Below are 52401 nucleotides of genomic sequence, written 5' to 3'. Positions count from 1 at the left end.
TACCCCATCATTCCACCTATCAAGAAATCAGTTCTCCTGAGGATATTAATCATCCCCTCAGTGTCTAAGCTTTTCACTTAGAAACGTGTCGCACCACAATCGTAATCTCCATAGACAACTATATGTAAACTATGTTCAATCGCATGAATAAGAAGAGAGACTGCTTTATCACTATCTTTCATCAATTGCGGGTTATGTATATCTGTAATATCCATATGTAAAAATGATTCGATTTTTTCTACCGTATCAAATCCTCTATTATATAGTATTTCTAAGACACAATCTGCTAAATGCTTTAATTCTTTAGCCTTTCTTAGTGCCTGTAACTTCTCTCTTCTCTCAACCGTATCTTCTGGGCGAATCCATTTTGTCTTTAAATGTTCATTCATACTATCATCACCTTCCTTTATCAACTATAGTCAATAAAAATATTATTGTAAAGTATTATAGTCAATAAAAATAGGTTTTACATAAAAAAAGATTATAGAAAGGTCTTATCGAATTTATATATAATAAGATAAAAGATAGAAATAGATATATAAGGGGGATGATAAATTGATATTTGCAGGAAAAGTAGCTCTTTGGCTTGCTGTCGTATATCTTTTTACTTATTTAATATTGTTGTCTTTTACAGATAAACTAACAAAGAAGGATAGTAGGTTCAACATTTTGCTCTTTCGAAAATTTTGAACCTACTATTTGTAATCGGTGCATGTTATGTTGTTACGAATTATCCCATTACAGATAAGAACTCATTACACTTTTTATATGCATTCATTTCTGCGGTACTCATAGATATCGCAGTCTTTCAAACACCTTTAGTTAAAAAGATAGGACCTGCCGAATTAAATGAGCCTATAGAAGCACTAAAAGATAGCAATCAATTGGTACTATCCTTTAGTGAAAAAATGAAGTCTCTTGTTACATATATAGGAGATGTAACTATTGAAGAAAATATACAAGATGATACAATGTACATAACAGGATTGTCCAACGTATTAAGAAACTACGGGGAAGAGAATAAAATTGAAGTATCTTTAAATCGTTTTAGTTCTCAAGCAGAAATGAGAGAACTTATCGACCTACTCTCTTTAGACAACCGTACAGAATCCATTGGGACATTAGTTGACAAGAAAACATTCTATAGCAAAGATAGCAAAATAGCACTTGCTCCGATTACAGTGTTAGAACAAGAGCATATTTTGCAAATTTCCTCTAAGAAAGTTGTAACAGAAATAGATGTAGATATTTTTTTCTTATTAATACATGTGTATGATTTAGCAATTTGTGAGCGTGATGAGAGAGGAGATGTTGAAGATGAGGAAAACGCCTGAAAAATCTGAGGGACAAGCTGTACCTATACAAAATGCTTTTCGTTCTACGAATCAAAAGAAAAGAAGTAGAGTCTCTACTCCAACAACTGCCAGTATGAGTCCTTACACAAAACGAATCATTGATAAAAACGAAAATATCATTAAAGAATATAGTATAAATCCTCGTTAAAACGGGAATAAATGGAGATGTACAAAGGTACATCTTCTTTTTTATTCCATTGAAAGGCGGTTAATTTATGAGTAAAAAATCTGGTTCAAAAACTCCTGATTCAGGTATGTCTCCACATACAAAAGAGATAATTGAGAAGTCCGAAAATGCCATCAAGAATTCATCTTCAAGTAGATAATCATATCCAAAACAAAAAGACCCTTTGAGGGACCCTTTTATTAAATCTCTTTAAACTTCACATCATCTTCTAATCTACGAAGCATATAAGCTATTTGCTTACCAACATCATTTATGTTCTTTTTAGAACTAAATTCAAATTGAACATCAACATTGTACAATTCTACTTGAGATGAAAAATATGCATCAGAAACAGAAATATGAATACCTTCTTTATGATTAGCACTAATGTTCTTTAATACTTTATTTAGTACAGCACATACACGCATATCCACGTATTGATGTAAAAAAGCATTTTCCTTCATTAGAGATTTGAGCTTTTTATTATCTGTTACCTTAAAATAATTTTCCAAAAACTCTTCTCCTAAACCAATGCGTTTTACAACAACACAAGTTTCTTTCTCCACATCTACATCGACAGAGAACTTCAAATGATACTGCTTTTGAGATTGTTTTTGATAAAAACTCCCTACAGATTGAACAGGCTGTGCATGTTTTTTTATAGCATCTGTAATCTCAATGATTTTTTTTAGCATTATATTTTCTTCAGGCATTCTGTACTGGCTCATTCCTTCTAATCGTCTCATAAGAGCATTAGCAGAGGGAGCAGATAGAACCATTTTCGCTTCTTCCGTATTTAATTTTTTATGGATTAAATCCGTCATAGCTTCCTTCATAAAATTATCAGCTAAAGCACCTTCTAATCGAGTCTTTAATTCTACTAATTCCTTACCTTTTTGGTTTAAAGTTGTGTTCATAACTATTGTCTCCTTAGTGATTAAATTTGTAGAATCCCTGTTTTCTAAATATCCATTTATTATAGTTTTATAGATGTTTACTCATTACAAAATAATAAGAAAAGAAATGTTCGACAATATCTGTCAAATCAAAATCGCAACAATTACCGATGTAACGACAATACATATGCTTGAGACTATAAATTCATCACGGTTTGTTTTGAACTTAGCTATTCGAAAATGCTTTTTTGTAAACGGATATAAAAGAGGTACACCTGATTTTGTCATGCTGTCCAATAACAAGTGACTTAAATATCCAACGGTTACACCTATTACAAACTGTGAATACATAACCTGCAAATAGCCATTGAAAAAGGTTGTGCAAAAGAATAATAATATAGATAATAGCATAGTAAAAAGAAGTGTATGTGTAAGTCCTCGATGACCGAACACTTTGTTAATTCCCCACGAAAGTAATTTTAATTTCTTTCCTACCTTACTATTTGGATGGTCTATGTCAGGTAAGAGACTACCTATAAAGCTACCAATTAATAATGTGCCCGATAATAAGCACTTATCGTATGTAATCGGAGACTGCATCATTGCTGTACAAGCAATGACCGCTGCACAAACACCACCAATTTTATGAGCATGATGATTCATTTTTTATCACCCTTTCTTTCCTATAGAGTGCCTTATTATATTCATAGCTAAGGCGTTTCACTCCATTAAGATGGGCGAATAAAAAAGAGCCTGAATACATTCAGACTCAATAATTTTTATCGGTTTTGTTTATTTACAAGAGGAGTTACAATCTTTGCTAATTTCTTATATCTTTCCGTGTATCGCTTGTCAAATTCTGTTTGAATTTGTTTTCTTGCTCTGGATTCAACTGCTTTTTTAGACATACCACGTTCTAATGAGTTTTTGACTTCTTCAATTTCTTTATGAATACGTTCTTCAATAAAATCATTTAGTAATGATTCATACACTTCTTTTGTTAATTTCTTATCTGTTTCTGTATCTACGTATATATAGCCAGATGATGATGAAAGCTCTTCACTTTCTTTTTTTATCTGATGTTCCATTACTTTCTTTCCTATTATCTCCATCTCACAAATATCTAAAAATAATGTTTCCTCACCTGTATCTTTAATATCAGAGGTCCATGCGCTTTCTTTTAAGTTGAACAATTCTTCAACTGCCATATCTAATACATAAGAAATTTTAATTGCAGAATCTACACCAGGACGAATATTTCCTTTAATTACAGAATTAATGTATTGCCTTGACAGACCTGTCATTTTTGCTAAATCAACCTGCTCTAAACCTCTTTCTTTCAAAACTTCTTCTACTTTATTTATTACTGCAATTTCTCCATCGAGAACCAAGTAGCCCATTTTGTTCAATTCATTTAAATCTTGAATTTTCATTTTAAACCCTCACGTTCCTTCACTTTATCGTACATACATGTTTTTAAATTTGACTTCATTATATAATCCAACTAAATCATTCGTCAATTATTTTTAACGAAAAAAGAAAAAATCACCTGCTTTTGCAAGTGATTATAGAATCGTTTTTATTTGTTGAATCGCCTGATTAAGCACACTTTCTATTGAAAGAGATGCATCTATTTTCTTTATACGATTGGAATACTCTTTTGCAATAAGTAAATAGCCATTTCGCACTTTATTATGAAATTCTATAGACTCATCATCAAAACGATTTGTCTCTCTATTGTTTTGACGAATTCGATTTAAAGCAACTTGAGGTTCAATATCTAAGTAAAGTGTCAAATGGGGCATTATCAATCCATCAAGAGCTTGTGAGTTGATACTTCGTACTTTATCCATCCCTACGTTTTGAACATAGCCCTGATAAATAATCGAACTATCAACAAAACGGTCACAAATAACAACTTTCCCTTGTTCCAATGCAGGTAATATCTTTTTCTTACAATGTTCTCTTCTTGCAGAAGCAAACAATAAAGTCTCTGTTATAGCATCCATCTCATTTTCAAAAATAAGCTCTCTAATATTCTCCGCAACCTTAATACCACCAGGTTCTCGTGATGCCATACACACAATGCCTTGTTTTTCAAAATAATGAAGCAATCCTTGAATTAAAACTGATTTACCTGAACCTTCTCCACCTTCAATAGAAATGAACAATCCATTCTTAGTCATTTTCCTTCGCTCCTATCAGAATAAATATATCTATATACCAAATTTATACGCATACTAAATATATTAGAAATATAGAATATTTATTAACTATAGTCAAATAAAATATAACAATTGATAGAGCATTAATATCATAAAGTATAGGTCTGAAAAAACATATGATAAAGAATCTAAACATACAAGGGGAGGGATTAGAATGGTTTTATTACGAAATATATCAAAGAGATTTCTTTTTACAGCTACACTAATGTATACATTTCTTCTATCCACATATTTAACTCATGCGGAATCTCAATTAGGAGCAAAATTTAAAGATGCTTTTAATGGTTTTATTGCTGAATATAAAATTCACATAGCAGGATTTATAGGCTTTGGCGTAATGACGGGAATTTTAGCATTTATTGTCCTATTCATGCGATTAGGAGCACATGCAGATAATCCAACTAAAAGAAAAGAAATTACAAATGAATTATTAGTTGTAGGGATTTGTACAGGACTCCTTGGAGCAATTCCACTTCTTTACATGCTATTTGTTTCGATTACGACAGGAGCAGGGTCAAAATAAAAAGTACCGTTATGTATAACGGTACTTTTTACTCTTTGAAAGTAACAGCTTTTGTTTCCATTAAGGCCTCTACATCTGGAACATATTTGAGAAATGCTCCTTTTTCATACAAAGGTCGTTTCATTCTATCATATGTAGTAAAACGATAATTTTTAATTTCTGTACAAGTATCTAAGATTTTTCCACATTCTTTTGCTAAAACATCTGTTTCACTTACTATGAATAAAACAGGTGGAATATCACTATCGTAGTAATATTTTTTCCATGCATTTGTAGTAATAAGTTGTTCCAATTTTTCTGATTTTTGTCTAAATAAAAGAGGTACATCTGCATCCCTTCCAATTTCACCTATGAAATACCTATGTTGCCCAACTAAACCATCTAATTTCATACAAAACTCAAATGACGGAATAATATTCTTATTTCCCACTCTTAATTCAGGATTCACATTGAAAAATACGATTTTACCAGGACATGTTTTCATTAATTGCAAATAGAATTGAGTAGAAATCAAATCTTTCACAATGATTTCAGATGTTTTCATATTGGTAATCATATACCAATCAAATGTATCTTCGTTCGAATAGTGAGTAACCAGGTATTTTCCTCCTAAATCTAAACAATAAAACGGGAATGCATCTTGCTTCATATGCTCTTCTTCAAAATCTCCAAGCATAAACTTATTCAACACTCTATTTTGAACTAATTTTTCTAAACGATTTCTAATCGCATAAATAGAAGAACCATCTTCAGGATTTCCACTTAAAACCTCTAAGTATTGTTGAATCTGTTCCGCTGTTGCAAATCTAAATTTAAATAAGAACTTAGCAATATCTAAATCTCGTTCTGTTAATTTTCCGTTATTTTTCATTTTAATAATTTCATTTTTAGAAACCGTATTTGTAAATTTATTTTGAAACGTTTGTCTTAAGTCGTCAGGAATATCAGATAGCTTTTCTAATTCTTTTAGATACATGACAACATCTCCTTTCGTGATATAAAGATAGCAAGAGATAAATTCTCTTGCTATCTTATCCTTAGTTCTATTACAATCTTATTCTTCAATTTCATCTGGTAAAATGTTAATGATTTTACCACGTACTTTCTTCTCATCTACACGAACTTGTGTAATACGGAAGCTCACAAGCATATCTTCTTCAACATCAAATGTCCCAGGGATTGGGCATAAAGCATCAATATTTGCTTCAATACATACGAAACATCCCCATGGTTTTACGCTTCTAATACGGCCTAATACAACTTGATTTGGTTCGAATTTATCTAAACTCATTACTGAATTCGTTTTGAACTTCTCAACAGCCTGTACTAAAATTCGATGATTTTCTGTTACTTTTGTTAGTTTTACTTTTACTACATCGCCCGCTTGTTTCACTTCACGTAAAGACGTGAAACCTTCAGCAAAATCAGAGTTTCGTAAAAGAACTGAAACACCATTGATTTCAACAAAAGCACCAAAGCGTAAAACTTTTGTGATTTTCGCATCGAACTCTGCACCTTCTTCAAGCTTAGAAATTAATGCATCACGTTTCCTTTCTTCTACTGCTTTTCGAGAAGCCATTAATACTCCATTTTCTTCATCTACAGATAAAATAACAAATGACACCTTTCTACCAATGAAGTTTACAAGAGATGTTTTTACTTGTCGAATATCAACTTCCTCACGAGCAATAACTACTTGTACACCATCTAATTCAGTCATTAAAATATCTGTATCTAACGATTCGTGACGTTGTACTAAACGCACCGTTCCACTAAATACTGTTCCTTTTTCAATTGCATCTTTAAATTTTGTCATTTCCATGTATAATTCCCCCTTAGTCTTTCTTAAAAATTTTTTTTAATGAAGAAAATAGTCCTTTTTTCTTTTTTTTATTATCTTCTTCTTTTTTTTCATTTTGAGAATCTCCTGCTTCATAGAAGCTTGGATAGGCTTGATACTGTTCTTCATACATTTGTTTCAAAGCCTTATCCCTTGGTGGACGAATAGAAAACGTCTTTTGTGAAGATTCACCATTATCATTAGATACTTCATTGTATGAATTATTCTTTTGTTTTAATTCATCAATTGGTTCTAATGGTGTTTGACTCTTTTTCGCACTTTCTTCATCCAAATTTAGGACTTCCTCCTCAGGAGTTTCTATATCTTCAATATAATATGCATCTTTAATATCATTATCACTTAAAATTTTTTTATTTTGTTTTATATTATGAGTATCTTTTTTTATTTCTTCATTATATTCTTTTTTATCTTGCTCAAGTGATATGATTTCATATTGATTTTCTTTTATTTTGTTATCATGGTTTGCTGAACGGATGTCATGATAAGACTCAATAGAATCTTTTTCTTCTTTTTTATCTAATAAAGAAATGACAATGGTTTCACTTTTCTCTTTATTTACATCGTCTTTCTCACCGTTTAACACAATCACAGTTTCACTTGTAGGATTAGTTGGATGGGATATTTTTTTAAAAAGTTCATCTTCTTCATCTTCACCATCCATTACAACTACATCACTACTTTTCTTTAATTCATTTTGAACAACTTCTGGAAAAAGCTCCTTCTCGGAGCTTTCGTAGGGAAACTGGTGTCCTTCTTCCCTCAATCGCTCAATAATTGCATCCATTCCATTCCAAAGAAACGCATTTTGAAATGGTTTTGGAACATAGTAAGTCGCTCCATTTGCAATTGTTTTTTCTCTCATCGAATCACTGTAATTATCTGACATTGCAATGATTTTTGCATTTGGGTCTTTTGAAAGTATTTGTTTCATTACATCAAATCCATTTATATCAGGTAGACTCAAATCCAATATGATAAAATCTGGTTGTTCCTTGAAGTAGTCAATTATTGCTTCTTTTCCAGTTTCAGCTTCTTTTACAATTTTATATTCGAATTCATCATCTGGTTTCTTTTTTATAGCTTGTTTTATTAATTCACGAACAAAATGTGCATCGTCTACAACTAAAATACGAATAACCTTTTCCATTTGCCTCACCTTCCTCATACATATTTCCTATTAAGGTGTGTTATTCTACATGTTTTTCAGGAGAAATATTCATTTTTCAAAGTCTGAATTATTCTTAACTCATCAGCATTAACTCGTTTATGTCAAGAATAATTGACAGGAATAATTCAAAATGCTATGCTGAAAAGAGATTATTACACAACAAGGAGATTGATTATCATGAATGAAATGATTGGGATTTGTTCAGTCGGAAAAATGTTCCGACCTAAAAGAGTACTTAATGTTCCTCGTCGAGGATTTATCTTCTATACTACTTATAAATCTAATTTTGGAGGAACAAAAGAAATCTCTATTCAGTTTAATATTGAGAATATTTATCCTGATAAAGAAATCGTAAGAATTCGAATTTCTACAGATACACCCGTATTACTAAGAAAAAAAGCCTTTAATGAATTAGATATTGACTCTGCAATATCTAAAGCATCAGAAAGATTTATTACTTCTAATAGAACCTTAGTACGACCTGATAGATATAATTTACGAAAAAGAGGAATTACGGAAGGTGTTAAAAATCATAAAGGTGTTTTATTCTTCACTTTATTAATCGAGAGCTATATTCCTGAAGAAGAAGATAGTCTTAATTTTCTATTGTATCCATCTGTCGTTGATGGTACAGAATACATTGTTGTTGAGGGAGACTCAGATACTCCACTTATTATCCATTCAGAAAAAGGTTTATTTCTGTATAACTAAGAGAGGCGTATTGAAATGTTTAAAACAGGAAAACAATTCACATTAGAATTTGAAGTAAAAAAAATACTATATGAAAAAATTGAAGATAGGTTTTATATTATTACAGCCAATATATTGAATCATGATTCTGAAAATCAATTTACAAAAGAAATGAGAATCCAAGGGAATTTTAATACGGTTCACAAAGGGGATAGATTTGAAGGAAACGGCTTTGTTCAATTAAACAAAACATATGGTTATTCGATAAAACTCACCTCACCCCCTACTGCCACAATTCCTCAAGTAAAAAAAGGATTGATAGATTTTATAAAGAAGCGAGTTTCAAGAGTAGGAATGAAAACGGCAAAAAAAATTGTGGACGAATTAGGTTTAGAAGCAATTTCACTTATTGAAAAAGACCATAAAGTTTTAGTAAATATCGGAATTACAGAAAAACGAGCTAAAAGTATTCAGAACCAATTAATTGAGCATAAACGGTTTGAAGAATTAGCTACATTCATCCAATCTTTTGATTTAGAATCTTCTGTCGCTATTCGAATTTATGATGAATTAGAGGATGCAAGTTTAGTTAAAATAAAAAACAATCCTTACGTTGTCTGTTCTATTCCAAAGTTAGATTTTACTTATGCAGATAAGATTGCTTACTCATTAGGAAAAACAAGTGATAGTATTGAAAGAATTAAACATGCCATCTTGTTTTATATCGAATATCGAATGCAATCAAAAGGTGATATTTGTATTTTCAAAGATGAATTATTAGATTCATTAGAAGACTTTATCCTTCGGGTTGGAGCATACCCTAAAGAACAAATGACTACTATACCTGTTCAAAAAATAGATGCTGTCCTTCAAGGTTTATTTACTTCTGGTGTTCTTGTAACAGAGGAAAATAATGATGGAAAAGTATGTATCTATAGAGCAGATTATCACAGAATCGAAAACAATATCATTTCAGGTCTGAAAGAATTAGTTAAATCTTTCAAAACACCATTATGTCAAAAGAGTCAAATTGATGACTTTATTAAAGATTATGAAAGTAAATACTTTAAGTTAGCAGAGAAGCAAGCAGAAGCTGTATACATGGCATTGTTAAATGGTATTAGCATCTTAACTGGCGGTCCTGGGACAGGAAAAACACAGAGTACAAATACAATTGTACAATGTATCAAAAAAGTAAATCCAAAAGCTACTATTTTACTTTTAGCCCCTACAGGCAAAGCAAGTAAACGAATGACCGAATTAACAAATATGGACGCATCGACAATTCATAGAGGGTTAGGGCTGAATAGCTTTGGAGGAACAAAGGAATTAAATCAGCTAACATCAGATTTTATTGTTGTAGATGAATTCAGTATGGTTGATGCCTATTTAGCTAACAAACTGGTAAATAATATAGGTGAGAATACTCGTATTCTATTTGTTGGGGATGTTGACCAACTTCCTTCCGTAGGTCCTGGCTTAATTTTAAGGGATTTAATTGATAGTGGAAAAATTCCTGTTACGAAATTAGATAAAGTATTCCGTCAAGCTGAAAACTCACAAATTGTAATGAATTCATATAAGGTTATTCATGGTAAGACAACTAAAGACTCTGATGGAATTTGTTTTGACCATACAAAAGGTGATGAATATTTCATTCAGGAAAAGAACTCATTAGTCATTCGAAAAAAAATAATTGATAGTGTAAAAAGAATGATGGATAAATATCATTATAAATTAGATGACATTTGTATCTTATCCCCTATGCGTATCGGAGACTTGGGAACAGATGAATTAAATCGTGCTATTCAATTGCATTTCAATCCACCTACTTCTACAATGGACTATCAAAGGGATGAATTCACTACATTTAGAACAGGTGATAAAGTTATTCACACGGAAAACAATAAAGAATTAGGGGTATATAACGGAGAAGTTGGTGTTGTTTCTTCTATCTATACATATGAAGGTGAATTTAAGGTGGATATAGAGTATCCCGATAGAGATGAACCTGTTGCTTATTCAGAAAAGGATATAGAGCAATTAGAGTTAGCATATGCAATTACCATTCATAAAAGCCAAGGTAGCGAATTCCCTATTGTTATTATGCCTTTCCATGATTCTCAATTAAGTATGTCTACTCGAAATTTAATTTATACAGGAAGAACAAGAGCGAAGAAAATCCTTATTAGTATTGGTGATGAAGAAACACTAAATAAAGGCATTTTAAAAATAAGTGACACGAATAGAAACTCAAGAATCAAAGAAAAATTACAGAAAGAATTATAAACTTCTTACATATTGTAAGAAGTTTTTTATTTACACTTATTTATTGATGAATTATAATTTTATCTACTATAGTCAAATCGGTTGTTTTCTTGCATTTTACACATATAATATTTTGCATATCAAAATCAGGTATTTGAAAAAATGTTTCAATTTGGAGGAATAAGTGATGATAAACGTAACAGTAATGGAAGAAGTGTCAAGTGATAAAAAGACAATTGATACTCAAATGGTTAGCGATAAGCAGATTAATAGCAAAGATATCATTCTATCAGATTACATAATGGATAAAAATGATTTAATTACATCTTGGAGAGAAGTTGATGGTTTATTCAAGAGAGAACGATTAATCGTTTCCATTCATTAACCATTAGATTCAGCCATTCTACAAATCTATAAGTTGAAAAGATTAAATTATCATGTTTCATATGAAGGAGTTTAATAAATGAACGATGTCAGTATCGGTATGTGTTCATACAGGCTATTTAACGGTGGAAAAGATAAGCTCTTGGTCAGAAAAAATAAAGGGAATGGATATTGCTACACATACTCCTTCTGAGACATATTCTTAATAAGAAAAACATATTAACAAAAAAGAATTCAGTGATTTTAGACTACTGAATTCTTTTTTCTCTTCCTTATAATTCTATTTTATCAGGAAAGTTATAAAGATAACCTTTCCTTATTTTTTATTCATTTCAGTTTCTTTCACTACTCCAAGACCTTGTAATACAGTATCTAATTGACCTTCAAGGCCCATCGCTTTCATTCTCTCCCGAATCTCAGGTAAATATTTTACACCCTCTGTTAGGAAGCCAGATGCCAGATGCTGAATATTAGCTAAGTTTTCTTCTTTTACTACATTGTTAAGCTCTTTTTCACTAATAGTATCCTTACCTTTTTTTGTATCAGCAGATAACATATCAGAAATATCTTGACCACAATTATTGAACACATTTTGTTTTTCCATTTTAAAACAACCCCTTTAATTAAAATTAAACTTTATCTTTTAAAACTCAATAACATATTATTTTTTATTATCTATAACATATATTTTTTCATGATTATAGTAAATCATTTAAAGTGTCTATCATGTTCGACAATATTTATAACATAAACCACCTCTATTTTTATAAGAGCTATACATTTCTTAGTTATTATGAATGCACATTAGAAGATATTAGCGAACATTGTTGCTATCCCCTACTAAAATCAACTTATTTCAACAAATTCAAAACCCCTCCGAAACATAAACCTATATACAAGATAAAAAATCAATTCAGCATAATAGAAAATATAATTTTATTAATTCATTTACAAAAGACATAGAATATCTCAAAAAGAAACATAGTGAATCAAATATACGTTCATTGAATTTAGTCAATGAATAATATATAATATTGACTATAGTTAACGAAATGGAGATGGTGTAATAATGGCAAGAGCTTTATTAATTGCAGAAAAACCAAGTTTAATGAGAGACATCCAGAGTGCATACAACACTTATGGACACAAAGATATTATCGAGTTTAAATCTTTCGCAGGACATACAATGGGATTGATTGCTCCTGATAAGTATAAAGAGGAATGGGCAAACTGGGATTTAGCTACCCTTCCATTGGTTCCTGATAAGTTTATTTACCAGCCGACTAAGGACAAATTAGACATGTATAAAGATATTAAAAAGACTATTGAAAACGGTAACTACGACTATCTCATTAATGGGTGTGACCCAGGGAGAGAAGGTCAACACATTTTCTTTAGTTTCTATGATTCTATTGGGTGTAACTTACCTGTCAAAAGAATTTGGCACAATGATATAACTGCACAAGAATTGAAGAGAGCATTAAATAACTTAAGAGATGAAAGCGAGCCCGCTTTAGTTAACATGACCAAAGCCAGTAAATTACGTGCTTATTTCGATTGGCTGATTGGAATGAATTTCACAAGAGCCTTTTCCATTGTAGGCGGTCAAAAAATGAATTTAGGGCGAGTCATGACTCCTACCCTAAAAATCTTAGTTGATAGAGAACTTGAGATTAAGAATTTTATCCCTAAAGATTTTTGGGAAATCGAGGCTGATTTCGGGAAATATAAAGGTCTTTACTTTAATAAAGATGGTGGTACTCAATTTTCGAAACAAGTGGATGCTCAAAAGATTATTGATTCTTTAGGAATTAATAGTACGGTAAAAGTTGTAAACCAAGAAAAAGATATTAAATACGCTCCTCAGTTGCATTCTTTATCAGCACTACAAAATGAAGCAAACTCAACGTATGGATATACAATGAAGGAAACATTAAGTATTACTCAGACTTTATACGAGAAAAAATTTGTTAGTTATCCTCGTACTGATAGTTCACATCTAACAACAGCTATTAGCAAAGAATTTCCTAATATGCTTAGACCTTTACTTCAGATTTCAGAGTTAGCAGATAAAACAAAGGCCGTAATAAATGATTCTAAACTCCTTTCAGACGTAGCAAGTAACAAAAAATATGTTGACGATAAAAAAGTAAGTGACCACTATGCTATTGTACCTACAGGATTAACACCAGACTTTGGTCGATTAACAGATAAAGAAATTAATATTTATATGTTAATTGTAAAAAGATTTTTAAGTGTCTTCTTACCTCCTATGGTCAGTCAAAAAACAAGTGTAATTACTGAAAATAACGGTCACTTATTTAAAACATCAGGCAGTGTATTAGAATCTATGGGATTTATGGCACTTTACAACTACAAATCTAAAGACAATATCATTCCATCATTAAAAAAAGGTGAAATTGTTTTATTAAAAAACGCAAATTTACTTACAAAACAAACAACTAAGCCTGGTAGATTTACGGAAAAAGTATTAAATACAGCAATGGAAAATGCAGGTCGATTTGTAGATGATGAAGAATTGAAACTTGTCTTAAAAAAATCAAAGGGAATTGGTAGACCTGCGACACGAGGCGACATCGTTGAAAAATTAGTCTCTCTAAATATGATTGAAAGAAAGAAAACCTCTTTATACGCAACGGATTATGGAATCGGCATTATTCAATCCTTAAATGGACATGATATTACATCCCCTGAGCTTACCGCTACATGGGAAGAAAAATTGTTAGACATTGAAGAAAGCCAATTTGACCCAAATGTCTTCTATAAAGAAATGATTGCATACATCCAAAAAGAAGTTGAGGATTTAAAACAATTAAAAGTGTTTGTATCCTCAAGTAAAGAATCACTTGGTTCTTGTCCGAAATGTGGCAAGCATGTCATTGAAGGTAAAAAGTTCTACCTATGCGAAGCATATAAAAATGGTTGCGATTTCCTATTTGGAAAATCTTACTTAGAAGCAAAAATCACTAAAGCTGAAATGAAAAAGATTTTAAGTGGAAAACCTTCTAAAGAATTAGAATTCGCAAAAGGTGAAAAGAAATGGAAAGCAAAACTACAAGTAAACAAAAACAAGGGTTCCATTGATATGTTATTTGATTCAGATAATAAAAAACCTAATACAACAAAGTCTTCCTCTTCAAAAACTGAAGTGATTTGCAAATGCCCTAAATGCGGAGAAAATATAAAAGAAACAAGTAAATATTATTTATGCGAAAAATATAAGGAGCCTTGTACCGTAATTATTGGAAAGGAATATTGCGGAGCAACGATTACAAAATCAGATGCCATTGCATTGCTAAGTGGAAAAGAAACAGGTGAAAAGAAAGTGACATGGTTATCTGGAAAAACAGGGACTGTAAAACTAAAATACACAACTAAGGTAGAGCCTGTTTTTAATAATAAATAATAGTCTGTTAGAGAAATAGGTTGCGAGATGATGAATAGAACATCTCGCAACCTATTTTTTTTATTAAAATTCCCCTTTCTGTATAAGATATAGGACTTGTTTTTTAAGGAGGGGATTTTATGAAAAAAGAAAAAGTTTTACTTGGTTTACTTGGAGCAACAGTTGTAGTTGGTATTGGGTCAAGTATATGGTTTGCAGTAGCAAATCCTTTTGCGAAAGAAGATAAAGCTGTAAAAGAAAAAGTGATTCAAAAAAAAGAAGAAACAAAAGTCGATAAGCATTTAGAAAAGTATACACCATTATCCAAAGAAGAAATTTCTAAAATGACAGAGAAAGAGAAAAAAGACATGGTAGGTGGAGATGGTGCAAATTACGAAAGCAATTTAATGAAAGTTGGTCAAAATCGTGGAAAAGAAGAATACCCTGAAGATAAAGCAAAAGCTCTTGAAAAAGAATTAATTCAACTTTCAAGTTCAGCGAGTTATGACAAGGTATTGAAAAAAGTAAAAGAAGAGTTGGGAGATTACCAATTCACCACGGGTATAAATACAAAAATCGCATCTATTTATTATGATGCATCAATTATGATGTCAACATTAACAGCTCCTGATTTTCAAAAAGGAAAGATTGCAAAAAACATGCGACACCCTGAAATGATGGTAATCGGTACAATCATGTTACCAGAAAAAGAAAGACGAGATGTTATTCATGATTTTGATAGTTTATCACCAATTGTAAATGGAGATGTAAAGATACTGAATCACGAGGTCCTTCGTGGTGAGAGCAATGACCCGATGCTAAAAACCATTCAAAATACAATGGTTGGGGCTGAACGTGTTCATAAAATTGAATTTGAGATAGAAAAGAAAAATAATTTGATTGCGTATGTGATTGAATATAATAACGCAACTTTAGAATATTACGGTATGTATGCTCCAAAAGACAAAACATATCACTATAAGACTATTCGATTCTTTAAAGATATGGACAAAGACTTCGATAAACACCAAGCCTTGCAAGAGGATGGTGATAAGAAATGAATGAACGATTATCAAAATTAAAAAACAGTTCTACTCTACAACAAATGGGAGAAAACATTGGAGGCATTATGATTGGCATGTTTGCCTTTCAATGCAGTATGCTGATGACCATTTTTTTATTTAAAAAGAGTTTCTTTTTTATTCATTTAGGGATTGCATTGCTAATTACTTTAGGATTTCTATTTCTAAAAGATTTTGCCGATGATAAGAAAAAATCATTTGCATTAAAGATATTGAAACTTTCACTTGTTATAGGGGCATTAGCTTTATTTGACCATTTCATAATCTCTGGATTAAATCACATCCAAGACCCTAAACTCTATAGCAGTATGATTAAGGTGATTTATCTTGTTGATTTTGCAATTATTATTAGTTCTATTGCTATTTTTAGAAATGAAGAATTCAAAAACAAAATGACAATGGTATCAGAAACCTCTATATGGGATTCTTTAGCAGGTGGAAAAGTAGAGGAAATAAAACAGGGTGATGCTGTACTTGGTAAAAACATTGAGACACAAAATCCTGTAATCTTGCCTTTGAAAGATAGATATCTTCATATGTTGGTTTTAGGTCCAACAGGTTCTGGTAAAACATCTCAAACAATCATTCCTATGATTCATAGAGATATGCAAAATCCAGAATTAGGGGTTACAGTTATTGAACCAAAAGGTGATTTAGCAGAAAAAATCTTTGCCATGGCAAGATACTATAATCGTGAAGTACAGTATTTCAACCCTGTTCTTCCAGATTGCCCTTACTTCAACCCACTTTTCGGAGATGAATCTGATGTTATTGAGAACATGGCGACAACATTCAAAATGTTAAACCCTGATTCTCCACAATTCTTCTTAGATATGAATGAAAACTTAATTCGTAATGCATTAAAAGTATTAAAACGTTTATACAAAGATGATGCTACATTAATTGATTTATCAACATTGCTACACAATACAGGTGGCGGTGGAAAGAAAATGGTACAAGAGTTTTCTAAACTACCTTCAGAAAGTGATTCTATGGCAAAAGAAAATAATGACATTGCATTGTGGTTCTTAAATGATTATTTTACTGGAGCTACAGGTGATAAAGGAGCTACTAAAACATATGAACATTGCTCAGGTGTTCGCTCTCAAGTAGCAAAACTCGTTTCAAATAAATATTTAAGACGAGTACTTAATCCTCCTAAAGGTCGTGGTTCAGATGTTGACTTTGATAAATCACTTGCAGAAGGTACGATTATTACAATCGCTACTGCTCAAGGTAAGCTAAGGGATTTAGGTAAGTATTTAGGTTACTTCATTATTCTCCAATTACAATCCGCTGTATTTAGAAGACCAGGTAATGAAAATACAAGACGAGGAAACATGCTATATATTGATGAATTCCAAACTTATTCAAATCCTGGGTTTGCTGACATGTTAACACAAGGACGTTCTTATCGTGTAGCATCACATTTAGCAACACAAAACCGTGCCTTAATTGGTATGGGTAGTGGTAAAGATGGTAAAGACTTTATTGAACTCGTTTCTACAAACGCTCGTAATACCATTATTTATCCTGGTGGTAATGCTCAAGATGCTGAATATTACTCTAAACAATTCGGTGAAATCATTGAAAAAACTACGCAAAAAGGATATTCTCAGCAAAAATTCAGTATATTGGGAGGGCTTGGGCATAGACCAATTAATGAAAGCTTTAGAGAAGCAGAGGAAACAAAAGCAAGATATTCTCCAACTGATATTATTTATCGTGAATTTGGACAGATTACTTATTGTTTAATTAAAAACAATAGTATTCAAGCCCCTGGTGTTAGTAAAATCGAGTATATTCCACAAGAATTAAATGATTTATTGGATAAAATGGTGGCTGAGTACAATGAAGAACAAGATAAAAAATATCACAAGGAGTTCGGTTCTTCAAAACCTTCTGAAGATACAAATGTCGATTTAACAAAAGAAAAATTAGTTGAAGAAGCAGTTGTAAAAGATGTTGTGATAGAAGAGCCAAATAAAGTCTATCCATCAACCGCCGTAGTACTTGACCCTCTTGCTGAAGTAGAAAATGATGATGGTGATACATTTGTTGACGAGGGAGAATTAGGTGCTAAGATAAAAAGCACGACTGTACTTTCAGATAATGAGTATCAAAGAGGTGCAAGCTCATTCCATCCAAGCATAAATGATGAAGAAGATGAGTTGATTTAAATTTTATACCATTTATCCCTATTTATGAGGCAGGAGGAGAATGGTATTTGTATATCATTTTCCTGAATTAAAAAAATATTATATATAAGATACAATAAAAGTGATATTACCAACAAAGAATAAAAAAAAGATAAGCAATTAAATGCTTATCTTTTTTTATTTATATATATTACATATACAAAATAAAATATTATTTTATTTTGTAACAATTAATAAAAATTCTTATGCGCAACTTTCAATAATTCCATAATTCCCATCTGTCCGTGTATATAAAAGACAAATCACATTATTTAACTCTGCATTTACAAATAAAAATTGTTTATGGCCTAAAACCCTCATTTGAAGAATCGCTTCTTCTTCATGCATAGGTTTCAATTCAAATTGTTTGCGTTTTACAATTTTATCTGTAATTTTTATTTCTTTCTTGTCTATTTCGTCAGTATAATACAGAGATTTTCTTTGCATTTTGTCCAATCTTCTCATTGATTTTTCTAAATCTTTTGCAGACGTTATTTGTCTTTTGATTTTATCAACTATATCATCCAATGCTACATAAAAATCTTCGTCTTCACTTTTCGCACGAATAAATTGACCATTATATGGTGCAGACACAGATATCGTTAATTTCTTCTCCACTTGTACAGTAATACTTACAATTGTATCTCCTTTTAGGAATTTATTTAAAAAATTCAGTTTTTTATGCATTGCATCTTTCATTCCTTCTGTAAGAGATACGTGTTTTCCAATCATTGTTAATTTCATATATAACATCTCCTTCCTAAAACCCTAATTCAAAAGTTAGTAATTCAGAACAAATTCAATTATTCTGTATGTTTTATGATATTAAACTTTTTCTGTTTTCATAATGAATAGAGTGTCTGAGTCACGTTTTAGAAAGAGAGCGTTTTGCAAATGTCTGTTATCTCCGAACTCGTTTCATAAAATCCAAATCTCTCTGATGACCTTCTTCTTTTTCTAATAGTACATATTCTCTTCTTAATAACTCTCTTATAAGTTCAGATTGACTAATTTCTTCACCATGTATTTTTTCATAGCGTTTCTGTAGAAATTTAATATGTTTTGAATCCTCATTGTTTGCACAAAAAACTTCTCTATCTCCTGCATTGTATTCTATCTCTATCATGTTTCTTAATAAATCACTTTGATTAATAGTGGCTCCTCCATACTTTCTTTGATGTCTCTCTTGTAATTTCTCAATTCTTTCAACATCAATTTTTCTCGCTCCAAAAGATATTGTTTTGAACACCTATATATCCCCCTTTATTTCTTTTTAATTATCCTATCCTTTCTAAAAAGAAAAGTATGTCGTTTTTTAGACAATGTTTTTTATTATTTTTATCAAACGCTATCGGTTATTAGCGAGACCATTACGAGCCTTTGTAGATTATTAGCGTATCTTAGACGTATTGGCTTGCACACATTCTATTGAATAACCGTTTTATGAATTGAGTAGGATGAGAAAATACAAAAAGGAGATGATTATATGTCTGGGAAAAAGGAATATCTTATGTATTCTCTTTTTATTCTTATAGGGTTTATATGTGCTTTGTTGGTTTTTTTGCAATTTCAATCAGGAGATATCATTCAAATCTGCCCAACCGATGGAATAGATTCACAATATCAGAAGATTTTTGCTTAAAACATTTATATTGACTATAGTTAATATAAATGTTAATATCTTAACTATAGTTAGTAAAATAAAATTTACAAAGAACGGATATGTAAGGAGGGGTTAGTTTTGGGGAAAAGTATGCGATTCCTCTATTTTGGAGATATGCACGAAAGACCTTCTGTTCCAACAAATCGAATAGATAATTATCATGAAAGCATTACTGCAAAACGAGAAGAAATCAAAGCATTAGCAAAGAAATACGATGTAAAGGCTTTTTTACAACCAGGTGATTTTTTAAACTCACATACATACCAAAATGAATTTCTATTAGATGTGGTAGAAAAATGGAGTATGGTAGATACATTTGATTTGTTTAAGCAGTTGTCATTTGGACAATTATCTATGGAAAAATTACGAGATATTTTCTTAGATGCAAAGCAAATCCCTATGATTGGTGCAATTGGAAACCATGAATTGATAGGTGATTCATTAAAGAGTTATAACAAGACAAGCCTTCGTTTTTTAGAACGAATTGGGTTTATGCAGTTAGCTTCAAAAGAAAATCCTATTATATTTGAAATGGAAAACGGAAAAACTATTGCTATTACAGCTACCCATTATCATAATGGTATAGATAAAAAAGAGAATCTTTCAGATTATATCATTGAAGAAAAAGCGGGCGATTACCACATCCATATCGTTCATAGCTATTTAACGAATAAGGATATGGGAAACTTGTTCCGACATACATTAGTTGATGAAATTGCTCCTTATACGAAAGCTGATTTAACAATTACTGGTCATGACCATATTGGATTCCCTTTGACAGAAATGGATGGTAAGTATTTCGTAAATCCAGGTGCGATTCCACGTATGAAAAATGACTTAAAAGAAATGAAACGAAAACCAAAAGTTCTTCTAATTGAAATTGATGAAGAAAGTGGACTTAAGGTAAAAACGATTTATTTAAAGAGTGCTAAAAAAGCTGAAGAAGTATTAGATAGAACAAAGATTATGCAAAAAAAAGAACAACAAGGAAAGATGGAAGAAATCAAATCTATTGTAAACAAAGCTAATATTGGAAAAGCTACAAGTATTACAGAAGTTATTCAGGTTATTTCTGAAAACGAAAATATTAAGAATGTAGTTAAAGATGAAGTAATTGAGCGAGTTACCTCAAAAATGAAATCTTTAATGAAAAATAATGTTGTAGCTGATTCTTATTACATTACAAAAATGGTTTTAGAAAACTTTCAATCTCACGAAAATACTGTTCTTGAATTTTCGAAAGGTCTTAATTTGTTCACAGGAGAAAGCGGTCAAGGTAAAAGTGCAGTTTTACGAGCATTTGCATTTATATTCGAAAACTTCGGTAGAAATCCTCGTAGGTTCATTAAAAAGGGTGCTGATTTTGCAAGAGTAACAATTTATTTATCAAATGGATATGTTATCTCTCGTATTGTAGAGAAATCTAAAAACGGGAAAAACGGTTATGAGATTTATAACCCTAAAGATGGTTCTGTAGAAACTACAAATACAAAAGCTTTGCCACTTGTACAAGAAATCCTTGGATTTAACAAATTGAACATTGATACAGGAAACGATGTTCCGATTAATTTCATGAAGCAAGGTACTTCTTGGTTTTTCGTTGGAGATGGTTATACTTCATCTGAAAGAGCTAAAATTGTTGGTTCTATCTATGGCACTCATTATGCTGATGCTGTAATTAAAGACCTTGAAGGTGACTTAAAAAAATATAACACTCAGCTTAAAACAACTGAGAAAGAAAAAAACGCTATTCAAAAAAATATAGATTCATTCTCATATCTTCCTCAAATGCACAATCAAATTACTGAATTAGAAAAATTAAACGTGGAAGTAAATGAATTAATGGCTAAGAAAGAAAAGATTACTTCTTTATTAAAAGAACGAGAATCTATCGAGAATAGAATTAGCGAGATTAATAACGTTATTAAGGATTTAAGTCATATTGAGAACTTATATTCTGAAATTCATCAAATAAAAGAATTTGTACAGAAAAGAAATGATATTCAAAGATTATATCGTTCGCTTACTACTATTATTGCCGATGGTAAAGAATCTAAACATGTAGCAGAACAATTAATGAGTTTACCAGATGCTCAATTATTGTTAGATGAGATTCAAAAATTAGTAACATCAAAAGCTGTTCAAGAAGAATTATTAGCAAAATCTATCAAACTTACAGAGACAAAAAATCATTTATCGAAGGAAATCAATGTTAGCAATGAAATTATAGAGAAAACAAATAGCTTATTAGAAACTAAAAAAATGTTAGTTGAATTAAAGGAATTAATGAGCAAAAAAGAATCTGTTCAATCTCTATTGAATAACTTAACTTCTATTAGTGAGGAAGAAAAGAAACACCAACGAAAAATTGAGCTCGTAATTTCAGAAAACGAAAAGTTAGTGAATGATTATAAAGTTTTATTAACTGAAGTTGGGAAGTGCCCCGTTTGCCACGGAACAATTGATAATGCTGTGATTAATAGAATTACTGATGAATATAGCGTCAATAACCCACCACTTACCTAACGATTGAAGTGGGGGCTTGCAAAAGTCCTGATTGACTACCCTCAGTCTGTTACAGGCTACGTTGGTTGAGTCATGACACCTACGGATACTCCTCAAGTTCGTAGCTCTGTCGTCTATGGTTAAAAGTTCTGTTGGGTAGGAACGGTGCTGTAGACACAACAAGCTCTTCCAACATTGGGTATGAGGCAAATCACTCCAAAAGGAGGTATACGTTATGTTCGTATACACATTGAATCAACAGGGACATCCTTTGATGCCCTGTTCACCAAGAAAGGCAAGACTTTTATTACAACAACAAAAAGCAAAGGTGGTTAAACGTACTCCGTTTACCATTCAACTTTTATATGGAAGTAGTGGGTACAAACAACCTATTTCATTAGGTGTCGATGCTGGCACAAAGCATATTGGTGTTTCCGCTACCATAGAACAAAAGGTAGTATTCGAAGCAGAAGTTCAGCTTCGTACAGATATACAAGACTTATTGGCAACTCGCTTACAATTTCGTAGAGCAAGAAGAAGCCGTACCACACGTTATCGAAAAGCGAGGTTTCTTAACCGTAAGAAACCTCAAGGATGGTTAGCCCCTTCGGTGCAACACAAAGTCGATTCGCATATCAAAGTGGTGAACCTTGTGCATAGCATTCTTCCTGTAACAAGGCTAATAATAGAAGTCGCTCAATTTGATACGCAACTTCTGAAAAATCCTTCTATTCAAGGAGAAGACTATCAACAAGGTGAACAAATGGGCTTTTGGAATGTCAGGGAATATGTCCTTTTTCGGGATAAGCATACCTGTCAACGCTGTAAAGGAAAGAAAAAGGACAAGATTCTGAATGTTCATCATATCGAGAGTCGTAAAACAGGTGGAGACAGCCCCGACAATTTGATTACGTTATGTGAAACGTGTCATGATGAAATTCATCAAAAAAGCTTAGAGCATACCATTCAACGAAAAACAAAAACATTGCGAGATGCCTCACAGATGACAGTAATGCGTTGGTTTATCTATAACGGAATAAAAGAGATATATCCACATGTACAACTCACATATGGATATATTACAAAGCGCACACGTATTACACACAAATTAGAGAAATCACATAAAGTGGATGCACGTTGTATCAGTGGATATCCATTAGCAAAGACAAGCAAAGAGGTGTACCTATTGAAGTTTGTTCGCAAGAACAACCGTCAATTACACAAAGCAACAATTGGTAAAAATGGAGTCCGTAAATCTAATAAAGCAGAACGATATGTAAAAGGATATCAGTTATTTGACAAAGTGGTCTATGAAGGGCAGGAGTGTTTTATCTTTGGAAGACGAAAAACAGGCTATTTTGACCTTCGCTTGTTAGATGGTACAAAGATACATGCCTCGGCCAGTGTAAAGAAACTCAAAAGGATTGAGTATGCTCAAACATTATTAATAGAAAGGAAAGAAAGCGATTCCTCCCTGACTTACGCTGTCGCTTAGAAGTCGGGGTATCCTCGCCTAAATATGATGAAGAAATTAGCTTCCTAAAACATTTGTAAGTATGTAAAAAATACACATTAAAATAAGAAGAAGGAGTGTTTATTTATGACGAATGCTACTAATATCGCATCACAAGTTGAAGAGTTTGAAAGACAAATTAAGGAAGGAGAAACAATTCGTATTCAGGCGACTACAGTAGTTAATACACTACGAGACCAATACAAGAAAGTTGCTGATGATTTAGAAACAATTGGTGTCAAACCCTCGGAAGCAAAAGCAAAAATAGAAGAAATAGATACGCAAATTCAAGAAAAACTTCAACAAATGAAAACTTTATTACCTACAGAAGTTATTAAGAAATATGCAAATCATGAATTTACAAGTGCTAATTCTTCAGGTAGCCACCCCTTTTAATTTTAGGAGGATTATTCCTCCTTTTATTTGTTTAGAAATGCGGAGATTTTACAGATAGTCAATTATTGATTCAGAAAAGAGAAGGAGATGATAATTAATGGAGTTTTCTATTTTGCGAGATGAGGTACTATTGATTAATCAACGAGGAGAAACAAAGACAGTTAAAGAAATAACTGATATTTTAAAAGGAGACGACCAAGATGAAAAGGACGAAACCCTTGAATTGAAGTGGTATCGTGCAAAAAAGGAAGACTTTAATTTTTCTGCTGACTCCTTAATTCGTTCTACACTATCAAATATAAATTGTGATATTCCAGAAAACTCAGAGTGGTACATGTCAGGATGGTATCATGAAGCCGTATCTTGTTTTAAGAATGAAGATATTGAGGAAATTCAGAAAATAATGGATAGATGCTTTGCTCGTTCCACAAATGTTTTTTCTTTTTATGTTGGTAGAGGAGAAGCTGTTGATATAAAAAGATAACCAAATGTTTATGAAAGAGGTGATTTAATGAGCAGACGTTCAGTAATCAACTCATTAGCCAATGCTATTATATCTATTCTTGCTATTAATCAATTTCCTGTAAACATGGAATTATTAATTGAAGAATTAGGCAGTCAATTAGAGTATGGAACTATACAAGAAAATTATAGTTGCATTATCAAAAAAGCAAATAATGAATGGTTTAATAATCAGATAAACTTTATTATTTATATAGATAAAAGGATAGTTATGAAGATAACCAGTACGCACTTGCACATGCATTAGGGCATCTATTTCTAAATATGCATTACTTAATAGATGAAGCAGACTGGAGAAAAACAAACGATTATTTTGATAGTATATATGAGCGATATGGATATGGCACTGAAGAGCGAGAGGCTGATGCATTTGTAGTCTCATTATTAATATCTGAAGGTGAGCTTTTTAGAAAGTGCCATGATTTTTTTACTTACTCAAAGAGCCTTTATATATGGAGCTACAAAATTATTTTTACGTCAGTTCGACAGTTATAAAAGAAAGATGAAGTATATATAAAAGCAATCAAGAAGGGAGCTATTTATATGAAAAGAAAAAACATGGATGTAACATGGAGAAGAAGAGCAAAACCTATCCATCCTACATATATTACAACACAAGAAGATTTAGAGACTCTCATAACTCATATGAGTAAAGAATCTCCTCAACGCACAACTGTCCGAGAAAAATTCGGTCAATTTATAGAAGAAAAGAAAAAATATTTAAATTCTTCAATGAGTGTTATGGACATTCGAGTATTCATGAAAGAAAGAGGATGGATTTCTGAGGATAAGATGTGTCATGATGATTATACGATTGTATTTAGGCGAGAAGATTGGCATGAAATTCAAGTTCCAAACATTCGTTTTTCAGCTTGTACAAGTGATAGAAAAGAAATGTATTCCATTGTATATAACTTAGCAAGAATATGCTTAAATAGTTGGGATGAATTTACGGATGCTGTTCCCTACCAAAAAGAGGATGGAACTATCAAAGAAAGTCTCCCATTAACAAAATGGTATCTGATAAAGAAACAAAGAGTAGGTTAACATTGACTTACTCTTTTATTTTATATTATTACCCATAACCCATAAATAATGTTTATATACAACGATATATTTTATATTATCAACATTTATTTTAATAAAAAAAATTATAGGTTAAATTAATATCTAATATGTTTTTTTAAAAAATAACTATCAAATAATATATTCTTTTATTTTATTTAGTGTTATCAAATTTGTTTCGATAAATTGCGTCATTATTTATGTTATCAATAATTAATACATGGTGTGCATCTTTAGATAGATTTAGTGAATATTAGCGATTCTTGTCTTGTTTAAGTAAAATATTCTTTACCATATTATATAATTTTATTGACCACAGTTTATAGAGAGTGTACTATTTAGTTTATAAACTATATGAATGAGGTGAAGTGATGGGGTTCATGCACACATTTCGAAATATTTTCAACTCATATAATTTGAATGACATCAAATTAACGGAACCTCAATCTAAACTTCTTCGAGTCATGAATAAAAGGAAAAATATTATTTTATTAAGTCCTTGTGGTTCTGGGAAAACTGAGGCATCGTACTTACTAACAAAACAATGGAATAAAAAAACAACATATGTATTACCCATGAAGACATTAGCAACCTCTATTCAAAGACGACTAAACACTTATGAGTCGTCATTAGCATCAGGTGAAAAATGGAGTATTCAACATTCTTCTGCAAGTGAGGATATGTTTCTTGATAGTCATTACGCAGTCACCACAATAGACCAAGTATTGTCAGGTTATTTAGGTATCGGAAGACAATCATTTATACGAGGGAAAAATTTAATGAGGAGTAATTTCATATTTGATGAAATTCAATTACTTGAAACGAATAAAACATTAAAAACGTTACTCTGTATGTTGGATTCCATCCATGGAAATGGAAATCAATTCATGATAATGACTGCAACTATGCCTAAATACTTAATGGAATTTATGGCGAATAGATATGATGCTGAAATCATTGAAGTTGAGAATCCTGTTATTAAAAATAGGAACATTTATATTTCTTATCAAGAGTCTATTGCATCTGAAACAATTGAATCTTTTAGCGAAAAGCAAATCATTATTTGTAATACACAAAAAGAACAAATTGAAGTTTACGAAAAGATAATCGATAAGGATAGAGTCATTCTCTTAAATAATAAACTACAACAAAAAGATAGAGAGTGTGCCGAAGAAGCTGTTATGAAGTATTTTGGAAAAGGTTCTCTTCCTAATGACAAGATATTAATATCGACTCAAATTATTGAAGCAGGAATGGATATTTCAGCATCTAAAGTATATTCTTCTCTTTGCTCTGTTGACAGTCTCATTCAACGTGAAGGTCGTGTTGCTCGTTGGGGTGGTGATGGATATTTAACTGTTTTTAGTGGTCATTACAAAGGTATCTATGACGAGGAAGTAGTTGTTGCAACCAAAAACAAGCTACTTGCCAATCAAGGGATTTGTTTTTCCTGGCAACTACAAAAACAATGGGTTGATGAAATAATGAGTCCTTATTATAAACAGTTTATTACTGAGAAATCACTAATGAAACATAAGAGAGCGATGAAAAAAGGAAGTCGTAATGATTTAATACGTGCGATTCAAAATGTTAACCTTATTGTTGATAATGAAGTAAGTGAAGACAGTTTCTTTAAAGAATCTATATCTATCTCGCTTTCATCATTACAAAAACTTGCTAAGACAAATAAATTGTATCGGTTATCAGGTGGGAATTTAGGTATTCTTGAGGAAATTCACTTCCATTCTGTACGAATCGGAGATACTTTAGTCATACAAGGTTCTGATAGTTTTTATGATTCTTGTGGATTTCGGATTGAAGATGGTCGCAATTGTATTTCTTTTGAAGATAATCAAAGAAAAAAAGAAAGCTTTAAATATGAAGATTACATAGAAGAAACATGGATAGAACATTCAGCAGAGATAATAAGAGTTATGAAGACAACTTTAACAAGAGATGGGGTTGTACAGAAAAGAAAAGAGATTCAACGTTATTCCCTTATTGCAGGTTTGCACGACTTAGGTAAATTAACAACTGCCTGGCAGAAATACATTGGTAGTGACGGAACCCCATTAGCTCACATGCCATTCCAACCACGAAAAGTTGGTTTGATTCGGGGCATAAAACATAATGTTGTATCCGCATTAGCCGTAAGACACAATGTTAGTAAATTAGAGTTTAATCTCATATTGCAACATCATGGCAGATTTATGCCAAGTGGTAGTATTCATAGAATTAACTCTTTTCAACTTATAGAAGATGCTCCTCAATTATTGAAGGAGATAGGATGGGAAGAAAACATTATCATTCAAGCAAATTCAGGTGAAATTACAGATGCCCATCTATTAACTCCTGGAGATAATGACTGGCCATTATTTGTATATCTCTTAGGGACATTAATACAATCAGATATACAAAGTATAAAGAATGTAAAACATAGAAAGGCACATTCATTCTAATAAATTTTAATTAAAAATAAACTATCTGTTATTCAAATACTATAAATATTCAAAGCTATGATTCTTAAATTTAAAATAGAGCTTATTGTTATAAAGGAGATAATAAATATGAAAAACATTGAAATGATTAATACATATCTTGCAGGTAAATTGCTTTCAACCCCAACTTGGCTAAAATATTTAATAGAAGCTGATGAAATTCATCAGAACTATGAGAATGTTGAATCTCTTAGTGAGCTTTCTACGAATAGTCTATTGCATTATGTATTACGCACTTTAGAATCGTTAGAAAGAATTTCTGTTGATGAAGAAACATATCGAATCATTGAAACAGTGTTAGTTTATAGCGAGGTAGCAAAAGGTGGTTCTTTTAAACAACGTGAAAGATGGTTGGCAAAAGGGTATAACCTTATGATTCATAATGAAGGCTCAAAAAGCATTTATCAAGAAGTCCATTTAGCTCCCTATATAAAGGAAGTAAAAAATCGAGGAGAGTTTCATTTAATTTGGGATTTAATTTTAACCCATGGACTAATCGGTCAGTATATTCGAGGCGAAGCACGTCTTGATTCACATCTGGAAATGATTAATCGTTTTTATCAAGGGCACTTTTCAGATGTTTACACTGAAGAAAAATTAAAAAATATTTTGTATTACTTAAATTTATGTATTATCGAGGGTGTTTCACCATCTTTATGGGCTGACGTAAAAGATGATGTAAAGGATGTAATTAACGGGTTGTTTAACGGGAATGTAGAACCTTTCTCTTCTCGTATGCATCGTTTAACACATCAACATAGAGAAACAGTAGAGGAAAAAGAAAAAATCATGGGAGACGAGGAACTTCTCGTTCAGAACTTCTTAGCAGATAAAGATTTATGGTACGTTGAACCTGCTATGCATGATTTAAATTTCGAAGATATTTGGACAATTTTCTTAATGATAAAAGATGCTGTATCTGACAGTAAGATTCATCACATTCACTTTGAAACATTAATGCAACAACTACACTATGACTTTAAAGGGAAGAAGCATAACAACGTATATCGAAAACGTGTTATCGAAAAATATCTACATGAATATCGTGAAAATAAAAATCCTGACAACACTCATGTTTCTTTTCATGTTGAGATGAATGAAGCTATGCAAACTGCACATGTTTCCTTTAAATTCTCTGCGGTTGGTGAAGCATTAATTAATTTCTGTGTAGAAGCAGAAAAAGTTGACATGATGCATAATCGTGCAAATATACTTTTATTTGACTTCTTTGGATTACGTAAGGATGCATATGATAGATTCCATAATGAAGAGATTTATTTGGAACACATGAACAGCTCTGCTGATGATAAAAGAATCATTTTAGACTATGTAAAAGGAGACACCATTGTTGATGTAGGACCAGGTGGTGGAGTCATGTTAGATATGATAGAAGAAGAGACAAATGGAAAAGAGATTTATGGAATTGATATTTCACAGAATGTCATTGATTCCTTGAAGCAGAAAAAACAAAATGAGTCTCGTTCATGGGATGTTATAAAAGGGGATGCTTTAAACCTTTTAGATTCATTTGAGAGAGAATCCATTGATACAATTATTTATTCATCAATTCTTCATGAACTATATTCTTATATTAGATTTGAAGGGAACCGATTTAATCATGCAGTCATTAAAAAGGGGCTAAAAAGCGCTTATGCAGTATTAAAACCAGGTGGTCGCATCATTATTAGGGATGGAATTATGACTGAAAACAAGGATTTAATGCGTGTTATTCGTTTTAAAGATGACAATGGAATGAAATTTTTGATGGAGTACGCTCATGAATTTGAAGGACGTAGTATTGATTATAAAGTAATCTCTGATGACACAGTAAGAATGCCTATTAATGATGCTATGGAGTTTTTGTATACATACACATGGGGCGAAGAGTCCTTTGGTCATGAAGTACAAGAGCAATTTGGTATCTTTACACCTAATGAATATAAAGAATTCGTATCCAGTATTTTTGGAGATACAGTAAAAATTATTAAATCCATAAATTATCTGCAAGAAGGATACACGATTCATTTAAAAGAGAAAATTGATTTGGAAGATGAATTTGGCAATTCAGTAGCACTTCCTGACAGTACATTCTTTATGGTTGTAGAGAAAATCGAACAATAGGTCAGTGAGCATTTTGTTGGGTTTCAATATAAGTAAAAAGTATTTGATAAGGGAGATAGAAAAATGTCTTTAACATATGATAAATTAATGTCTTTATTAGAATCTAATAAAGACATTAAAGAATTTGAACTTCGAGAGGGACACCCTCTTTTCCTTGGGATTTTAAAAAAGTTAGACGAGCCTATCATAATAAATGGTATGGTCTTTACCGAAGGGATTTTTTCTGAAAAATGCGACATTTTTGGGATTACTCATAGAAATGAGTGTTTGAATGTCTTGCAAGGATTTGAAAGCCTTACAAAAAAAACACTAACACCTAATGAGAAAAATAGTATGATTCTGTTTGATAACGATAAATTCAGATTAACTGTTTTTGATAAACCCGTTACCCCAAATGGATTCGACATTAGTTATCGGGAATATTTGATTAAAACAGTTGCCTGAACTCTTTATCTGTAAAGGCATCTAACTATCTTGGTATTATTCCAATAGAAAATCTTGTTTTTTACCATGTATGAATTCTAAACTTATTGTTATTAGCATTTATTTTATGTTTGCTATACTTTACAGTAGCTAACTATTAACTTTTTGTTTTAACAAAGGAGCCTATTTAATGGGTTCCTTTTATTTTTTATTTTTATTGACTATAGTTAATGAAAATATTATAATTTCCCTATAGTCAAAAAAGATAAGGCGTTTTTAGTCTTGACATACATATCATCTATTTTGAAAGGAGTATTTATATATGAGGATTAAAGTTTCTGGTAAGATTCTTTCCAAAACAAACCCAGAAAAAGTGTTTTATGCCCATGAAATGTATTCAATGCTATTAGGAACAATGAATCCTGATAGAGCAAAAGAACTTCATAATCAGCATTCTAAGAAGTTTCGATTGTTTACATTTTCAAATGTTTACATAAACGAGGATACATTTCATTTTTATTTGTCAGGAATGGACGATTTAATTCAAGAGGTAATTGATAGTATCGAGACATCGAATATGAAGCGAGTTGGAGATATGATGCTCTCTATTACAAACATTATTGTTGTCCCTGAATTACCAAAGAAAGATAAATATATTTTAAAAGGCAAAGTTATTACCAGTAATACGATTGACGGTTTAAAGGTACGGATTGAGGATGAAAAAGAAATTGAAAGTCGCTTGAAAGAGATTGCTCAAAGAAAATTAAAAGCAATGGGCGTTGAGGGTGATGTTTATTTTGAAATCATTCAAAAAACACCTGTTTCCACTTATTACAAAGACAATATCTATATCCCATCATGGAAGGCAGTTTTGTTAGTCAAGGGTGACTATGAGGCAATTCAGGCTATCTATGAAGTGGGAATTGGTGAAAATACAGCTACTGCCCATGGATTACTTTGGGAGGCTGTTTAAATGAAGCAACTAAAGATTTTAAAGGTAGAGAATCCTATCCAAGAGCTTTGTATTGCCTATGGTTTATTAGCCATTCTTCGCCAGAACGATGTGAATTGTAGGTTGATAAACAAGAAGGCATGTTATGTGATTTCAATTCAAGATGATGTAAATTACACAGAATTGTTCTTGGATGACTTACCTTTTGAAAAGGTAAACAATTTAAATTCCACTATTAATAAATCTGAAACAGAAAAGTTGTTGGCAAAAATCCATTCCTTCTTTGATTGTGAAGAGAACTTAGAAAATATATTTCGTTATTATGAAACATTGGATGATTGGTTCATTTCTTCCTATAAACGTGATGAAGGTGCTTTATATATCGGAACTTGCTTTTACAGTAAAGGGCTTCGCTCTTATAAAGCTCCTAAATCAGAAAGAATTTATCCTTTCGAGAAATTCCTTTCTTTTTTAGGATTTCATTATGCTTCCAGTTATGTTCGTCTTAGTGATGAGGTTGAGATTAGTTGGTTATTGGAACCGAAAGAAATTGAAGATGTTTTAAAGATTGAATTATTTTCTTACGTTGATAAAGAAACAGGAGAAGTGAAATCTCTTAGAAAGATTAGAGATGATTCTAAGGTTGTTACATTATCTCGTATTTATCTTGAAATTATCCAGTATTTGAAAGGCGAGCAAATTTCAAGTAACTATGATGGTTTATGGGTAATGCAGGTTGTACCAACAAATAACAAACCTTTAATGGATAAGGTAAAAATGTTTACTATTTTAGATTTAAACGAAAAATCACTGGAGGAGCTTTTGAAAAAGGTTACTTATTCCACTGTGAATCGAGATTGTAAATATGCGACTGCTTCTTATGTGCTAAGTCCAGATGCAGATAGCCTATTTAAGATGATACAGCAATACGTAAAAAGAAATGAAACGATTAGTGAGAATACTGCAAAGGAGTTATTAAAATTGAATGCATTCCAGGATATTTATAATGCTGAAGTAATTACAAAGTTAGGACGAGGATTAAATCGCTTAGTTCGAGATAAAAAAGGGCATTCCATGCAAGTTTCACTTATGTCATGTGTACACGAGGAAGACCTTATCAAGGTGCTACAAGAGATGTCTCTTTTATATAACAGGAATTATAAGACCTACTTGTTAAACGATGACAACATGAATGAATTAATGAGTCTTTTAAACAATGGTGTGAAATTAAAGACCCTTTCAAACCTAATTCTATTATCTTCAAACACTTTTAAAGAGAAAGTGAATAAAAGTGAAGAAGTCCTTGCTAATGATAATGAGACTTATATTCTAACAGATGAAAAAGGTCAACCTGAATATAAAAGTGTAGAAGAGAATAAAGAACTATTAAAAAATATAGCGTAAGCATACATACGGAGGAAATAACTTATGAAACGAGATTTAACAACAATTACAAAAGAGGATTATATGTGGAAATTACACTTTGCTTTACGAGTGGAACTTGTGGCAGAGGCATTAAATAACGAAGATACAATCGGCAACGTGACAAAAGGACGAGTTGTTACTTTAACAGAAGGAGATATTCGAAATGCATTATCTGGTCCTATGTTAAGCCATGTATTTGCAACAAACTTACGTGCATTATCAAATGTAGATGAAATTTGTAGCACATGTAAAATCATGTCTCCGATGCGAAATGGGGCAGTTCGTGAAATTGATACTACTTTATCTGCAAGTGGTAATCGAGTGAAAAACTGTGTAATTGATGACATTATGGGCTTTATGAATGCAGGTAAGGGTGCGAATGAAAAACGTGAAAAAGCAGTAAGCTTCTCTTGGGCGATTCAATCAAAAGGACCTGCTCCTTACACAGTATTACATAGTCGTGTTGACCCAACAGAAAAGAACGCAAAACCGAAACAAAAAGAGGATACAACATCAGATGCAAATACAAATAAAGACCAAAATACACAAATGTTATTCCATGGCACATTACGTTCTTCTGAATATGCTTTAGGAACACAAATGAATTTAGCTCGTATTGGGTTTGATGATGAGCGTCAAAAATATATTACTGAAGATAAAGAGCTGATTAAGAGTCGTATTAAAAAGGCAATATTCGCTTTCCGAAATACAATCTTAGATATTCATGGTGCAAAATGCTCCAGTAATATGCCTCACTTAATTAAAGTGACAGGTATTGTAACGGAGAAAACAAATGCTGTGGATTTAATGACTAAATACTCTGCGTTAAATGATGATTTTATTAGTATTCATAAAGGTTTATCTGAGGTTTCTTATGAGTTCAAAGATATCATCGAATTCAATCAAGTAATGGAAACATTATTAGATGATAATTACCTTGATTTTATGATTGAGCGAAACATGAGTTTCATCAGCTCTCAATTTGCAGAAGCAAGTAAGTAATAGAATAGGAGAGCATCACATGGCTTTAGATATGTACGTGGGGACATTGAGTGAAGGAGATACTTATATTCGCTCTACAAACGAACTACTTTATTGGAGTGGAGCAAACCACATTCATGATTGGTTCGTAAATCAAAAGCAAGTAGGAGCAGAAAATAATAAGCTCTACAAAATAACTAAGAAAGACTTGGAAGACCTCTTAGAAGTTTGTAAGCAAGTGATGGGAGACCACTCTTTAGCAAGTACATTATTACCATTGAGTGGTTATATAGGGAGTCCATCATATAACGAGTCTTATTTTGACCGCATAGATTTGACGATTGAAGCGATTGAATATAGATTTGAACATCGAGATTTAGAAAAAGAACAATTGTATTATAAAGCGAATTGGTGAATGAAGGGATATATTTCCCTTCTTGCCTTATGTTTACCTCAGATAAAAAGGATGATAGAACATGCTAAAAGTTACTTATAAAGTAAAATCATTATTTTCATTAAAGAAATACAAAGATAGTCATTTGCTTGCTCGTAGTTATGAGCATCCGATGTTATCAACGATTCGTGGAGCAATCTTAGCTTCCCTTATTGAGAGAAGTGGAAAGCGAAAAGCTGAAGATTTATTCTATAGGATTAAAAATGCTCAAATTTTTATTCAGCACCCAGATACTTTCCATAAAACACAACAAAAAATTACAATGCTTACAAATAACTCAATGAATAGCAAAGATACAGATAAAGTACAAACCTCTGATGATGTAAATGCTCTAACAACCGTTGGCATTCGTGAGTTTGTAAATGTGAATCATCTTGTATTTTACATAGATGAATCTATTCCTAACCTATTTGCTTATTTATATAACATTGACAGAATTGGAAACAGTGAAAGTCATGTATCCTTAGTCAATATCGAAAAAGTAAATAAGATGGAACAAGTCTTAATGCAATGGGATGATTCTAAAGGATATGACGTTGAATTATTTGAGCTATATGATTGGGATACAAAACTTGATGCAACAGGAAAGAAGGACAAGGGAACAAAGTTTGAAAATGTATATATCTTTAGTGAGAAATTAAAGAATGTTAACAAGAAAATGATTTGTTACGTTGAAGAAGTCGTTCCCTGTAATGAGGTAGTAATTACATCGACTCCTATGCAAATGGTAGCATAATCAGTAATAGATATGTTAAATGCAGTTAACCTGTTTTCGAATATTGTGTAAAAAATAATTGACGATTTTTATATATAAATATATACTATAGTTAACAAAAGGAGTGGTTTAAATGATAGAACTTCGAGGGAAATATTCAAATGCAAAAGTATTTACAGACAATATTGAACAGCAAGCAACTGGACAAATCATTGAGTTGTGTAACCAAGAATTTACGAAGAACAGCAAAATCAGCATTATGCCTGATACACATGCAGGAAAAGGATGTACAGTTGGTACAACGATGACAATCCAAGATAAAATAGTGCCTAATTTAGTAGGGGTTGATATTGGCTGTGGCATGTATACTATAAAACTAAAAGAAAAAGAAATTAATTTTGAATTATTAGATGAGGTAATCAGGAAACATGTCCCATCTGGATTCTCTATTCGTGAAAAAGAACATCCATTTGCAAAATTAATTAATTTAAAAGATTTACGTTGTGCAGACCATGTTAAGTTGCAACGAGCGATGTTAAGTATCGGTAGTCTTGGGGGCGGGAATCACTTTTTTGAATGTAATCGAGATGATGAAGGTAATTTATACATGGTGGTTCATTCAGGTAGTAGATATTTAGGGAAGCAGGTTGCAGAGCTTTATCAAAATAAAGCCTATGACATGTTAAGTTCTGTTGCAAATACTAAGGCTGAAATCATCAAACAACTAAAAGGTGAAGGACGAGAATCTGAAATCCAAACTGCTTTACAACAAGTATCAAAACCAAGAATAAGAAAAGAATTAGCTTACTTAGAAGGTCCTGCATTTCATGATTACCTACATGATATGAGAATTACTCAAAAATTCGCTTTGTTAAACAGAAAAGCGATGATGGATGAAGTTATTAAACATATGAATTTAACAGTTGTAGAAGAATTCTCAACTATTCATAACTATATTGACATCGACAACATGATTTTACGTAAAGGTGCTATTTCCGCTCAAAAAGAGGAGAAGGTTATTATTCCAATTAATATGAGAGATGGAAGTCTAATCTGCTATGGCAAAGGAAATCCTGATTGGAACTTTTCTGGTCCGCATGGGGCAGGTCGATTAATGAGCCGTTCTAAAGCAAAAGAACAATTGTCTTTACTTGATTTTGAAGAAACAATGAAAGATGTTTGGAGTACATCTGTTTGTCAAAGTACACTTGATGAAAGTCCTATGGCTTACAAACCGATGGATGAAATTATAACAAACATTCAAGATTCCGTTCGTGTCGAAAAAATCATCAAACCAGTGTATAACTTTAAAGCAAATTAAGAGAAATTCTTTAAACAGAAAAGAAGAGGTAATTACCTCTTCTTTTTAGTAGATACAATTTTATTAAAACACAATACATACAAACCCATATTGAATAGGAGTTGGTTAAAATGAAAAAAGTATTGTTCCGTGGACAAAGTACAACTAATAATCATTGGTTATATGGCTCACTTATTTCAAATTATACGGAAAACCAATTTTTTATTGAAGGCGAACACCATCACGCAACACCTGTTATTCCTGAAACAGTAAACCAGTGGATAGGACTTAACGAAAATTCGACTGAAGCAAAGGAAATTTTCGAAGGAGATTTTCTGATTTTAGAAAGAAATTTGATTGATAAAAATGATGGGTTTTGGGACTCAAATGCAGGGAATTTAATGGAAAAGTACAAGCTTGATGAAATGATTATTCATATCCTTGTTTCAGACTCTATGGAAGTTAAATATAATGGATATTTTAAACGAAATAATGAGTTTTTTACAGAGCGTGAATATTACGAAGAAGATAATGATAAAATTTTTAGTTTTCGTGGGGATGGGTTGCCATTTTTGAAATACATCCTTAAGAAAGGTACAAGAGTAATCGGGAACACGATTGATAATCCAGAGTTAATACCTGGACTACAATAGGTAGATAAAAAGATGAAAAGAGGAGAACAACATGAAACATTTACTAATTATTGATTTAGAATCTACTTGCTTTAAACGAGGAGCAGAGCCTCGTAATTTTTTCTCAGAAATTATTGAAATCGGTGCAGTTGTGTTAAACACAGAAACATTTGAAATTGTAGAAGAGTATCAGACATTTGTAAAGCCTGTTCTATTCTCTACTTTAAGTGAATTTTGTTTAGAGCTAACAACTATTACGCAGGATGAAGTAAATCATGGAAAATCCATAAAAGACGCTATGAATGAAATAGCTTCATTGTACAACAAATATGATTGCGTATTTGCTTCTTGGGGATTCTATGATAAAAAACAATTTAAACAAGTTTGTGATAAATTTAAATTGGAATACCCATTTGGACATTCTCATATCAGTTTAAAGCATCAACATGGTACTTGGACATATGGGTATGGAAAAAGCTTTAAAACTTCATGACTTGCTATTGGAAGGCATTCATCATAGAGGAATTGATGATGCTCGTAATATCTCTAAAATCGCAAGCCACATGATTCAAAATGGTTGGACGCATAATTTCCTGAATTGAAGATACCTTCCATACACATCACAGAAGCTCCAGAAGGGGCTTTTTCTATTAAGTAGCAAAGTAACTACTAAAACGTATATAAAATAGTTACAAGAGGATAGGAGGGCTTTAAAATGAAGCTTAAAGTAGATAAATTTATTTATGAAACTGATGAGAAAACTGTATATCTAATCACAGAAATTTTAACTGAAAGTTTTGGAGAATCATATTATGGTAAAAATATCTTAAATGAAAGTACCAGAGCATTTGACGTAACAGCATCTCATTATCGAAAAGCTACAATTGACGATATTGCACGAGTGCTGAAAAAGAAATTAAATCCTCAAATTCATGTGGACACTGCTAATAGTGTTGGATTGTTAAAAATTCTAAATGATAGTTTTTTAGCTCCATTTATTGCTGAAGGATTCACACGTTTTTCTTATACAAATAATGATGTTCTTTATGTTGGAGATATGGATTCCAATCAAAAAGCAAAAATACAGCCATCAAAAGAATTATTTATCGAGTTGATTTCAGACTTGGCAGGTGTGGTTAATAAAGAATTTGATTTATCAAAGCCCTTACTAACGATTAAAGAGTATCCTGTTTACATAGTAGGTCTATTAGATATGTTTTATAACAAGGAATTTCATGCAACTATCGAATTGCAAAAATAAGCCAATAAAAATAGCCACTCTCTTAAAGGAGTAGCTATTTTTCATTTTCTACAATTGTAGGTTCCATTACTGGTCTATCAATTATTTTCATTTGAGGACACTTCTCTTGTAACATCCGTAAAAACTCTTCTTCTTCCCTTGGTACACCCACAGAATATGTTTCATACATGCCATACATGACTTCTATTTGTTGCATTGACCACCTATTAGACTTTGATGGTTTGCCTGAGTAACGCAAATGGCGAATCTTTTCAAAAGGTATCTCTTTATTAATCCATATATAATTCACAACAAGGCCCTTATCTGTAATCTCATACGAAGATGTATAAATGGATACGAAAGTAATAATGTTAATAAGAATGAGTCCTATTGAACCAATATTATTATGAGCACCAAAATACAAAGTCAATAATATGATTGGTATGAATAACACTGTAATGAACAAATGAACTGGATGAATCTTTGTTTTGAACTTCATATATATCACCTCCAGTATTATTATATAACATTTTATAGTTGTATATATCTTTTAAAGGAACTTGAAAAAAAGAACCGAAGTATTCAGAAAAAACACAATCTTTAATTCTGAAAGTAAAATTTAATTAATATTAATAAATATTAATAGGTATATTAAGACTCAAATTCACAACATTAAATACATTGTAAAAATCGAAAGGTCTAAACCCCTTGATACGAAAGGGATTTTAAGCATTTTATCTCTTTTATTTTTCTCATTAGTACACACTATTTTTTGCAATTACCCACATGCCTTTTTTCTTTCTAATTTGTTTTTTAACATTACTACTTGTTTTTTTGACCACATGATTTGATAAGTTACTTTAAAAATTTGCTTTTTTTCCTCAACTGTTAAAATTATCCTTTTATATATTAAAAATAGAATCCATTTGACTATTCATTGTGTAGATAGTTGTTTAACGAATTATTAGATTGAATATTCAGTCTAATAATAGTAAGAAAAAGCATATGCGACTTAAAAAAGGGCATAGGAAAGAGAGGGTATTTAAGCTGTAATTTTTGCCTGATAATACCCATTTATAATATTGCGTATAAATCCATATGTATTTTCTTTCATTCGGTCAAGGAAGCCTTTAGAATCATTTAATGTTTTAATAGATTCATTTAGGTTTTTCTCGATAGAAAGCAATGTTTTACGAAGTGATTCTAAGCCAAATTCATAAATAAGAGATTTAATGTGCTTCTCAGTAATATCTAATGAACCACCCCAAGATTCAATCTTGCGACTAAACTGATTGAATTCAAATACACCTTGAACCGCTTCATTCCATTTTTGTTGTTTGCTATGTTTTGCCCCAATAAGGTTAAAGGACAGAACGAAACCATCTTTAATTTTATCTTCTGTAACTTTGTTTGGCTTTTTATCTTCAAAGAATGTACGAATACATTGATTCCCTTCAAATAATTCTAATTTGAAGATATGAGATAATTTTTTAGCCATTTGACGAATAGCTGATTTGTAGCCGATGTATGGAGGAAGGATATTCTTAATCTCACTATATGAGACAAGAGCTTCTTCGCTTTCTTTTACATTTACTTCTTTTTCGAAGGAATATAAAGCTCGCATTGCAAGTCTAAGTACGTTCACATCTTTAATTTTGAACAATTCATAAATAACTTCATCGGAAATAGACGTATATCCACCTTTTGAAACATACTCCGTTAATTCTTCATCCAATAAAGTAGCTTTTACATCTGCAATGTATTCCTTCACATCTGAAAATACGTCATCTTTTTTAATGATTGCAATATCTTTTGGTTGTAGGTCTAAGAACTGTAATAAATAATCCACCAGTTCTACTTTGATATATTCACCAAAAATTCTATCCCAACGAATAATACCTTTTTCTTCTAAAAGCTTGTTGTTATTACGGATAGTACGAACAGAGCAATGAATTGTATTCGCTAACTCTTCTTCAGAAAGGAAAGAAATGAATCCTTCACTATTCGATTTTGCAATGTATGCTAATACTTGTTTAATTAGAGAACTTGTCCATTTAAATTCTCCAGGAACAGGTAAAAACTTGCTATCAATTCCAAATGCATGTTTTTCATAATAGTATTTGTCGTCAACTTTTGTGTTTCGGCTTAAACCACTAAACAATACTAATAATTTATTTGCAATTAAAGTGTGTCTTTTAATCGTTAGTGTAGGTTTGCTCATTCCTTAATCCTCCTTTCTCCGACAATAATCTACGATTTAGTATAGTAAATTTTGACTAACATTGTAAAACTGCATATAAGTACGGAAATCAGGAGCAATTTCTTTATAAACGTGATGATATCAATGCTCAGAGCACCTACAATCAAACTGCATGTTAGTACGGAGATTAAGAGCAAAATTGCGTATTAGTACGGAAGTTAGGAGCAAAATTACGTATTAGTACGGAGAATTGTAGACTTTCAGAGCAAAACTGCATATCGGTACGGAAATTAAGAGCAAGATTACAGTTGATTTTAGAAAAAGCTTATATTTGACCAAATGCAAAATCACAAATTTTAAAGCGGAACTGCATATTAGTACGGAAGTTAGGAGCAAAATTGCGTATTGGTACGGAGAATCATAAGTTTGCAGGGCAAAACTGCATATTGGTACGGAGATTAAGAGCAAAATTATAAAAAAGAGGAGCATTCAGACACAAAATATTCACAATTTAATTAAGAAAAAGACTGTGATTTAATTCAAACTGCATATTAGTACGGGAAATAAGAGCAGAAATACGTATTGGTACGGAGAATGGTAAGTTTGCAGGGCAAAACTGCATATTGGTACGGGGATTAAGAGCAAGATTACGTATTAGTACGGAGGTTAGGAGCAAAACTGCATATTGGTATTAGACGAAAGAGAAAAAATGATAAAAACACACCTTATAAATTATAAAGGTGTGTTTAGTCCCATAGGGATATCTTGATAATTGGTTTCTAATAAATCTTTTGCTTCTTGTTCTTCAACTGGATAAAATTCAATCTGGAAAGTATCACGAATCCTTCTGTATGCTTTTACAATTATTTGTTTTTCGATAATTTCATCAAATGCTTTTTCAATTTCTTTTATATTTTCAGGCTTACTTCTTTTTTTGAATCGGATACTTCCTGCAAAATAGAGCAAATCTCTTGAAATTTTATAAGAACCATTTGTTTGATAACAAATCATTCTTTCTTTTTGCAATACAAAAATTAAATGATGGGCTAAATCAACCTTTAGTTCATCTACCTTTTGTTTATAGACCAGTACAGTTTGACGCTGAATATAGTTCTGATACATGCTGTCTGCAACTACAATCCTTGCTACCACGTTTCCATTTGAGATAGGTGTTAATTTTACATCTGAAAAAACACCGACTAAGTTAATTTCACCATCGTCTTTCATGTTCGTAAAGCGAAAGTTACCCATTTTTAACAATCGTTCTGAGACTGCGGTATAATTCTTCTTACCATCAGATGTATATAGTTTTTTTACTAAATCTCCAATTGTAACAATGATTGTCCGTTGAGTCGTAAATGTTTCATCTCTGTGACTCATGACTTCCAAAAATAATTTGTAGTCAAAAGGGTCTAAATCTTTTACATTATGATTTAATTCATCAACATAATCTTTGCTTATAAGAATATCAAATTTATTTCCATCAGATAAGCTATATTCATTAGCATAGAAATCCGAGTCTCCTGTATTCTTCTCTTTATTATCTTTCACTTTAACCTTACCTCTTACATTACCGAAGATAGGATATTCAATAGCAGAGAATGGACTTTCTACTACAATGTTGGCTGAATACGAATTTCGCTCTTCTTCTAATAATGTCATCCCCACAATCATTGTAATGTCAGTTAGAATTGATGTTTCTACTTGTTTTTTTGTTTTTTGATGAAGATACGGATAACTGGAAAGTGATTTTTCATCAGATTCACTCCATGCAAGTAAAAGCTCTTTGCGTTCCTCAATAACAGATTCGGGGTTCGGATGGTTATTGAATTGTTTTAAAAACAACTCCTTTCCATTCTTTTCGTAATATTCGTTCAAAAGTTCAAATTCACCCAACAGTTCTTTCTTAATTTTTCTGCTTACTTTTTTTTCGTAATCTTTTATTGCATTTTGTGTCCATCTTCTTTTCGTTCTATTAACAGAATCCTTTTTCACTTTTATTAGGGTGTCTTTGGCATCTTTATTTTCAAAATGTTCCTTATATATGTAAGAAATAATATCTTCAATATCACCAAGATTTCGATTTTCCATTTTTTCTAAAAGTGTCGTCTTCGAAATTTTATCTATTACTTTTTTGATTAGGATGTCTTTTTCAAACAAGTGAAATAGCTCCTTTCGTTTTACATACTTATTGAAAAGTGTACCGCATTTTATTTCTGATGTGAAGAAAGATATGTTATATATCTTCTGCAATCGAATAAAATGTTATTTTGTAAAAACTTCTATATTCTTCATAGAATTTTTTTTATGCATTGTTATATAATTGCATATAATGAATGGATATATAAGAAACAGGTATTTTTAAAAATTAATTATGAAGGAGAAATTGATGATGAATATTGAGGAAAAGAAAGTAGCAAAGAAAAAACTTGAAGAGGAATTAATGGAGATTGAAAAACAAGTACAAGAATTAGACCTGAAGAAAAGAAGGCTCTCTTCAAAAATTAATGATTATCAAAAGGAGATTGAACGTGATATATATCATGGAATGACACAAAATGAATATTTCAGTAATATTCATGGAACGGAATTTGATGAAGGTAAATTTCATATTAGAATTGGTGGAGTATGGGGAAATGGTCTGTATGTGTTAACTAATGTAGGAGATATGGAGCTTTCTGTGCATAGTAGATATAATGAAAAAGGTGGTTCTTTAAGCGTATCAAAAGATTCTCGTATTACTGGAAGGGGATATGATAAAGAATATGAAGTAGGTGAAATACCAGATAAATATAAAGAAGTTTATAAAGAAATGCTCATCATTAAGACTAAGTATGGAAAGATGATGGAGAACGGTGAAATTAAAAGAAAATAAACTTTATGAAAACAGATGGATTTTTTCATCTGTTTTTTATTACATACATAATGAGTGCATATAATTAGGAGTTATTTATAAAACAGGTAGTTAAAAACTTAATTCAAAAAGGAGTGCTTTATTATGACAAATAAATTTACAAAGGTTGAATTAAAGGCTTATCCATTATTACCACAAGTAGAAGCAGGAGTGGAAGTTGTAGCCTTAAAAGGTTCTGATTATGAAGGTTTATTTGGTACAATAGAGGCAGTGCATTACGGTAATGAAAAAGAAACAGAAAATGATACGGTACTGGACATTGTAGTTACGTTTGAAGAGGAAGATGGTCGTAAAATTGAAGAAACACATCCTCATTTAAATGGAACGAGTATTTGCGAAGTTATTATGGGAGAAGATGAATTAGGATTTTTCTTTGGGGTAAATGATGATTTTGCAAAGCAATTAGATGGAAAATACGTTTGTCCTTCCTGTGGTAAAGGAATGGATGCTGTTACTGAGAATCAAGCAGAGGACATCCAGTGGGATTTTAAAGATGGAGAATATCACAAAAGTACAGATAAAGGATATTCTAATGGAAAAAAATATGGAGAATGCGGTTGTAAATTCAATGATGAGAATGAAGTGTTTTCTTATTAAGAAGACATAAAAACAGGGATGTTGCATTCCTGTTTTTTTATTAAACATGTAAAAGGGGAATAGATAATGAAAATCAAAAAATACAATAGAGATAATGAATGGGTATTTATGACGATGGACAATGATGATGTTTTAGCGTGTAAATGGCTTCCTTTCTTGAGTGATAACACAATGATTGAAATTGAGCTATATACAGAAGAGAAGGGAGAGCAAATATGCTCGGCAAAATATAGAGCGTTCCTTACGAAAAGAATGGATTTACTTGATGGTAGATTTTATTATGAATTGCAGATTTCTTTAACTGACGCAGATAAGAATATAGATGTTGGAAACAGTAAGACGATTTCGTTAACCAACAAACAATATTTCAAAACGACAAAAGAAATGACATTGAGAAAATTAGCAAAAGTATTCTATGAGATTATAAATGAATAGATTTTTAATGAAGTAGACAATTTCAATTGGTCTACTTTTATTTTTTATTGAACCAATATTACTTGCATATAATAAGATGGTAACTATAAAACAGGTAGTTTCAAACTTGATTAAAAAGGAGATTGATTGAATGAAGAATTTGTATTTAGTTCAGTGGATAGCAGGAGATTATGTTTTAAGGTGTACGACAGAGGAATGGACACTAAAATATAAAAAGAATTCTGTATGGACTATTACAAAAGTGGTATTACGAATGTGGGAGGTGATTGAGAACAGCGTAATTTCTGTTCAAAATAAAACAAAAAGTGTACAAGCATAATAGCGGAGAAGGAGAAGAGATGATGTTGAAATATCGAATAGCAAATATATTACCAACAAATGTTCTTTTATCAATACCTTATACAGGATTACATGCTGTAAATAACTTCTTAAATGGAGATATGGGCTATGTAGCAATGTGTGGTTTGATTTCCGCAGTACAACTTTTCTGTTTTAGGAAACTCAAGAAATTCGCAAATAAAATGAAGGAAAATTATAACAATGGTGAAAAGCAAGAAGATTATATGATGATGTAAACAGTAAAAAAGAGTTCCCTAAATTTTAAATAGGAGACTCTTTTTATTTTGCATAAGGTATAGTTCTTTATTCAGTTACTTTTATAACAGGGTATACTTTGTCCTTTGTAACATGGTCAAATAACTTTTCATTTTGTAATGCCATAAGTTTATCACCAACAATTAATTCTTTTCTTTCTTTTACATTCATATAATCACCTATTCTACGTATTTTTTTACAAGCCTCAAAACGAATTACAATAAGGCTTTTATTTAACTTTCTTGAAGTTCTATAAATTTGATTTCATTATAGGGAATAACAACGTTAGATGAAATGAAGTTTTCCTCCTTATTAAAGTTAACCATCTTAAATCTATTAAAAATTTTCATTGTTTCTTCTTTATCCTCAGAATGTACTATATAGCACCCACCATGTTTAAAATGAATTATTAGTTTCATTTATTTCACCCCTAATTTCTGTAAAATTGCATTACAATAACACTTTTATTGAGAAATCTTTCTACACCCTTTAGGCTTTCCGTTTTCATCTAATCGAATTGTCATTCCTCCTACTCCTGCATATCCATGTGTCTTATCTCTGTATAAATACTCACAACCAGTTTCTTTATCAACAAATACTTTAATATTTTCAACGCTTGTTTTCTTTATTTCCTCTGGATGTTCTTCTTTCTCACAACCAACTACCAATATAAGTGATAAAATTAATAAAAGTTTCTTCATTTTCTATTTCCTCATTCCTCAAAAAAATAAATTATAGATTAGTAGTTTAAATAAATAACTTGCTCTCCATGGTTACCTTTTTGTACCTTAGCTCCCAGAAACACATCTCCTTCAACAATACTATTAGTATCGCAGTAGATATTAACAATAGGGTGGTTTATGAATTCATTTAGTTTCTCTGCTACCGATAGCATGTCACCATCTACGGTTACTAAGCACCCATCATCACAAGAAGATAAGTTAAGGACTTCGAAATTTCGGTATCCTTCCTGTTTAGGAGGTAAGGAAATCTGTCTAAAACCATTTTGGTATATAAAAAATAACGGTTTCTTATCCATATCTTGTAACACCTCGTCTTTCTAAAAAAATTAAACTCTACAAAAATAGATTTTATATTTTATAGTACTAATTTATTTACTCAAACCTTAAACACACATCATTGTTACAGTTACTCGTTTTTTCGATTTTCCTTTTTTATAAACCTGATAAAAGTTTAGAAAATCGTGAAATTCATCTACTTTGCGATAACCGTTCAATCGTAGTTCGTGTACTTTCTTCTTAAATAATTTCCAGTCTTCATCTTTCCATTCAGCGAAAATAAAATCACCTTTTGTAATATTTATATGAATTTTTGACACAATAATTAGCTCCTTTTATATGTAGATAGAGTTATTAATTGAGATAAAAAGAAAAGTTACAAAATTCATAAATTAAGCAACTTTAACTTTTTTATGAGTAATCTTCCATTTTCCTCGACCTTCATGATACACAAGACCATTCTCTTGAAGAATCCGTAAATCTCGATGAATTGTACGTTGACACACACCATATTCATCTTGCAATTCTTTTGTTGTAGCAATACCTTCTTTTCGAATAAATAAGTAAATAGATTTGCAACGATTTAACATGTGGTTAGTGTTCATTGTAAATACAGCTCCTTTAAATAGATTCAATTTGAATACCTTTGATTTATACATATTTATATATTACTTGTGTTAACTACAATTAATAACAACTATACAATATTGACTATTGTCAATGAAAATTATACAGTATTTATATGGAAAAGAAAAGATGTTTTCAGAAATAATTCCATCGAATTACATCTATAATATATTGACTATAAAAAACAGGTATTTTAAAAAATGAATTAAAAAGGAGAATTCTTAATGAGAAATAGAATATGGACGATTATATTTTTGTTGATGAGTTATGTAATTATTAGTGATAAAATCTCGACTATTGCAAGGTTAATTTCAAATAATTTTATTCAATTTGTTGTTTATGGTATTGGATATACATCTTGGATAATAGTAGGTTTGATTTTGTGCAATCGAGTAAAAAGAATGCTTTATAGAGAGTGTTGAAGATGAATAGAAGAGAAGAAGTGATTAAAACCAGTATGAATTACATAGAATATATGGATATTTTATAAAACAGGTGTTTGACAAAATTTCATTAAAAAGGGAGCGTTTATTTATTATGTTGAGTATGTTTAAAAAGGTAAATAATAAGAAAGAAATTTTAGGTGCGTTACTTGTATTAGGATTGTTATCTTGGGTAGGCATTGAAGGTGCTTTAGTTGGTGGAATAATTGGTTATAGCATGTATGAAGGGATTAAAAAGTTTGGTATTTCAAGTAGATTAAAAGTATTTGTTACAAAAAAGAATGTATATAAACTTGCATTAGGAATTTTTGGATTAGCAATGGTAAATGTATTTGGGTTGGCAAATGTTTTATTTGTAACAGTAGGTGCAGTTGGTTACTACGTATTTAAAACGCATGATGTGAAAGAACAAGTTGTTATTTTTAAAAGAAAAGCGTTTTTAAAAAATGAAGGTTATAATTTTATAAAAACAAATCATTCAGATGTCGCATTCAAAAGTTTTGAGAGTGGTGCGATGACAGTGTTTAATTTCAATAAACAGTTAAATACATCTATTCATTTAACAAAAAATCAAGTTACTGCACTTCAAAATCATACGGCCGATGATTTTGAAGAAATTCAAGTATTAGATGCTAACGTTAAATTAAGTTCTGAGATGAAAGAGTTTCATGAAATGAATTATAAGTTATTAAAAGGTGATACAAAATCATTTGATGTAATGTTTAGAGTCTTTGGAAATGGCATGTATGTTTTTTGTTTTGATGGGGGCAAAAAACACTCAGATGGCATTTTCTTAGAAAATGTTATTTCTAATGAAGCAATACCTGAAAATACAACTACTACTGCTCTTGTAGTTGCTTAAATTTAAAGAGGTGATTTTTATTGCCTCTTTTTTTTTATATATGGTTGAGATATAACTATAGTTAACAAATGAAAATAGTTAGGTGGAAAACAAATGTTAACAAGTAAAGAGATATTAAGAAGATTAGAAGAAAATATTTCAACAATAAAAGAATTTGAAGTAGAGTCAATTGGCGTATTTGGTTCTCATGCGAGAGATGAAGCACGAGAAGACAGTGATATAGATATGGTCGTTCGATTTAAACCAGGAAAGAAAAATTTCCAACGTTTTATGGGTTTAGAGCTATTTTTAGAGGAATTATTTTTAAAAGAGGTAGATTTGGTATCGGAAGAGAACGTGAAGCCAGAAATTCTGCCCTATATGAGGAAGGATGTTAAGTATGTTAAAGGATTACAAGATACTATTTAGAACAATTATGGAAGAGATTAAAGATACACAAGAGTTTACAGAAGAAATGACGTTTAAAGAATTTAAAGAAGATAAGAAAACACAAAAGGCTGTTATTCGGGGATTAGAAATCATTGGAGAAGCCATGAATCAAATTCCGAAAGAATTTCAAAAGAAGTATTACAAGGTAGATTGGAGCAAATGGATTAAATTTAGAAACATGTTAATTCATGTTTATCATGCAATTGATTTAGAATTGGTTTGGAATGTTGTGCAAGATGAACTACCAACATTATATAGTAGAATGCTTTGGTTGATAGAAAATCCCTATATCCCAAAGCCAAGTGCTTATAAAAAATAATATTTATGTAACGCAAGGAACGAAAGTTTCCCTTGCGTTTTTTATTTGCTCTTTTATGAAAGTGAATCGAAATAACTATAATACATGGAGTATATAAACAGGTAAACTTTTGTTTTTATTAAAAAGGAGATAGGTATTATGTTTAATGATTTAATCAGAAGAAAGATTATACAGATGAAAAAAGAAGTAGGGAGTAAAACCTTTTATGTGAAAGAAATGGTATACGAAGATTATGACTGGTGTGTATTTCATGAACATGTTCAATTATTAATCAAACGTTTGTTTAAAACTTGCCAACGATTACACAAAGAAACGATGGACTTTGAAATCACAACAGATTCAGATAGAGAAAAGGATAAGCTCAGTTTTCTTTATTACAGTAAGTATGGACATGTTGAGATTTGGTATCAGATTGAGGATGATAAATTAATGTTTGCTGATTTAAAAACTGAAATTTATCAAGAGGTATATTGTTTGGTTTAACGAAGTTATGAAGATAACCATAAAGTAGTTTTTCTTGTTAACAGTCTTTTTATTCATCTAACAATGTATAAGGTTGGTTCACCGTACTCTTTTTAAGAGTGCGGTTTTTATGTTCGCATTTACTTGGAAGGAATAGATAGTTATCCGTGTTGACTATAGTAAAAATAAATTCATATAATTAATTATTAATTTGCATAGGGAGGGATGCATATATGGGGAAAAAATGCTCATTTTGTGGTTATAAAAAAGATGATTTCTTGCCAGGTATACAAAGAGGAATTGGAATTTGTAAGAGTTGTTCACCAATTGCTTACGAACATTTTTATGGAAAGTTAGAGAATAATAGAAATACGAATACAAATAAAAAAGAAGCATCTCCACTATATTCAAATCTTTTAAAACCTCATGAATTGAAAAAGAGATTAGATGAATATGTGATTGGGCAAGAAAATGCCAAAAAAATACTTACAGTTGAAATATATAATCATTACAAGAGAATCAACAGCAAAATCAAAAGCACTATCCCTAAAAACAATGTTCTTTTAATTGGAGATAGCGGGAGTGGTAAAACCTATCTAATTGAAACAATGGCGAAACTTATAAATGTTCCATTATCAATTATAGATGCAACTTCACTAACAGAAGCAGGATATATCGGAAAAGATGTAGACAGTATTTTAATAACTTTACTTCAAGAAGCAAATGGTGATGTTTCTTCTGCGGAAAAAGGAATTGTATTTATTGATGAAGTAGATAAATTAGCCAAGAGGTTATCAAACTCCAGTACAAGGGACCCGCAAGGAGAGGGAGTTCAACAAGCATTATTAAAAATGATAGAAGGTAGTAATTTTACAATAGATATCAATCAAAAATTAATAAAAAAAACAACTGTCACAATGAACACATCTAATATCTTATTTGTGTTTGCAGGAGCGTTTGGGGGGTTAGATGAGATTGTTAAAAATAGGACTGTTTCAAAAACAATTGGATTTACTGAGATGAATCAGTTGGAAGAAAACTATGAAAGTCCTATAAAGACAGAAGATTTAATAGAGTTTGGTATGGTTCCAGAGTTTATTGGTCGTATTCCATTAATACTTAAACTAAACGCACTAACAAAAGAGAACATGATAGATATTTTAGTGAAACCAAAGGGGGCCATTATTCCTGAATATCAAAAATTATTTCAAGAAGAACATAAAAAGTTAGACTTCACGAGTGAAGCGATTGAATATATTGCAATTGAAGCAATACATAAGGGCTTGGGAGCCAGAGGGGTTACAAGTATTATTGCTAAAAAAATGAATGAATTATTATATGAAATGCTTATGGATGAAGAGTTGACTGAATTTACAGTTACGAAAGAATTTTTTATTAGCTAAACATGGGATACGACATATTTCATGCATGATTGAGTTATGAAATAGCACAATCCGTAATACTATACATTATAATCAACATTAAATCGTTGACTATATTAAATGAAAGTCGAACTAAATGACTTTTAAAAATGAATAGTAGTAGGAGGTGTGTCGCCATGACAGAAGCTATTGAAAGAAAACAACTTTCCGTGAAAAACGGAATTATGGCTTTCTTCTTAACTCTTGTGATGATGATGGGCTTTGGACTACCTGTGATGCAAGCACATGCAGAGGGACAAATCGGTGAAGTGAATGTAACTGTTGGTGATGATGGTTCTTTATCACTGGATGGAGGAGGTATGAGCAATTCCGCAAAAAGTGGTTCTGCTTGGACAAACTTCATTAAAAAATACCGTAACTTTATCGTTGGTGTCTCTGGTATTGGTGCAGTTTCTATGATTATGTTCTTCATTTTTCAATTCATGAAACTTGGTGCATCTGCGGGTAACCCACAAGCTCGTTCTCAAGCGTTAACAGGTTTGATTTGGAGTGGTATTGCTGCGGCAGGGCTCGGAGCTGTGACAATTATTGTCGGATTTTTCTACAGTGCGTTCAAATAAAGAAAATTCCGAAAAAGAGAGCGGAAGCATACTTAGTAAAAACTAAGTATGCTTTTTTATTTTGATTAAAAGTGAGGTGTACATATGGTTAGAAAAAAGACACATGCAGAATTCCTAAAACAAGTTACAGATATTCATGAAACAGAGTATACAGTACTCGAACGATACATAAGTGCGACAACACCTATGAATATACGTCATGATATCTGTGGGAATATAAACAGTGAACCGCATTATCCTATTGTTCTATTTTATTTATGAATTCCTCAAACTCTTTATCAGAGATAATTCCATACTGATGATAAAAATTCATCCTCTCAACGTAATAATTCAATTGAGTTTTTCCCTCAGAACCCTCAAATGTATTACTTTCCATAAACCTTCTAATAAAGCCCAATCTAATTGTAACCTCAAGCTCAGTTAACTCAACATATTCTATTTTTGAATTCTTACGATGTTGTTGAGCCAGTTTAATTAACCACAATTCACCTCTACTGATGCTCCTTCTCGTTTTATCTTTAAACAATGCAAAAAGTTGTCCATTACTGTACTCCATAATAACTATTTTTTCATTCATAAAATCCTCTCATTCCTTACTCGTTTACCTTAATGAACCTCCCCCACTTAGCATAGCTTGAAGTGAGGGTTTCTGATGATTACAAAAAAACCTTTCTTAGGACGTAGATAAGGGTTATCCTTTTCTACACTATCTACAAAGATAGCAAGGCAGGTAGCTTGTCTCTATCAGCAACACATCCTTACGGATGAGGGTGGGGACACACCTTCTACTACTTCTTGCTTACGCAATCCGTAGATACGTTTGTCTTGTTTCTACAGGAATATGTTGTATCTGTTTATACAAACTTTTAGA

Annotated in this window: 61 protein-coding genes; 40 read left to right on the top strand and 21 right to left on the bottom strand. The window is 31.4% G+C overall.

Annotation, left to right across the window (positions count from 1 at the left end):
* Nucleotides 1-77 precede the first annotated feature (77 nt).
* Nucleotides 78-389 carry a single-stranded DNA-binding protein gene (locus ACIQ7L_RS25435; protein WP_400572671.1) on the bottom strand — a complete coding sequence of 104 codons (312 nt, stop codon included), beginning with the start codon at nt 387-389 and terminating at the stop codon, nt 78-80.
* Nucleotides 390-686: 297 nt separating this feature from the next.
* Between ACIQ7L_RS25435 and ACIQ7L_RS25430 the strand changes: the two genes are divergently transcribed.
* Together ACIQ7L_RS25430 and ACIQ7L_RS25425 are read left to right on the top strand one after the other, a co-directional pair.
* Nucleotides 687-1334, top strand: coding sequence for a type II toxin-antitoxin system SpoIISA family toxin (locus ACIQ7L_RS25430; protein ID WP_400572669.1), 648 nt, complete (start codon nt 687-689; stop codon nt 1332-1334).
* Complete coding sequence (locus tag ACIQ7L_RS25425; RefSeq protein WP_400572668.1) at nt 1318-1503, top strand: hypothetical protein; 186 nt, start codon at nt 1318-1320, stop codon at nt 1501-1503. Before ACIQ7L_RS25430 ends, ACIQ7L_RS25425 begins: the two co-directional genes overlap by 17 nt.
* A 218-nt stretch (nt 1504-1721) precedes the next feature.
* On the opposite strand, the gene ACIQ7L_RS25420 is transcribed toward ACIQ7L_RS25425, so the two are convergent.
* From ACIQ7L_RS25420 to tmk, 4 genes are all read right to left on the bottom strand, one after another.
* Nucleotides 1722-2438 carry a hypothetical protein gene (locus tag ACIQ7L_RS25420; protein ID WP_400572666.1) on the bottom strand — a complete coding sequence of 239 codons (717 nt, stop codon included), beginning with the start codon at nt 2436-2438 and terminating at the stop codon, nt 1722-1724.
* A gap of 123 nt (nt 2439-2561) precedes the next feature.
* Nucleotides 2562-3080, bottom strand: coding sequence for a metal-dependent hydrolase (locus tag ACIQ7L_RS25415; protein WP_400572664.1), 519 nt, complete (start codon nt 3078-3080; stop codon nt 2562-2564).
* Nucleotides 3081-3196: 116 nt separating this feature from the next.
* On the bottom strand, nt 3197-3850 hold the full coding sequence (locus ACIQ7L_RS25410) for a helix-turn-helix transcriptional regulator (RefSeq protein WP_400572662.1): 654 nt from the start codon (nt 3848-3850) through the stop codon (nt 3197-3199).
* A 132-nt stretch (nt 3851-3982) separates the two neighbouring features.
* On the bottom strand, nt 3983-4603 hold the full coding sequence (gene tmk / locus ACIQ7L_RS25405; RefSeq protein WP_400572660.1) for a dTMP kinase: 621 nt from the start codon (nt 4601-4603) through the stop codon (nt 3983-3985).
* 193 nt (nt 4604-4796) lie between these two features.
* Here tmk and ACIQ7L_RS25400 point away from each other — a divergent pair, with 193 nt between their 5' ends.
* Nucleotides 4797-5165, top strand: a complete 369-nt coding sequence (locus tag ACIQ7L_RS25400) for a hypothetical protein (RefSeq protein ID WP_400572658.1) — start codon at nt 4797-4799, stop codon at nt 5163-5165.
* A 28-nt stretch (nt 5166-5193) separates the two neighbouring features.
* Here the strand turns inward: ACIQ7L_RS25400 and ACIQ7L_RS25395 are convergent, their stop codons facing one another.
* The 3 genes from ACIQ7L_RS25395 to ACIQ7L_RS25385 all read right to left on the bottom strand — a co-directional run bounded on the left by ACIQ7L_RS25395 (nt 5194) and on the right by ACIQ7L_RS25385 (nt 8173).
* The gene (locus ACIQ7L_RS25395; RefSeq protein ID WP_400572656.1) at nt 5194-6141 is read right to left on the bottom strand and encodes a hypothetical protein; all 948 of its coding nucleotides are present in this window, start codon (nt 6139-6141) and stop codon (nt 5194-5196) included.
* Between the two features lie 78 nt (nt 6142-6219).
* Nucleotides 6220-6987 carry a S1 RNA-binding domain-containing protein gene (locus ACIQ7L_RS25390; protein ID WP_400572654.1) on the bottom strand — a complete coding sequence of 256 codons (768 nt, stop codon included), beginning with the start codon at nt 6985-6987 and terminating at the stop codon, nt 6220-6222.
* 13 nt (nt 6988-7000) lie between these two features.
* Nucleotides 7001-8173 carry a response regulator gene (locus tag ACIQ7L_RS25385; RefSeq protein WP_400572653.1) on the bottom strand — a complete coding sequence of 391 codons (1173 nt, stop codon included), beginning with the start codon at nt 8171-8173 and terminating at the stop codon, nt 7001-7003.
* 198 nt (nt 8174-8371) lie between these two features.
* Between ACIQ7L_RS25385 and ACIQ7L_RS25380 the strand changes: the two genes are divergently transcribed.
* From ACIQ7L_RS25380 to ACIQ7L_RS25370, 3 genes are all read left to right on the top strand, one after another.
* A complete protein-coding gene (locus tag ACIQ7L_RS25380; RefSeq protein ID WP_400572651.1) occupies nt 8372-8905 on the top strand; it encodes a hypothetical protein in 534 nt (177 codons plus the stop codon).
* A gap of 15 nt (nt 8906-8920) precedes the next feature.
* Nucleotides 8921-11173 (top strand): SF1B family DNA helicase RecD2, encoded by a 2253-nt coding sequence (gene recD2 / locus ACIQ7L_RS25375; protein ID WP_400572649.1) that lies wholly within the window; start codon nt 8921-8923, stop codon nt 11171-11173.
* A 166-nt stretch (nt 11174-11339) separates the two neighbouring features.
* Entirely contained in the window at nt 11340-11537 is a 198-nt protein-coding gene (locus ACIQ7L_RS25370; RefSeq protein ID WP_400572647.1) for a hypothetical protein, read from the top strand.
* A gap of 315 nt (nt 11538-11852) precedes the next feature.
* On the opposite strand, the gene ACIQ7L_RS25365 is transcribed toward ACIQ7L_RS25370, so the two are convergent.
* Nucleotides 11853-12140, bottom strand: coding sequence for a hypothetical protein (locus ACIQ7L_RS25365; RefSeq protein ID WP_400572645.1), 288 nt, complete (start codon nt 12138-12140; stop codon nt 11853-11855).
* 465 nt (nt 12141-12605) lie between these two features.
* On the opposite strand from ACIQ7L_RS25365, the gene ACIQ7L_RS25360 reads away from it, so the two are divergent.
* The 3 genes from ACIQ7L_RS25360 (at nt 12606) to ACIQ7L_RS25350 (ending at nt 18204) form a co-directional block, all read left to right on the top strand.
* A complete protein-coding gene (locus ACIQ7L_RS25360) occupies nt 12606-14963 on the top strand; it encodes a DNA topoisomerase (RefSeq protein WP_400572643.1) in 2358 nt (785 codons plus the stop codon).
* A gap of 119 nt (nt 14964-15082) precedes the next feature.
* Nucleotides 15083-16003, top strand: coding sequence for a hypothetical protein (locus ACIQ7L_RS25355; RefSeq protein ID WP_400572641.1), 921 nt, complete (start codon nt 15083-15085; stop codon nt 16001-16003).
* Nucleotides 16000-18204, top strand: a complete 2205-nt coding sequence (locus ACIQ7L_RS25350; RefSeq protein ID WP_400572639.1) for a type IV secretory system conjugative DNA transfer family protein — start codon at nt 16000-16002, stop codon at nt 18202-18204. The genes ACIQ7L_RS25355 and ACIQ7L_RS25350 overlap by 4 nt, the downstream gene beginning before the upstream one ends.
* A 222-nt stretch (nt 18205-18426) precedes the next feature.
* Here ACIQ7L_RS25350 and hpf read toward each other — a convergent pair whose 3' ends face one another.
* On the bottom strand, nt 18427-18966 hold the full coding sequence (hpf, locus tag ACIQ7L_RS25345) for a ribosome hibernation-promoting factor, HPF/YfiA family (RefSeq protein ID WP_400572637.1): 540 nt from the start codon (nt 18964-18966) through the stop codon (nt 18427-18429).
* A gap of 157 nt (nt 18967-19123) precedes the next feature.
* Nucleotides 19124-19471, bottom strand: coding sequence for a hypothetical protein (locus tag ACIQ7L_RS25340; RefSeq protein WP_400572635.1), 348 nt, complete (start codon nt 19469-19471; stop codon nt 19124-19126).
* Between the two features lie 237 nt (nt 19472-19708).
* On the opposite strand from ACIQ7L_RS25340, the gene ACIQ7L_RS25335 reads away from it, so the two are divergent.
* From ACIQ7L_RS25335 to ACIQ7L_RS25245, 19 genes are all read left to right on the top strand, one after another.
* Nucleotides 19709-19864, top strand: a complete 156-nt coding sequence (locus tag ACIQ7L_RS25335) for a hypothetical protein (protein ID WP_400572633.1) — start codon at nt 19709-19711, stop codon at nt 19862-19864.
* Between the two features lie 99 nt (nt 19865-19963).
* Nucleotides 19964-22411, top strand: a complete 2448-nt coding sequence (locus ACIQ7L_RS25330; RefSeq protein WP_400572631.1) for an AAA family ATPase — start codon at nt 19964-19966, stop codon at nt 22409-22411.
* Between the two features lie 214 nt (nt 22412-22625).
* Complete coding sequence (iscB, locus tag ACIQ7L_RS25325; RefSeq protein WP_400572629.1) at nt 22626-23885, top strand: RNA-guided endonuclease IscB; 1260 nt, start codon at nt 22626-22628, stop codon at nt 23883-23885.
* A 105-nt stretch (nt 23886-23990) separates the two neighbouring features.
* Nucleotides 23991-24299, top strand: a complete 309-nt coding sequence (locus ACIQ7L_RS25320) for a hypothetical protein (protein WP_400572628.1) — start codon at nt 23991-23993, stop codon at nt 24297-24299.
* 97 nt (nt 24300-24396) lie between these two features.
* A complete protein-coding gene (locus ACIQ7L_RS25315) occupies nt 24397-24783 on the top strand; it encodes a hypothetical protein (RefSeq protein WP_400572626.1) in 387 nt (128 codons plus the stop codon).
* Between the two features lie 27 nt (nt 24784-24810).
* Nucleotides 24811-25068, top strand: a complete 258-nt coding sequence (locus ACIQ7L_RS25310) for a hypothetical protein (protein WP_400572624.1) — start codon at nt 24811-24813, stop codon at nt 25066-25068.
* A 296-nt stretch (nt 25069-25364) separates the two neighbouring features.
* Nucleotides 25365-25868 (top strand): hypothetical protein, encoded by a 504-nt coding sequence (locus tag ACIQ7L_RS25305; protein WP_400572622.1) that lies wholly within the window; start codon nt 25365-25367, stop codon nt 25866-25868.
* A gap of 389 nt (nt 25869-26257) precedes the next feature.
* On the top strand, nt 26258-28345 hold the full coding sequence (cas3, locus tag ACIQ7L_RS25300) for a CRISPR-associated helicase Cas3' (protein ID WP_400572620.1): 2088 nt from the start codon (nt 26258-26260) through the stop codon (nt 28343-28345).
* Nucleotides 28346-28453: 108 nt separating this feature from the next.
* On the top strand, nt 28454-30505 hold the full coding sequence (locus ACIQ7L_RS25295) for a class I SAM-dependent methyltransferase (protein WP_400572618.1): 2052 nt from the start codon (nt 28454-28456) through the stop codon (nt 30503-30505).
* Between the two features lie 63 nt (nt 30506-30568).
* Nucleotides 30569-30949, top strand: a complete 381-nt coding sequence (locus ACIQ7L_RS25290; RefSeq protein ID WP_400572617.1) for a hypothetical protein — start codon at nt 30569-30571, stop codon at nt 30947-30949.
* A 301-nt stretch (nt 30950-31250) separates the two neighbouring features.
* The gene (locus tag ACIQ7L_RS25285) at nt 31251-31901 is read left to right on the top strand and encodes a CRISPR-associated endoribonuclease Cas6 (protein WP_400572615.1); all 651 of its coding nucleotides are present in this window, start codon (nt 31251-31253) and stop codon (nt 31899-31901) included.
* Nucleotides 31902-33284, top strand: a complete 1383-nt coding sequence (locus ACIQ7L_RS25280) for a hypothetical protein (protein ID WP_400572613.1) — start codon at nt 31902-31904, stop codon at nt 33282-33284. It begins immediately after the preceding gene.
* 24 nt (nt 33285-33308) lie between these two features.
* Nucleotides 33309-34307, top strand: coding sequence for a DevR family CRISPR-associated autoregulator (locus ACIQ7L_RS25275; RefSeq protein ID WP_400572611.1), 999 nt, complete (start codon nt 33309-33311; stop codon nt 34305-34307).
* 19 nt (nt 34308-34326) lie between these two features.
* On the top strand, nt 34327-34701 hold the full coding sequence (locus ACIQ7L_RS25270; protein WP_400572609.1) for a hypothetical protein: 375 nt from the start codon (nt 34327-34329) through the stop codon (nt 34699-34701).
* A gap of 61 nt (nt 34702-34762) precedes the next feature.
* Complete coding sequence (locus tag ACIQ7L_RS25265) at nt 34763-35476, top strand: hypothetical protein (protein WP_400572607.1); 714 nt, start codon at nt 34763-34765, stop codon at nt 35474-35476.
* Nucleotides 35477-35588: 112 nt separating this feature from the next.
* A complete protein-coding gene (locus tag ACIQ7L_RS25260; RefSeq protein WP_400572605.1) occupies nt 35589-36776 on the top strand; it encodes an RtcB family protein in 1188 nt (395 codons plus the stop codon).
* 110 nt (nt 36777-36886) lie between these two features.
* A complete protein-coding gene (locus tag ACIQ7L_RS25255) occupies nt 36887-37408 on the top strand; it encodes a hypothetical protein (protein ID WP_400572603.1) in 522 nt (173 codons plus the stop codon).
* A gap of 31 nt (nt 37409-37439) precedes the next feature.
* Nucleotides 37440-37880 carry a 3'-5' exonuclease gene (locus tag ACIQ7L_RS25250; RefSeq protein WP_400572601.1) on the top strand — a complete coding sequence of 147 codons (441 nt, stop codon included), beginning with the start codon at nt 37440-37442 and terminating at the stop codon, nt 37878-37880.
* Nucleotides 37881-38102: 222 nt separating this feature from the next.
* Complete coding sequence (locus tag ACIQ7L_RS25245) at nt 38103-38648, top strand: hypothetical protein (protein WP_400572599.1); 546 nt, start codon at nt 38103-38105, stop codon at nt 38646-38648.
* A gap of 34 nt (nt 38649-38682) precedes the next feature.
* Here ACIQ7L_RS25245 and ACIQ7L_RS25240 read toward each other — a convergent pair whose 3' ends face one another.
* The 3 genes from ACIQ7L_RS25240 to ACIQ7L_RS25230 form a co-directional block, all read right to left on the bottom strand.
* Nucleotides 38683-39126, bottom strand: a complete 444-nt coding sequence (locus ACIQ7L_RS25240) for a PH domain-containing protein (RefSeq protein ID WP_400572597.1) — start codon at nt 39124-39126, stop codon at nt 38683-38685.
* A gap of 543 nt (nt 39127-39669) precedes the next feature.
* Nucleotides 39670-40848: a hypothetical protein gene (locus tag ACIQ7L_RS25235; protein ID WP_400572595.1), complete on the bottom strand. Its 1179-nt coding sequence runs from the start codon at nt 40846-40848 to the stop codon at nt 39670-39672.
* A gap of 711 nt (nt 40849-41559) precedes the next feature.
* Nucleotides 41560-42987 carry a hypothetical protein gene (locus ACIQ7L_RS25230; protein ID WP_400572593.1) on the bottom strand — a complete coding sequence of 476 codons (1428 nt, stop codon included), beginning with the start codon at nt 42985-42987 and terminating at the stop codon, nt 41560-41562.
* A gap of 232 nt (nt 42988-43219) precedes the next feature.
* Between ACIQ7L_RS25230 and ACIQ7L_RS25225 the strand changes: the two genes are divergently transcribed.
* From ACIQ7L_RS25225 to ACIQ7L_RS25205, 5 genes are all read left to right on the top strand, one after another.
* Nucleotides 43220-43702, top strand: coding sequence for a hypothetical protein (locus tag ACIQ7L_RS25225; protein ID WP_400572591.1), 483 nt, complete (start codon nt 43220-43222; stop codon nt 43700-43702).
* Nucleotides 43703-43825: 123 nt separating this feature from the next.
* A complete protein-coding gene (locus tag ACIQ7L_RS25220) occupies nt 43826-44338 on the top strand; it encodes a hypothetical protein (protein ID WP_400572589.1) in 513 nt (170 codons plus the stop codon).
* A gap of 66 nt (nt 44339-44404) precedes the next feature.
* Nucleotides 44405-44773 (top strand): hypothetical protein, encoded by a 369-nt coding sequence (locus tag ACIQ7L_RS25215; RefSeq protein ID WP_400572587.1) that lies wholly within the window; start codon nt 44405-44407, stop codon nt 44771-44773.
* Between the two features lie 130 nt (nt 44774-44903).
* Nucleotides 44904-45092, top strand: a complete 189-nt coding sequence (locus tag ACIQ7L_RS25210) for a hypothetical protein (RefSeq protein ID WP_400572585.1) — start codon at nt 44904-44906, stop codon at nt 45090-45092.
* Nucleotides 45093-45114: 22 nt separating this feature from the next.
* Nucleotides 45115-45348 (top strand): hypothetical protein, encoded by a 234-nt coding sequence (locus ACIQ7L_RS25205; protein ID WP_400572583.1) that lies wholly within the window; start codon nt 45115-45117, stop codon nt 45346-45348.
* Nucleotides 45349-45415: 67 nt separating this feature from the next.
* On the opposite strand, the gene ACIQ7L_RS25200 is transcribed toward ACIQ7L_RS25205, so the two are convergent.
* The 6 genes from ACIQ7L_RS25200 to ACIQ7L_RS25175 form a co-directional block, all read right to left on the bottom strand.
* Nucleotides 45416-45538 (bottom strand): hypothetical protein, encoded by a 123-nt coding sequence (locus tag ACIQ7L_RS25200; RefSeq protein ID WP_400572581.1) that lies wholly within the window; start codon nt 45536-45538, stop codon nt 45416-45418.
* 62 nt (nt 45539-45600) lie between these two features.
* Nucleotides 45601-45786, bottom strand: coding sequence for a hypothetical protein (locus ACIQ7L_RS25195; protein ID WP_400572579.1), 186 nt, complete (start codon nt 45784-45786; stop codon nt 45601-45603).
* 45 nt (nt 45787-45831) lie between these two features.
* Complete coding sequence (locus ACIQ7L_RS25190) at nt 45832-46068, bottom strand: DUF6440 family protein (protein WP_400572577.1); 237 nt, start codon at nt 46066-46068, stop codon at nt 45832-45834.
* A 38-nt stretch (nt 46069-46106) separates the two neighbouring features.
* Nucleotides 46107-46406, bottom strand: a complete 300-nt coding sequence (locus tag ACIQ7L_RS25185) for a hypothetical protein (protein ID WP_400572575.1) — start codon at nt 46404-46406, stop codon at nt 46107-46109.
* An 87-nt stretch (nt 46407-46493) separates the two neighbouring features.
* On the bottom strand, nt 46494-46706 hold the full coding sequence (locus ACIQ7L_RS25180) for a hypothetical protein (protein WP_400572573.1): 213 nt from the start codon (nt 46704-46706) through the stop codon (nt 46494-46496).
* 72 nt (nt 46707-46778) lie between these two features.
* The gene (locus ACIQ7L_RS25175; RefSeq protein ID WP_400572571.1) at nt 46779-46991 is read right to left on the bottom strand and encodes a DeoR family transcriptional regulator; all 213 of its coding nucleotides are present in this window, start codon (nt 46989-46991) and stop codon (nt 46779-46781) included.
* 559 nt (nt 46992-47550) lie between these two features.
* Between ACIQ7L_RS25175 and ACIQ7L_RS25170 the strand changes: the two genes are divergently transcribed.
* The 7 genes from ACIQ7L_RS25170 to ACIQ7L_RS25140 all read left to right on the top strand — a co-directional run bounded on the left by ACIQ7L_RS25170 (nt 47551) and on the right by ACIQ7L_RS25140 (nt 51791).
* Nucleotides 47551-48318: a hypothetical protein gene (locus ACIQ7L_RS25170; protein ID WP_400572569.1), complete on the top strand. Its 768-nt coding sequence runs from the start codon at nt 47551-47553 to the stop codon at nt 48316-48318.
* Between the two features lie 93 nt (nt 48319-48411).
* Entirely contained in the window at nt 48412-48726 is a 315-nt protein-coding gene (locus ACIQ7L_RS25165; protein WP_400572567.1) for a nucleotidyltransferase family protein, read from the top strand.
* Complete coding sequence (locus tag ACIQ7L_RS25160; RefSeq protein WP_400572565.1) at nt 48698-49066, top strand: HepT-like ribonuclease domain-containing protein; 369 nt, start codon at nt 48698-48700, stop codon at nt 49064-49066. Before ACIQ7L_RS25165 ends, ACIQ7L_RS25160 begins: the two co-directional genes overlap by 29 nt.
* A 138-nt stretch (nt 49067-49204) precedes the next feature.
* On the top strand, nt 49205-49549 hold the full coding sequence (locus tag ACIQ7L_RS25155) for a hypothetical protein (RefSeq protein ID WP_400572564.1): 345 nt from the start codon (nt 49205-49207) through the stop codon (nt 49547-49549).
* Between the two features lie 212 nt (nt 49550-49761).
* Nucleotides 49762-50931 carry an ATP-dependent Clp protease ATP-binding subunit ClpX gene (gene clpX / locus ACIQ7L_RS25150; protein WP_400572562.1) on the top strand — a complete coding sequence of 390 codons (1170 nt, stop codon included), beginning with the start codon at nt 49762-49764 and terminating at the stop codon, nt 50929-50931.
* Nucleotides 50932-51086: 155 nt separating this feature from the next.
* Nucleotides 51087-51530, top strand: a complete 444-nt coding sequence (locus ACIQ7L_RS25145) for a hypothetical protein (RefSeq protein ID WP_400572560.1) — start codon at nt 51087-51089, stop codon at nt 51528-51530.
* An 84-nt stretch (nt 51531-51614) separates the two neighbouring features.
* Nucleotides 51615-51791 carry a hypothetical protein gene (locus ACIQ7L_RS25140; protein ID WP_400572558.1) on the top strand — a complete coding sequence of 59 codons (177 nt, stop codon included), beginning with the start codon at nt 51615-51617 and terminating at the stop codon, nt 51789-51791.
* Here ACIQ7L_RS25140 and ACIQ7L_RS25135 read toward each other — a convergent pair.
* On the bottom strand, nt 51769-52107 hold the full coding sequence (locus ACIQ7L_RS25135; protein ID WP_400572556.1) for a hypothetical protein: 339 nt from the start codon (nt 52105-52107) through the stop codon (nt 51769-51771). The genes ACIQ7L_RS25140 and ACIQ7L_RS25135 overlap by 23 nt on opposite strands.
* Between the last annotated feature and the right edge of the window lie 294 nt (nt 52108-52401).

Origin of the sequence: Bacillus sp. NPDC094106, from assembly GCF_044764345.1 — a bacterium.
Taxonomy (GTDB): Bacteria; Bacillota; Bacilli; order Bacillales; family Bacillaceae_G; genus Bacillus_A.
This window is presented reverse-complemented; position numbering and strand designations above follow the sequence as displayed.

Coding starts and splice junctions, on each gene's coding strand:
- ACIQ7L_RS25355 (WP_400572641.1), top strand. CDS start 15,083: ATGAAAAAAGAAAAAGTTTTACTTGGTTTACTTGGAGCAACAGTTGTA.
- ACIQ7L_RS25365 (WP_400572645.1), bottom strand. CDS start 12,140: ATGGAAAAACAAAATGTGTTCAATAATTGTGGTCAAGATATTTCTGAT.
- ACIQ7L_RS25175 (WP_400572571.1), bottom strand. CDS start 46,991: ATGAACACTAACCACATGTTAAATCGTTGCAAATCTATTTACTTATTT.
- ACIQ7L_RS25435 (WP_400572671.1), bottom strand. CDS start 389: ATGAATGAACATTTAAAGACAAAATGGATTCGCCCAGAAGATACGGTT.
- ACIQ7L_RS25205 (WP_400572583.1), top strand. CDS start 45,115: ATGTTGAAATATCGAATAGCAAATATATTACCAACAAATGTTCTTTTA.
- ACIQ7L_RS25215 (WP_400572587.1), top strand. CDS start 44,405: ATGAAAATCAAAAAATACAATAGAGATAATGAATGGGTATTTATGACG.
- ACIQ7L_RS25370 (WP_400572647.1), top strand. CDS start 11,340: ATGATAAACGTAACAGTAATGGAAGAAGTGTCAAGTGATAAAAAGACA.
- ACIQ7L_RS25160 (WP_400572565.1), top strand. CDS start 48,698: ATGTTAAAGGATTACAAGATACTATTTAGAACAATTATGGAAGAGATT.
- ACIQ7L_RS25240 (WP_400572597.1), bottom strand. CDS start 39,126: ATGAAGTTCAAAACAAAGATTCATCCAGTTCATTTGTTCATTACAGTG.
- recD2 (WP_400572649.1), top strand. CDS start 8,921: ATGTTTAAAACAGGAAAACAATTCACATTAGAATTTGAAGTAAAAAAA.
- ACIQ7L_RS25400 (WP_400572658.1), top strand. CDS start 4,797: ATGGTTTTATTACGAAATATATCAAAGAGATTTCTTTTTACAGCTACA.
- ACIQ7L_RS25135 (WP_400572556.1), bottom strand. CDS start 52,107: ATGAATGAAAAAATAGTTATTATGGAGTACAGTAATGGACAACTTTTT.
- ACIQ7L_RS25350 (WP_400572639.1), top strand. CDS start 16,000: ATGAATGAACGATTATCAAAATTAAAAAACAGTTCTACTCTACAACAA.
- ACIQ7L_RS25245 (WP_400572599.1), top strand. CDS start 38,103: ATGAAGCTTAAAGTAGATAAATTTATTTATGAAACTGATGAGAAAACT.
- tmk (WP_400572660.1), bottom strand. CDS start 4,603: ATGACTAAGAATGGATTGTTCATTTCTATTGAAGGTGGAGAAGGTTCA.
- ACIQ7L_RS25415 (WP_400572664.1), bottom strand. CDS start 3,080: ATGAATCATCATGCTCATAAAATTGGTGGTGTTTGTGCAGCGGTCATT.
- ACIQ7L_RS25335 (WP_400572633.1), top strand. CDS start 19,709: ATGTCTGGGAAAAAGGAATATCTTATGTATTCTCTTTTTATTCTTATA.
- ACIQ7L_RS25380 (WP_400572651.1), top strand. CDS start 8,372: ATGAATGAAATGATTGGGATTTGTTCAGTCGGAAAAATGTTCCGACCT.
- ACIQ7L_RS25265 (WP_400572607.1), top strand. CDS start 34,763: ATGCTAAAAGTTACTTATAAAGTAAAATCATTATTTTCATTAAAGAAA.
- ACIQ7L_RS25275 (WP_400572611.1), top strand. CDS start 33,309: ATGAAACGAGATTTAACAACAATTACAAAAGAGGATTATATGTGGAAA.
- ACIQ7L_RS25305 (WP_400572622.1), top strand. CDS start 25,365: ATGAAAAGAAAAAACATGGATGTAACATGGAGAAGAAGAGCAAAACCT.
- ACIQ7L_RS25250 (WP_400572601.1), top strand. CDS start 37,440: ATGAAACATTTACTAATTATTGATTTAGAATCTACTTGCTTTAAACGA.
- ACIQ7L_RS25140 (WP_400572558.1), top strand. CDS start 51,615: ATGGTTAGAAAAAAGACACATGCAGAATTCCTAAAACAAGTTACAGAT.
- ACIQ7L_RS25270 (WP_400572609.1), top strand. CDS start 34,327: ATGGCTTTAGATATGTACGTGGGGACATTGAGTGAAGGAGATACTTAT.
- ACIQ7L_RS25360 (WP_400572643.1), top strand. CDS start 12,606: ATGGCAAGAGCTTTATTAATTGCAGAAAAACCAAGTTTAATGAGAGAC.
- ACIQ7L_RS25385 (WP_400572653.1), bottom strand. CDS start 8,173: ATGGAAAAGGTTATTCGTATTTTAGTTGTAGACGATGCACATTTTGTT.
- ACIQ7L_RS25260 (WP_400572605.1), top strand. CDS start 35,589: ATGATAGAACTTCGAGGGAAATATTCAAATGCAAAAGTATTTACAGAC.
- hpf (WP_400572637.1), bottom strand. CDS start 18,966: ATGAAATTAACAATGATTGGAAAACACGTATCTCTTACAGAAGGAATG.
- ACIQ7L_RS25200 (WP_400572581.1), bottom strand. CDS start 45,538: ATGAATGTAAAAGAAAGAAAAGAATTAATTGTTGGTGATAAACTTATG.
- ACIQ7L_RS25190 (WP_400572577.1), bottom strand. CDS start 46,068: ATGAAGAAACTTTTATTAATTTTATCACTTATATTGGTAGTTGGTTGT.
- ACIQ7L_RS25285 (WP_400572615.1), top strand. CDS start 31,251: ATGAGGATTAAAGTTTCTGGTAAGATTCTTTCCAAAACAAACCCAGAA.
- ACIQ7L_RS25310 (WP_400572624.1), top strand. CDS start 24,811: ATGAGCAGACGTTCAGTAATCAACTCATTAGCCAATGCTATTATATCT.
- ACIQ7L_RS25280 (WP_400572613.1), top strand. CDS start 31,902: ATGAAGCAACTAAAGATTTTAAAGGTAGAGAATCCTATCCAAGAGCTT.
- ACIQ7L_RS25320 (WP_400572628.1), top strand. CDS start 23,991: ATGACGAATGCTACTAATATCGCATCACAAGTTGAAGAGTTTGAAAGA.
- ACIQ7L_RS25220 (WP_400572589.1), top strand. CDS start 43,826: ATGACAAATAAATTTACAAAGGTTGAATTAAAGGCTTATCCATTATTA.
- ACIQ7L_RS25165 (WP_400572567.1), top strand. CDS start 48,412: ATGTTAACAAGTAAAGAGATATTAAGAAGATTAGAAGAAAATATTTCA.
- ACIQ7L_RS25410 (WP_400572662.1), bottom strand. CDS start 3,850: ATGAAAATTCAAGATTTAAATGAATTGAACAAAATGGGCTACTTGGTT.
- ACIQ7L_RS25185 (WP_400572575.1), bottom strand. CDS start 46,406: ATGGATAAGAAACCGTTATTTTTTATATACCAAAATGGTTTTAGACAG.
- ACIQ7L_RS25395 (WP_400572656.1), bottom strand. CDS start 6,141: ATGTATCTAAAAGAATTAGAAAAGCTATCTGATATTCCTGACGACTTA.
- cas3 (WP_400572620.1), top strand. CDS start 26,258: ATGGGGTTCATGCACACATTTCGAAATATTTTCAACTCATATAATTTG.
- ACIQ7L_RS25155 (WP_400572564.1), top strand. CDS start 49,205: ATGTTTAATGATTTAATCAGAAGAAAGATTATACAGATGAAAAAAGAA.
- ACIQ7L_RS25225 (WP_400572591.1), top strand. CDS start 43,220: ATGAATATTGAGGAAAAGAAAGTAGCAAAGAAAAAACTTGAAGAGGAA.
- ACIQ7L_RS25210 (WP_400572585.1), top strand. CDS start 44,904: ATGAAGAATTTGTATTTAGTTCAGTGGATAGCAGGAGATTATGTTTTA.
- iscB (WP_400572629.1), top strand. CDS start 22,626: ATGTTCGTATACACATTGAATCAACAGGGACATCCTTTGATGCCCTGT.
- ACIQ7L_RS25195 (WP_400572579.1), bottom strand. CDS start 45,786: ATGAAACTAATAATTCATTTTAAACATGGTGGGTGCTATATAGTACAT.
- ACIQ7L_RS25235 (WP_400572595.1), bottom strand. CDS start 40,848: ATGAGCAAACCTACACTAACGATTAAAAGACACACTTTAATTGCAAAT.
- ACIQ7L_RS25390 (WP_400572654.1), bottom strand. CDS start 6,987: ATGGAAATGACAAAATTTAAAGATGCAATTGAAAAAGGAACAGTATTT.
- ACIQ7L_RS25425 (WP_400572668.1), top strand. CDS start 1,318: ATGAGGAAAACGCCTGAAAAATCTGAGGGACAAGCTGTACCTATACAA.
- ACIQ7L_RS25295 (WP_400572618.1), top strand. CDS start 28,454: ATGAAAAACATTGAAATGATTAATACATATCTTGCAGGTAAATTGCTT.
- ACIQ7L_RS25170 (WP_400572569.1), top strand. CDS start 47,551: ATGTTGAGTATGTTTAAAAAGGTAAATAATAAGAAAGAAATTTTAGGT.
- clpX (WP_400572562.1), top strand. CDS start 49,762: ATGGGGAAAAAATGCTCATTTTGTGGTTATAAAAAAGATGATTTCTTG.
- ACIQ7L_RS25145 (WP_400572560.1), top strand. CDS start 51,087: ATGACAGAAGCTATTGAAAGAAAACAACTTTCCGTGAAAAACGGAATT.
- ACIQ7L_RS25315 (WP_400572626.1), top strand. CDS start 24,397: ATGGAGTTTTCTATTTTGCGAGATGAGGTACTATTGATTAATCAACGA.
- ACIQ7L_RS25420 (WP_400572666.1), bottom strand. CDS start 2,438: ATGAACACAACTTTAAACCAAAAAGGTAAGGAATTAGTAGAATTAAAG.
- ACIQ7L_RS25255 (WP_400572603.1), top strand. CDS start 36,887: ATGAAAAAAGTATTGTTCCGTGGACAAAGTACAACTAATAATCATTGG.
- ACIQ7L_RS25290 (WP_400572617.1), top strand. CDS start 30,569: ATGTCTTTAACATATGATAAATTAATGTCTTTATTAGAATCTAATAAA.